The sequence below is a fragment of the Streptomyces sp. NPDC107500 genome, assembly GCF_055582785.1.
In genome coordinates, this window is record NZ_JBVJPF010000008.1 from 393361 (window position 1) to 449989 (window position 56629).

General features: G+C 72.9%; 53 protein-coding genes and 1 riboswitch (2 of these 54 running past the window's edge). Of the genes, 26 read left to right on the top strand and 27 right to left on the bottom strand.

The features are described from left to right. A protein-coding gene (locus tag ACZ67M_RS31010; protein ID WP_361357323.1) for a TetR/AcrR family transcriptional regulator crosses the window boundary here: on the top strand, window positions 1-29 show its final stretch. 556 nt of this gene lie to the left of the window's left edge; the window shows 29 of its 585 coding nt (coding positions 557-585); its start codon lies off the left edge, out of view; it ends in the stop codon at window positions 27-29. Between the two features lie 9 nt (window positions 30-38). On the opposite strand, the gene ACZ67M_RS31015 is transcribed toward ACZ67M_RS31010, so the two are convergent. After that, window positions 39-791: an SDR family NAD(P)-dependent oxidoreductase gene (locus ACZ67M_RS31015; protein WP_469853721.1), complete on the bottom strand. Its 753-nt coding sequence runs from the start codon at window positions 789-791 to the stop codon at window positions 39-41. A gap of 95 nt (window positions 792-886) precedes the next feature. On the opposite strand from ACZ67M_RS31015, the gene ACZ67M_RS31020 reads away from it, so the two are divergent. Beyond that, complete coding sequence (locus ACZ67M_RS31020; protein WP_469853722.1) at window positions 887-1525, top strand: TetR/AcrR family transcriptional regulator; 639 nt, start codon at window positions 887-889, stop codon at window positions 1523-1525. On the opposite strand, the gene ACZ67M_RS31025 is transcribed toward ACZ67M_RS31020, so the two are convergent. Further along, window positions 1512-2057, bottom strand: a complete 546-nt coding sequence (locus ACZ67M_RS31025; RefSeq protein ID WP_392239039.1) for an ATP-binding protein — start codon at window positions 2055-2057, stop codon at window positions 1512-1514. The two genes, ACZ67M_RS31020 and ACZ67M_RS31025, sit on opposite strands and share 14 nt — an antisense overlap. A 44-nt stretch (window positions 2058-2101) precedes the next feature. Continuing rightward, entirely contained in the window at window positions 2102-2491 is a 390-nt protein-coding gene (locus ACZ67M_RS31030; protein WP_469853723.1) for a hypothetical protein, read from the bottom strand. 118 nt (window positions 2492-2609) lie between these two features. On the opposite strand from ACZ67M_RS31030, the gene ACZ67M_RS31035 reads away from it, so the two are divergent. Together ACZ67M_RS31035 and ACZ67M_RS31040 are read left to right on the top strand one after the other, a co-directional pair. Then, window positions 2610-3449 carry a helix-turn-helix domain-containing protein gene (locus ACZ67M_RS31035; protein WP_469853724.1) on the top strand — a complete coding sequence of 280 codons (840 nt, stop codon included), beginning with the start codon at window positions 2610-2612 and terminating at the stop codon, window positions 3447-3449. Then, window positions 3433-3639: a DUF397 domain-containing protein gene (locus ACZ67M_RS31040; RefSeq protein ID WP_469853725.1), complete on the top strand. Its 207-nt coding sequence runs from the start codon at window positions 3433-3435 to the stop codon at window positions 3637-3639. The genes ACZ67M_RS31035 and ACZ67M_RS31040 overlap by 17 nt, the downstream gene beginning before the upstream one ends. Before the next feature lie 10 nt (window positions 3640-3649). On the opposite strand, the gene ACZ67M_RS31045 is transcribed toward ACZ67M_RS31040, so the two are convergent. The 7 genes from ACZ67M_RS31045 to thrC form a co-directional block, all read right to left on the bottom strand. Next, a complete protein-coding gene (locus ACZ67M_RS31045; RefSeq protein ID WP_469853726.1) occupies window positions 3650-4402 on the bottom strand; it encodes a translation initiation factor IF-2 in 753 nt (250 codons plus the stop codon). Next, window positions 4399-5934, bottom strand: coding sequence for a carboxylesterase/lipase family protein (locus ACZ67M_RS31050; protein ID WP_392102461.1), 1536 nt, complete (start codon window positions 5932-5934; stop codon window positions 4399-4401). Before ACZ67M_RS31050 ends, ACZ67M_RS31045 begins: the two co-directional genes overlap by 4 nt. A 33-nt stretch (window positions 5935-5967) precedes the next feature. Beyond that, on the bottom strand, window positions 5968-7098 hold the full coding sequence (locus ACZ67M_RS31055) for an NADH:flavin oxidoreductase (protein WP_361357304.1): 1131 nt from the start codon (window positions 7096-7098) through the stop codon (window positions 5968-5970). A gap of 218 nt (window positions 7099-7316) precedes the next feature. Continuing rightward, window positions 7317-8942 carry a chaperonin GroEL gene (gene groL, locus ACZ67M_RS31060; RefSeq protein WP_064728531.1) on the bottom strand — a complete coding sequence of 542 codons (1626 nt, stop codon included), beginning with the start codon at window positions 8940-8942 and terminating at the stop codon, window positions 7317-7319. A gap of 330 nt (window positions 8943-9272) precedes the next feature. Continuing rightward, window positions 9273-9476, bottom strand: coding sequence for a cold-shock protein (locus ACZ67M_RS31065; RefSeq protein WP_004929928.1), 204 nt, complete (start codon window positions 9474-9476; stop codon window positions 9273-9275). Between the two features lie 438 nt (window positions 9477-9914). Continuing rightward, a complete protein-coding gene (locus tag ACZ67M_RS31070; protein WP_122619603.1) occupies window positions 9915-10190 on the bottom strand; it encodes a MoaD/ThiS family protein in 276 nt (91 codons plus the stop codon). Window positions 10191-10276: 86 nt separating this feature from the next. Further along, window positions 10277-11569, bottom strand: a complete 1293-nt coding sequence (gene thrC, locus ACZ67M_RS31075; RefSeq protein WP_163016218.1) for a threonine synthase — start codon at window positions 11567-11569, stop codon at window positions 10277-10279. Between the two features lie 17 nt (window positions 11570-11586). Next, window positions 11587-11734, bottom strand: a riboswitch (SAM riboswitch). A 154-nt stretch (window positions 11735-11888) separates the two neighbouring features. Between thrC and ACZ67M_RS31080 the strand changes: the two genes are divergently transcribed. Both ACZ67M_RS31080 and ACZ67M_RS31085 read left to right on the top strand, forming a co-directional pair. After that, window positions 11889-12833, top strand: a complete 945-nt coding sequence (locus ACZ67M_RS31080) for a glucosyl-3-phosphoglycerate synthase (RefSeq protein ID WP_392015864.1) — start codon at window positions 11889-11891, stop codon at window positions 12831-12833. Between the two features lie 62 nt (window positions 12834-12895). Next, entirely contained in the window at window positions 12896-14284 is a 1389-nt protein-coding gene (locus ACZ67M_RS31085; RefSeq protein WP_467322428.1) for an alpha,alpha-trehalose-phosphate synthase (UDP-forming), read from the top strand. Window positions 14285-14400: 116 nt separating this feature from the next. Here the strand turns inward: ACZ67M_RS31085 and otsB are convergent, their stop codons facing one another. The 3 genes from otsB to ACZ67M_RS31100 are packed head-to-tail and all read right to left on the bottom strand — an operon-like array spanning window position 14401 to window position 16891. After that, on the bottom strand, window positions 14401-15285 hold the full coding sequence (otsB, locus tag ACZ67M_RS31090; RefSeq protein WP_469853727.1) for a trehalose-phosphatase: 885 nt from the start codon (window positions 15283-15285) through the stop codon (window positions 14401-14403). Between the two features lie 46 nt (window positions 15286-15331). After that, window positions 15332-15565: a DUF3263 domain-containing protein gene (locus tag ACZ67M_RS31095; RefSeq protein ID WP_360891753.1), complete on the bottom strand. Its 234-nt coding sequence runs from the start codon at window positions 15563-15565 to the stop codon at window positions 15332-15334. Between the two features lie 60 nt (window positions 15566-15625). After that, window positions 15626-16891 carry an extracellular solute-binding protein gene (locus ACZ67M_RS31100; protein ID WP_469853728.1) on the bottom strand — a complete coding sequence of 422 codons (1266 nt, stop codon included), beginning with the start codon at window positions 16889-16891 and terminating at the stop codon, window positions 15626-15628. 137 nt (window positions 16892-17028) lie between these two features. Between ACZ67M_RS31100 and ACZ67M_RS31105 the strand changes: the two genes are divergently transcribed. The 3 genes from ACZ67M_RS31105 (at window position 17029) to ACZ67M_RS31115 (ending at window position 20143) form a co-directional block, all read left to right on the top strand. Next, a complete protein-coding gene (locus ACZ67M_RS31105) occupies window positions 17029-17961 on the top strand; it encodes an ROK family protein (RefSeq protein WP_392016096.1) in 933 nt (310 codons plus the stop codon). Next, entirely contained in the window at window positions 17961-19106 is a 1146-nt protein-coding gene (nagA, locus tag ACZ67M_RS31110) for an N-acetylglucosamine-6-phosphate deacetylase (protein ID WP_361357293.1), read from the top strand. The genes ACZ67M_RS31105 and nagA overlap by 1 nt, the downstream gene beginning before the upstream one ends. Window positions 19107-19210: 104 nt before the next feature. After that, the gene (locus tag ACZ67M_RS31115; protein WP_392015871.1) at window positions 19211-20143 is read left to right on the top strand and encodes a 1-phosphofructokinase family hexose kinase; all 933 of its coding nucleotides are present in this window, start codon (window positions 19211-19213) and stop codon (window positions 20141-20143) included. A gap of 10 nt (window positions 20144-20153) precedes the next feature. Here ACZ67M_RS31115 and ACZ67M_RS31120 read toward each other — a convergent pair whose 3' ends face one another. Together ACZ67M_RS31120 and cdgB are read right to left on the bottom strand one after the other, a co-directional pair. Then, a complete protein-coding gene (locus ACZ67M_RS31120) occupies window positions 20154-21122 on the bottom strand; it encodes a carbohydrate-binding protein (protein ID WP_361357287.1) in 969 nt (322 codons plus the stop codon). A 117-nt stretch (window positions 21123-21239) separates the two neighbouring features. Beyond that, window positions 21240-22904: a diguanylate cyclase CdgB gene (gene cdgB / locus ACZ67M_RS31125; protein WP_307013300.1), complete on the bottom strand. Its 1665-nt coding sequence runs from the start codon at window positions 22902-22904 to the stop codon at window positions 21240-21242. Between the two features lie 312 nt (window positions 22905-23216). On the opposite strand from cdgB, the gene ACZ67M_RS31130 reads away from it, so the two are divergent. Beyond that, window positions 23217-23816: a flavin reductase family protein gene (locus tag ACZ67M_RS31130; RefSeq protein ID WP_373462974.1), complete on the top strand. Its 600-nt coding sequence runs from the start codon at window positions 23217-23219 to the stop codon at window positions 23814-23816. Window positions 23817-23864: 48 nt separating this feature from the next. Continuing rightward, window positions 23865-24335, top strand: a complete 471-nt coding sequence (locus ACZ67M_RS31135; protein WP_392015874.1) for a GNAT family N-acetyltransferase — start codon at window positions 23865-23867, stop codon at window positions 24333-24335. Window positions 24336-24427: 92 nt separating this feature from the next. On the opposite strand, the gene arfB is transcribed toward ACZ67M_RS31135, so the two are convergent. Then, window positions 24428-24865, bottom strand: coding sequence for an alternative ribosome rescue aminoacyl-tRNA hydrolase ArfB (arfB, locus tag ACZ67M_RS31140; RefSeq protein WP_361357281.1), 438 nt, complete (start codon window positions 24863-24865; stop codon window positions 24428-24430). Between the two features lie 157 nt (window positions 24866-25022). Here arfB and ACZ67M_RS31145 point away from each other — a divergent pair, with 157 nt between their 5' ends. Then, window positions 25023-25598: a TerD family protein gene (locus tag ACZ67M_RS31145; RefSeq protein WP_122619590.1), complete on the top strand. Its 576-nt coding sequence runs from the start codon at window positions 25023-25025 to the stop codon at window positions 25596-25598. Between the two features lie 93 nt (window positions 25599-25691). Here the strand turns inward: ACZ67M_RS31145 and ACZ67M_RS31150 are convergent, their stop codons facing one another. Further along, on the bottom strand, window positions 25692-26360 hold the full coding sequence (locus ACZ67M_RS31150) for a response regulator transcription factor (protein WP_361357278.1): 669 nt from the start codon (window positions 26358-26360) through the stop codon (window positions 25692-25694). Then, the gene (locus ACZ67M_RS31155) at window positions 26357-27583 is read right to left on the bottom strand and encodes a sensor histidine kinase (RefSeq protein ID WP_392015878.1); all 1227 of its coding nucleotides are present in this window, start codon (window positions 27581-27583) and stop codon (window positions 26357-26359) included. The genes ACZ67M_RS31150 and ACZ67M_RS31155 overlap by 4 nt, the downstream gene beginning before the upstream one ends. 301 nt (window positions 27584-27884) lie before the next feature. On the opposite strand from ACZ67M_RS31155, the gene ACZ67M_RS31160 reads away from it, so the two are divergent. Together ACZ67M_RS31160 and ACZ67M_RS31165 are read left to right on the top strand one after the other, a co-directional pair. Beyond that, window positions 27885-28451 carry a GlcG/HbpS family heme-binding protein gene (locus tag ACZ67M_RS31160; RefSeq protein ID WP_361357272.1) on the top strand — a complete coding sequence of 189 codons (567 nt, stop codon included), beginning with the start codon at window positions 27885-27887 and terminating at the stop codon, window positions 28449-28451. A 92-nt stretch (window positions 28452-28543) separates the two neighbouring features. Continuing rightward, window positions 28544-29947, top strand: a complete 1404-nt coding sequence (locus tag ACZ67M_RS31165) for a M1 family metallopeptidase (protein ID WP_469853729.1) — start codon at window positions 28544-28546, stop codon at window positions 29945-29947. A 21-nt stretch (window positions 29948-29968) separates the two neighbouring features. Here the strand turns inward: ACZ67M_RS31165 and ACZ67M_RS31170 are convergent, their stop codons facing one another. Beyond that, complete coding sequence (locus ACZ67M_RS31170; protein ID WP_469853730.1) at window positions 29969-30931, bottom strand: GNAT family N-acetyltransferase; 963 nt, start codon at window positions 30929-30931, stop codon at window positions 29969-29971. 40 nt (window positions 30932-30971) lie between these two features. Between ACZ67M_RS31170 and ACZ67M_RS31175 the strand changes: the two genes are divergently transcribed. Continuing rightward, window positions 30972-31472, top strand: a complete 501-nt coding sequence (locus ACZ67M_RS31175; protein WP_450734831.1) for a hypothetical protein — start codon at window positions 30972-30974, stop codon at window positions 31470-31472. A gap of 122 nt (window positions 31473-31594) precedes the next feature. Here the strand turns inward: ACZ67M_RS31175 and ACZ67M_RS31180 are convergent, their stop codons facing one another. After that, window positions 31595-32284 carry a pentapeptide repeat-containing protein gene (locus tag ACZ67M_RS31180; protein WP_469853731.1) on the bottom strand — a complete coding sequence of 230 codons (690 nt, stop codon included), beginning with the start codon at window positions 32282-32284 and terminating at the stop codon, window positions 31595-31597. 153 nt (window positions 32285-32437) lie between these two features. Here ACZ67M_RS31180 and ACZ67M_RS31185 point away from each other — a divergent pair, with 153 nt between their 5' ends. From ACZ67M_RS31185 to ACZ67M_RS31200, 4 genes are all read left to right on the top strand, one after another. Next, window positions 32438-33604, top strand: coding sequence for an FAD-dependent oxidoreductase (locus ACZ67M_RS31185; protein ID WP_392015887.1), 1167 nt, complete (start codon window positions 32438-32440; stop codon window positions 33602-33604). A 69-nt stretch (window positions 33605-33673) separates the two neighbouring features. After that, on the top strand, window positions 33674-34654 hold the full coding sequence (locus tag ACZ67M_RS31190) for a zinc-binding dehydrogenase (RefSeq protein WP_467322416.1): 981 nt from the start codon (window positions 33674-33676) through the stop codon (window positions 34652-34654). A gap of 63 nt (window positions 34655-34717) precedes the next feature. Then, the gene (locus ACZ67M_RS31195) at window positions 34718-36220 is read left to right on the top strand and encodes an MFS transporter (protein ID WP_392015892.1); all 1503 of its coding nucleotides are present in this window, start codon (window positions 34718-34720) and stop codon (window positions 36218-36220) included. A gap of 77 nt (window positions 36221-36297) precedes the next feature. After that, window positions 36298-37179 carry an aminoglycoside phosphotransferase family protein gene (locus ACZ67M_RS31200; RefSeq protein WP_469853732.1) on the top strand — a complete coding sequence of 294 codons (882 nt, stop codon included), beginning with the start codon at window positions 36298-36300 and terminating at the stop codon, window positions 37177-37179. Between the two features lie 18 nt (window positions 37180-37197). Here ACZ67M_RS31200 and ACZ67M_RS31205 read toward each other — a convergent pair whose 3' ends face one another. After that, window positions 37198-40539, bottom strand: coding sequence for a helix-turn-helix transcriptional regulator (locus ACZ67M_RS31205; RefSeq protein ID WP_469853733.1), 3342 nt, complete (start codon window positions 40537-40539; stop codon window positions 37198-37200). 354 nt (window positions 40540-40893) lie between these two features. Here ACZ67M_RS31205 and ACZ67M_RS31210 point away from each other — a divergent pair, with 354 nt between their 5' ends. From ACZ67M_RS31210 to ACZ67M_RS31220, 3 genes are all read left to right on the top strand, one after another. Further along, window positions 40894-41580: a helix-turn-helix transcriptional regulator gene (locus tag ACZ67M_RS31210; RefSeq protein ID WP_352156174.1), complete on the top strand. Its 687-nt coding sequence runs from the start codon at window positions 40894-40896 to the stop codon at window positions 41578-41580. Window positions 41581-41749: 169 nt separating this feature from the next. Further along, on the top strand, window positions 41750-42445 hold the full coding sequence (locus ACZ67M_RS31215; RefSeq protein ID WP_385801689.1) for a Pvc16 family protein: 696 nt from the start codon (window positions 41750-41752) through the stop codon (window positions 42443-42445). Continuing rightward, the gene (locus ACZ67M_RS31220; RefSeq protein ID WP_469853734.1) at window positions 42442-44487 is read left to right on the top strand and encodes an ATP-binding protein; all 2046 of its coding nucleotides are present in this window, start codon (window positions 42442-42444) and stop codon (window positions 44485-44487) included. Before ACZ67M_RS31215 ends, ACZ67M_RS31220 begins: the two co-directional genes overlap by 4 nt. An 18-nt stretch (window positions 44488-44505) precedes the next feature. Here ACZ67M_RS31220 and ACZ67M_RS31225 read toward each other — a convergent pair whose 3' ends face one another. The 5 genes from ACZ67M_RS31225 to ACZ67M_RS31245 form a co-directional block, all read right to left on the bottom strand. After that, window positions 44506-45963, bottom strand: coding sequence for an RICIN domain-containing protein (locus tag ACZ67M_RS31225; RefSeq protein ID WP_469853735.1), 1458 nt, complete (start codon window positions 45961-45963; stop codon window positions 44506-44508). A gap of 100 nt (window positions 45964-46063) precedes the next feature. After that, window positions 46064-47491: a ricin-type beta-trefoil lectin domain protein gene (locus ACZ67M_RS31230; RefSeq protein ID WP_392102432.1), complete on the bottom strand. Its 1428-nt coding sequence runs from the start codon at window positions 47489-47491 to the stop codon at window positions 46064-46066. A gap of 74 nt (window positions 47492-47565) precedes the next feature. Then, entirely contained in the window at window positions 47566-48987 is a 1422-nt protein-coding gene (locus ACZ67M_RS31235; protein ID WP_469853736.1) for a hydrolase, read from the bottom strand. 90 nt (window positions 48988-49077) lie between these two features. Next, on the bottom strand, window positions 49078-49722 hold the full coding sequence (locus ACZ67M_RS31240) for an eCIS core domain-containing protein (protein WP_392015908.1): 645 nt from the start codon (window positions 49720-49722) through the stop codon (window positions 49078-49080). A gap of 112 nt (window positions 49723-49834) precedes the next feature. Then, entirely contained in the window at window positions 49835-51874 is a 2040-nt protein-coding gene (locus ACZ67M_RS31245) for a hypothetical protein (protein ID WP_469853737.1), read from the bottom strand. Between the two features lie 320 nt (window positions 51875-52194). Between ACZ67M_RS31245 and ACZ67M_RS31250 the strand changes: the two genes are divergently transcribed. The 4 genes from ACZ67M_RS31250 (at window position 52195) to ACZ67M_RS31265 (ending at window position 54977) form a co-directional block, all read left to right on the top strand. Further along, window positions 52195-53799, top strand: a complete 1605-nt coding sequence (locus tag ACZ67M_RS31250; protein ID WP_385804084.1) for a phage tail sheath subtilisin-like domain-containing protein — start codon at window positions 52195-52197, stop codon at window positions 53797-53799. Between the two features lie 73 nt (window positions 53800-53872). Continuing rightward, entirely contained in the window at window positions 53873-54319 is a 447-nt protein-coding gene (locus ACZ67M_RS31255; RefSeq protein WP_125495634.1) for a phage tail protein, read from the top strand. Further along, window positions 54319-54822: a hypothetical protein gene (locus ACZ67M_RS31260; RefSeq protein ID WP_469853738.1), complete on the top strand. Its 504-nt coding sequence runs from the start codon at window positions 54319-54321 to the stop codon at window positions 54820-54822. Before ACZ67M_RS31255 ends, ACZ67M_RS31260 begins: the two co-directional genes overlap by 1 nt. Continuing rightward, window positions 54819-54977: a DUF6760 family protein gene (locus ACZ67M_RS31265; protein WP_185832758.1), complete on the top strand. Its 159-nt coding sequence runs from the start codon at window positions 54819-54821 to the stop codon at window positions 54975-54977. Before ACZ67M_RS31260 ends, ACZ67M_RS31265 begins: the two co-directional genes overlap by 4 nt. 493 nt (window positions 54978-55470) lie before the next feature. Here the strand turns inward: ACZ67M_RS31265 and ACZ67M_RS31270 are convergent, their stop codons facing one another. Continuing rightward, window positions 55471-56629: the 3' portion of a DNA polymerase III subunit gamma/tau domain-containing protein gene (locus tag ACZ67M_RS31270; protein WP_469853739.1), read on the bottom strand. The gene runs 1097 nt beyond the window's last position; only the last 1159 of its 2256 coding nucleotides appear in the window; the start codon falls outside the window, past its right edge — the gene reads right to left on this strand; it ends in the stop codon at window positions 55471-55473.

A 56629-nucleotide genomic window follows, 5' to 3' on the forward strand; every position in this document is an offset into this window, starting at 1 on the left:
AGCGGATCGTGGTGCCGGACCGGGACTGACCCGGCGGCTCAGAGCTGGTTCTCGCCGCCGTCCACGTGCCAGTTGACGCCGAGTACGAAGCTGCTGCGCGCGGACGCGAGGAAGGCCACCACCTCGGCGACCTCCTCGGGTCGCCCCACCCGGCCGAGGGGGACCCCCGCGGCGAACCGCGCCTTGGTCGCCTCCGGGTCCGGGGTGCCGGCGGCCACGGCGTCGGCCGCGGGGGTGGCGATGGTGCCCGGGGAGACGGCGTTGACCCGCACGCCCCGCCCCTTCAGCTCGTTCGCCCAGGTCCGGACGTACGACCGGACCGCCGCCTTGGTCGCCGCGTACGTGCCGAAGGCCTCGACCCCGTCGTCGGCGCGCACCGAGGTGTTGACGACGACGGACGCACCGTCGTTGAGCAGCGGCAGCGCCTTCTGCACGGTGAAGACGGTGCCGCGCACGTTGACCCCGAAGATCTGGTCGTAGTGCTCCTCGGTGGTCTCCTCCAGCGTCGCGAAGGCGCCGGACCCCGCGTTCGCGAAGAGCACGTCGAGCCCCCGGCCGCGGGCGCGCACCGCGTCGTAGAGCCGGTCCAGGTCGGCCTGGTCGGCGATGTCCCCCACCACCGCGGTCGCCCGGTCCGCGCCGATCGTCTCCACGGCGGCGTCCAGCTCGGTCTTGCGCCGCCCGGTGATGAACACGTGCGCCCCGTCCGCCGCCAGCCGCACGGCGGTGGCCAGACCGATCCCGCTGCTGCCGCCGGTGATCACCGCGGTCTTGCCGTCGAACTGCCCCATGGGAATGACCTCCATCAATTTAAGTACCGATCGGTACCGAACAGCGACCGTAGCACTTAAGAACCGATCGGTACAGAAGAGGTATGCTCGATGCCATGGATGCCACGGATGCCACGGAGAGGGGCCGGAAGAAGGCGCCGGTCGGCCGACCGCGGGGCTTCGACGCCGACGAGGCGCTGGAGCGCGCGATGCGGGTCTTCTGGGAGCACGGCTACGAGGGCGCCAGCCTCACCGACCTCACCGACGCCATGGGCATCACGCGCACCAGCATGTACGCGGCCTTCGGCAACAAGGAGGACCTGTTCCGCAGGTCCCTGGAGCGCTACGAGGAGGGCCCCGCCTCCTACCTGGCACGCGCCCTGGACGAGCCGACCGCCCGCGAGGTCGCCACCGCCTTCCTGAACGGCTCGGTGCGCACCACCACCAGCCCGGGCCGTCCCAGCGGCTGCCTCGGCGTCCAGGGTTCCCTCGCCGCGGGCGAGTCCGCCCGGGCCGCCCGCGACCTGCTCGCCGACTGGCGCAACGGGGGCGTCGACCGGCTGCGGGACCGGTTCCGGCAGGCCGTGGACGAGGGCGACCTGCCCTCCGGCACCGACCCCGCCCTGCTCGCCCGCTACCTCATGACCGTCGCCAACGGCATCGCCGTCCAGGCGGCCGGCGGCGCCACCCGGGACGACCTGCGGCAGGTGGCGGACATCGCCCTGCGGGGCTGGCCCCCACTCACGGAGAGCTGACGGCCGCCCAACCGGTGGCGGCCACCACCTCCCGGGCGATGTCGACGACGAGTCGCCCGTCCGTCGCCACGCGCACGGTGTCTTCGGGAGCCCGCTGGTCCAGGAGCCGTGCCTTGCGGATACTTCCTTCCAGCTCGTGCTCCAGTTCCGAGCCGCGTTCGCGGCCCACCAGCCGTTCGCGGGCGGTGGCATCGGAGGCGGTGAGCAGGACACGTGTGACGCGTACTCCACTCCCCAGGGCACGTTCGAACATGCCCGCCGCCTCCGGCAGCACGCTCAGGGTGTTCGTGTAGAGGAGGCGCCGGTATCCGCGCTGGGCGAAGTTGGCCCACACGGCGGTCAGGTTGGTCTCGGTGATCTCCGCGCGGTGCGGGTCTCCCTCCGGGGCGGGATGCACCTGGCCCATGAAGTCGCCGTCGATGATCGCGTGAGCGACGGCCGCGGAGCGCAGCAGCGCCGAGACCTCCCACCCCACCGTCGTCTTGCCGACACCGGCTCGTCCACCAATGAGCAACGCCTCTGCGTGATCCACCCGCGAAGCCTGCCAGCGGCCGGCCACTTCGGGCGAGGCAATATCTAGCCCCGCGCGCTCTCGTGGTTCGTGCGTCGCAGCCGGGCCCGCATCACCTCGTCCGTCGCCGCCGCCGTCACCGACCCGTGCGGGCAGTCCCACTCCCGGCCGCCGCCGACCGGACGCAGTTGCACGCTGCCGCCGACGTGCCCCATCACCTCCCCCACCCGGCCGTCCCGCGCGTCCACGGCGTGCGTGCCGACCGGCGGGCGCTCGCCCCGCACCACCGACGCCAGCCGCTCGGCCACCCGGACGTTGCAGCGTCCCAGCTCGACCAGGGCGAACGGCTCGTCGCTCGCGCCGGTCACCGGATCGACGCACAGGGACGGCAGGACGATGCCCTTACCCACGAGGGCCTGCCGCAGGGACTCGACGACTTCCTCGGTCGAACGCACCCTTCTCCACCTCCACGCTGAGTTCGTGATTCGCGACACAGCGTGTCCGCTACGCCCCTAACCTGGCCAGAGAGGGCGACCCAACAACCCCTGCTGTAGGACCGGGAGTTCCACTGCCATGCCTGGACCGAAAGACCTCGACCCCTCGACGTCCCCCCGCGCCCTGCTGGGTGCGGAGTTGCGCCACGCGCGGGAGAAGGCCGGGCTGAGCCAGGAGGAGCTGGGCGGGCGGCTGTTCGTCAGCGGGTCGTTCATCGGCCAGTTGGAGTCCGGCACGAGGAGGATGCAGCGCGAGTACGCGGGGCTGCTGGACGACGCGCTGGGGACGGAGGACTTCTTCCGGCGCAACTGTGCGGCTTCGGCGAAGTCCAAGTACCCCGAGCACTTTGCCGAGGCGGCGGAGGCGGAGGCGGCCGCCACGGAGATCAGGGAGTACGCCCCCTTGCTCGTCCCGGGCCTACTGCAGACACCCGCGTACACGCGAGCCGTCTGCCGCGCGTACCAGCCCACCGCGCCGGACGAGGTGATCGAGTCGCTGGTATCGGCCCGAATGGAGCGGACCCGTCTGCTGGACGATCCAACAGAGCCCGTGTTGTGGGTGGTGCTGGACGAAGCCGCCTTGCGTCGAGTGACGGGGGGACGCGAGGTGATGGCCGGAGTGCTGGATCACATCGTCGGCTTGGTCCGCCGGAACCGGATCATCGTGCAGGTGCTTCCCTTCCAGGCCGGAGCACACGCCGCACTTGAGGGCGCCATCAAGCTGATGCGCTTCGAGGACGCGCCACCCCTGGCGTACTTCGAGGGCGTCGGCACGGGGCGACTGGAGGACGACCCCGCAATCGTGCACCACCAGCGGCACACCTACGACCTCCTGTCGGCCTGCGCCCTGTCCCCTCAGAACTCCCTGGCCCTTGTCGAGGTGATGGCGCAGGATTACGCCCATGAGGAGCATCCCTGAGGCGACTTGGCGCAAGTCGAGCTACAGCGGCGGAAGCGGCGGCAACTGCCTCGAGATCGCCGTCGGCAACCCCAGCGCCACCCCCGTCCGCGACTCCAAGAGCCCCGACGGACCAACCCTCCGCTTCCAAGCCGCCGCCTGGTCCGCCTTCGTAGGCGCCCTCAAGGCGTCCCCGGTCACCGCCGATTGACCGCGTAGCGTCAGTGCGGCGGCGGAGCCGGGTGCAGGGCGTTCGACACCGTGCAGCCGGCCTCTCCCCGCATCCGCTGGATCCTGGGCGGCACCCACACCTCCGTGGCGCCGGGGTCCACCCGGGCGAGGACGCAGTCCTGCGGGCCGAAACCGTCGCCCGGCACCAGCAGGAGTACGCCGACCCGTCCGTCCTCCGCCTTCACCTCGCTGCGGATCGCCGGGTCCATGTCCAGCGCGGCGATCACACGGCGTACCTCCGCCTCGTCCGCGCGGCCGCCCTCCGGGACCCGGGGGAGCTTCGCGCGCAGTTCCGCGGCGGGCAGCTCGGGCGCCTCCGGCGCCGGGCCGAGGACCAGGGGGAGGCTGTCCGGGCAGTCCACGTCACGGGGCTTCTCGCGCCACTGGGACCGGGGTGACACGCGGACCGCGAAGCACCGCCGTACGGTGACCTCCTCGATGTCGAAGGTCGAGTTGAACGCCGTGCCGGACGTGCGGACGACCAGTTCGAGGCCGTCCCCGTCCTGGGACGAGGTGCCGTCGACCCGCATCACCTCCACCCCCTCCATACCGGCGGCCTCGCGCCCCGCCTCGTCGGCCGTGCGCGGACGCTGGCCGTAGAGCCGTTCGCCCACCGTCCTGGCCACCTCGCGGGCCTCGTCCGTCGCCTTCTCCTCGGAGGGCTCGGCCACCCCGCAGCCCGCGACGAGCAGCGCCAGGGGCGCGAGCAGCAGCAGCGGACGCAGTGCCCGTCCCGCTCTCACGCGCCCCGCCCCACGAGGGGCAGGGGCGTGAACTCGTGGCCCTCCCAAAGGCGCCGGGAGGTCTCCCCCGGGTAGGGCGCGACGACCGGCTCGGCGTCGAGGACCTGGACCAGGCGCCGCTCCGTGTCGTACGCGGGCCAGCCGGGGTCGCCCGTGCGGGCGAACGCCGTCCAGGAGGAGCGGAAGCGGTCCGACAGGGCCAGCGCCTGGGGCGACGGCTCCGCGCCGTCGAAGAAGAGGAGCCCGATGTCGGCGCCGAAGGTGCCGAAGAGCAGCGGAACGTCCAGGGCGTGGCAGGCGCCGAGGGCGCCGTCGGCTGCCGGGGCGGGCCAGGTCAGCTGGTAGACGTGGGCGCGGCCCCCTCCCGCGAGGTGCGCCTCGGCCAGGTGGAGCGAGGGCATGCCGAACAGCCAGTCCGTCTGGACGCGTTCGTAGAGTTCGTTCGCGGAGGCGCCCGGGAACGCCGCGCGGTAGGCCGCCTCGCCGCCCGGGGCGTACAGGCGCAGGGCGGCGCGCGCCCGTTCCTCGCCGATCACGCCGAGCTTGCCCGCCATCATGGAGAACAGGCGGTTCTCGTCGCGGTTGTGACCGACGACCAGGTCGACGTCGCGGGCGGCGCCGGCGGCCAGCGCCCGCCAGGGCATGACCGGCAGGACCTCCCCGTCGACGACCGGGGCGTACGGGGTGACGGTGGGCGCGGCCTGCCCCCAGCGGTCGACGCGGCCGGGCATCTTCGGGGCGAGGGCCTGGCCCGCCTTGACGAGCTGCTCGGGAGCGAGGGCGCCGAGGTCGGCGACGGTGGGGCGCAGACCGGCCTCGGCGGCGAGGGCGGTGCCGAGGTCCCGGGCGAGTTCCGGCGAGAAGAAGGTGCCCGGCACGCTCTGCGCGACGGCCCGCCCGAAGAGTCCGGCGGCGCTCGGCATGGCGAGCAGCGCGGCCACGGAACCGGCGCCCGCGGACTCCCCGAAGACGGTGACCCGGCCCGGATCGCCGCCGAACGCGGCGATGTTGTCCCGTACCCACTCCAGCGCGGCCACCTGGTCGAGCAGCCCCCGGTTGGCGGGGGCGCCCTCGATGTGGGCGAAACCCTCCATGCCGAGGCGGTAGTTGAGGGTGACGACGACGAGGTCGCCGTCGGCGGCGATGCGGCGGGCGTCGTAGCCGGGGCTGCCGGAGTGGCCGAGTTTGTAGGCGCCGCCGTGGATCCAGACCATCACCGGGCGGCGGGCGGCCGGATCGGGTTCCGGTGTCCAGACGTTGACCGTCAGCCAGTCGTCGCCCTGGGGGAGCGCACCGGCCGGGCCCGCGATGCCGAGGTCCTGCGGGGGCGGCGGGCCGAAGGCGTACGCGTCGCGTATGCCGTCCCAGGCACGGGCGGGGCGCGGGGCGGCGAACCGGCCCTCGCCCACCGGGGGTTCGGCGAAGGGAATGCCGCGGAAGACCGTCAGCCCGTCCTCCGCGCGCCCGCGCACCGCACCAACGGCCGTGCGCACCACGGGTTCCACTGACTCCACGGGTCCAGGGATCGTCATCCCACGGACCCTACGCCGTGGTGCGCGCCGCGCTCAGCTGAGGGTCTTCAGCGAGGCCGCGTCGTAGGGCGCGAGGCTGTCGAAGCGTCCGGCGAGGACCTTCTCGGCCCACAGCGGGTCCTGGAGCAGCGCGCGACCGACGGCGACGAGGTCGAACTCGTCGCGCTCCAGGCGGTCGAGGAGGTTGTCGAGGCTGCCGACGGGGGCGCCCTCGCCCAGGAACGCCTTGGTGAAGTCGCCGTCGAGGCCGACCGAGCCGACGGTGATGGTGGTCCTGCCGGTCAGCTTCTTGGTCCAGCCCGCCAGGTTGAGGTCGGAGCCGTCGAACTCGGGCAGCCAGTAGCGGCGGGTGGAGGCGTGGAAGGCGTCGACGCCGGCCGAGGCGAGCGGGGCGAGGATCGCCTCCAGCTCCTCGGGGGTCTCGGCGAGGCGGGCGTCGTAGGCCTCCTGCTTCCACTGCGAGTAGCGGAAGATCACGGGGAACTCCGGGGAGACCTTCTCCCGTACGGCGGCCACGATCTCGGCGGCGAACCGGGTGCGGGCCACGGGGTCGCCGCCGTAGGCGTCGGTGCGGCGGTTGGTGCCGGACCACAGGAACTGGTCGACGAGGTAGCCGTGGGCGCCGTGGATCTCCACGCCGTCGAAGCCGATGCGCTCGGCGTCCGCGGCGGCCTGGGCGAAGGCGCCGATGACGTCGTCCAGGTCGCGCCGGGTCATGGCCGTGCCCGTGACCTCGTCCTCACCGATGCGCAGCCCGGACGGGCCGACGGCGGGGGCGTCCGCGAAGGGCGGCTGGCCGGCCTTGCGCACCATGCCGATGTGCCACAGCTGGGGCACGATCGTGCCGCCCGCCGCGTGCACCGCCTCGGCGGCCTTCGCCCACCCGGCGAGCTGCTCCTCGCCGTGGAACCGGGGCACCCGGCTGCTCTGCCCGGCGGAGTCGTGACCGACGTACGTCCCCTCGGTGACGATCAGGCCGACCCCGGCGGCGGCCCGGCGGGAGTAGTACGACACCACGTCCTCACCGGGGACGCCGCCCGGGGAGAACATCCGGGTCATCGGTGCCATCGCGATGCGGTTCGGCACGGTGAGTCCGTTGATGGTGGCCGGGCGGGCGAGGAGCTGGGCGGCGCGGGAGGCGGCCTCGACGGGGGTGACGGTCACGTGGGGGCTCCTTGGTGGGGGGGTACCAGGTGGTATGTGCGTGTGCATAGACACTCTCCACCGTGAACCCCGCATCCACCAGCCCTCATTCCGCCCACCGCGCCCGCCGGGGCGTGATCCGGCCCACAGCCCGGGGACAACGCCGAGGGCGGCACCCCCCGTTCGGGGAGTGCCGCCCTCGGTTCGTGCGGGACGCTCGATCAACCGGAACCGGTCGATCAGAAGTCCATGTCACCGCCCGGCATGCCGCCCGGAGCACCGGCCGCGGCGGCCTTCTCCGGCTTGTCGGCGATGACGGCCTCGGTGGTGAGGAACAGCGCGGCGATGGAGGCGGCGTTCTGCAGCGCGGAACGGGTCACCTTCGCCGGGTCGATGATGCCCTCGGCGATCATGTCGACGTACTCGCCGGAGGCGGCGTTCAGGCCGTGACCGACCTGGAGGTTGCGCACCTTCTCGACGACGACGCCGCCCTCGAGACCACCGTTGACGGCGATCTGCTTCAGCGGGGCCTCCAGGGCGAGCTTCACGGCGTTGGCGCCGGTCGCCTCGTCACCCGTCAGCTCCAGCTTCTCGAAGACCTGGGAGGCCTGGAGCAGGGCCACGCCACCACCGGCGACGATGCCCTCCTCGACGGCCGCCTTCGCGTTGCGAACGGCGTCCTCGATGCGGTGCTTGCGCTCCTTGAGCTCGACCTCGGTGGCGGCACCGGCCTTGATGACGGCCACGCCGCCGGCCAGCTTCGCCAGGCGCTCCTGGAGCTTCTCGCGGTCGTAGTCCGAGTCGCTGTTCTCGATCTCGGCGCGGATCTGGTTGACGCGACCGTTGACCTGGTCGGTCGAGCCGGCGCCGTCGACGATGGTGGTCTCGTCCTTGGTGATGACGACCTTGCGGGCGCGGCCCAGGAGGTCCAGGGACGCGTTCTCCAGCTTGAGGCCGACCTCCTCGGAGATGACCTCGCCGCCCGTGAGGATGGCGATGTCGCCGAGCATGGCCTTGCGGCGGTCGCCGAAGCCCGGGGCCTTGACGGCGACGGACTTGAAGGTGCCGCGGATCTTGTTGACCACCAGGGTCGACAGGGCCTCGCCCTCGACGTCCTCGGCGATGATCAGCAGCGGCTTGCCCGACTGCATGACCTTCTCCAGGAGCGGCAGCAGGTCCTTGACGTTGCCGATCTTGGAGTTGGCGATCAGGATGTACGGGTCGTCGAGCGACGCCTCCATACGCTCCATGTCGGTGGCGAAGTACGCCGAGATGTAGCCCTTGTCGAAGCGCATACCCTCGGTGAGCTCCAGCTCCAGACCGAAGGTCTGGGACTCCTCGACGGTGATGACGCCTTCCTTGCCGACCTTGTCCATGGCCTCGGCGATCAGCTCGCCGATCTGGGTGTCGGCGGCGGAGATGGAGGCCGTGGAGGCGATCTGCTCCTTGGTCTCGACGTCCTTCGCCTGCTCGAGCAGGGCGGCGGAGACGGCCTCGACGGCCTTCTCGATGCCGCGCTTCAGGGCCATCGGGTTGGCGCCGGCCGCGACGTTGCGCAGGCCTTCCTTGACCAGGGCCTGGGCGAGAACGGTCGCGGTGGTCGTACCGTCACCGGCGACGTCGTCCGTCTTCTTGGCGACTTCCTTGACCAGCTCGGCGCCGATCTTCTCGTACGGGTCCTCGAGCTCGATCTCCTTGGCGATGGAGACACCATCGTTGGTGATCGTGGGGGCGCCCCACTTCTTCTCGAGGACGACGTTGCGGCCCTTGGGGCCGAGCGTCACCTTGACGGCGTCCGCGAGCTGGTTCATGCCGCGCTCGAGGCCGCGCCGTGCCTCCTCGTCGAACGCGATGATCTTGGCCATGTGAAGTGGTCCCTCCAGGACTGGGGGTGATTCCTTCGGACCGCGCCCGCGCCCGCGACGGACGGCTCGCCTGCCTCGTGGTTCCTTCCCCACCCGGCCTGCGGGCCTCACCGACCCGGTCCTTCGTTGTCACTCTCACCTTCAGAGTGCTAACGCCAATGATTAGCACTCGACCCCATCGAGTGCAAGCGCCTCCGGGGATCCGGGCCACCCTCTCCGCCACCCGCGAACACCGGGCCCGCCACGGTCCGGGCAGGCCGAAGGGCCCGCACCTCCGGGGAGGTGCGGGCCCTTCGGAGAAGAACCGTTTACTTGCGGTGGCCGAACGTCTCAGGCGCTGAGGCGAACCATGTCGGCCTGCGGGCCCTTCTGACCCTGCGAGATCTCGAACTCGACCCGCTGGCCTTCTTCGAGGGTGCGGTAGCCGTCCATCTGAATCGCGCTGTAGTGGACGAAAACATCCGCACCACCGTCGACCGCGATGAAGCCGTACCCCTTCTCCGCGTTGAACCACTTGACGGTGCCCTGAGCCATGCCTAACTCCCCTATTACTGGCCCTTGCACAGATCCGCACTTCGCGGACCCGGGTCAGACCTCACCCCCCACGACTGGGGGCGTGCGCCGGAACGCGTCGACCGCGGCTGAATGTATCTGTCCAACTGCCGTCTGCAACAGGTCAATCGGACGAGAAATCTGGACGTACCCGGTCCGGAATATGACGAGCTTTCCCCTGAATGTGGGTCAAGTCGGGGCACACAAAAGTCACAAAAGCCGCGAAACACACCCACACTTTGGCTACTTCTTGTCGGGCGGGCGGCAGGAATTCAAGGTTCCCGATGCCTTGATCGGGAGCGCGTTCCCCAACTCTACCGCGCTCAATCCAATGGAATTGCCCCCTCCGCTTCTCTCACGGAGGGGGCAATTCGATGAACTCTGCGTCACCGCGATTACCTGCGGTAACGAAAAGGCGGATCAGCCGCCGGCGACCGCCGGGATGATGGAGACGCCCGCGCCGTCCGGGGTCGCGGTCTCCAGGCCCTGCTCGAAGCGCACGTCGTCGTCGTTGACGTAGACGTTGACGAAGCGGCGCAGCTTGCCCTGGTCGTCCAGGACGCGGGCGGCGATGCCGGTGTGGTTCTTCTCCAGGTCGGAGATGACCTCGCCGAGATTCGCGCCCTCGGCACTGACCTCGGCCTGGCCACCGGTGTAGGTGCGCAGGATGGTGGGGATGCGGACGTTGACGCTCACTTGAACCTCCGGTCAGGTGACTTGGCTAGGGGCGCGGGGAACTGCGCGACCAGCCCCCACGGCCCGCAGACGACATACAAGCTGTCCTACGCGAGTCCGGCCTCGCGGAACGAATCCAGGTTGGGACGAATGGTCGCGGTCAGCCCGGTGCCCGCCACCGCGTCCAGCGTCTTCAGACCATCGCCGGTGTTGAGCACGACGGTGGTCAGCGACGGGTCCAGCGCGCCGCTCTCGACCAGCTTCTTCGTCACCCCCACCGTCACACCACCGGCGGTCTCCGCGAAGATGCCCTCGGTCCGGGCGAGCAGCTTGATCGCGTCCACGACCTGCTCGTCGGTGACGTCCTCCACCGCACCGCCCGTGCGGCGCGCGATGTCGAGGACGTAGGGGCCGTCGGCGGGGTTGCCGATGGCCAGCGACTTGGCGATGGTGTCCGGCTTCTGCGGGCGCACCACGTCGTGGCCGGCCTTGTACGCCGTGGAGACCGGGGAGCAGCCCTCGGCCTGGGCGCCGAAGATCTTGTACGGCTTGTCCTCGACCAGACCCAGCTTGATCAGCTCCTGGAGCCCCTTGTCGATCTTCGTGAGCTGGGAACCGGACGCGATCGGGACGACGATCTGGTCGGGCAGCCGCCAGCCGAGCTGCTCGCAGATCTCGTACGCGAGGGTCTTGGATCCCTCGGCGTAGTACGGCCGCAGGTTGACGTTGACGAAGCCCCAGCCTTCGCCGGCCGGGTCGCCGATCAGCTCGGAGCAGAAGCGGTTCACGTCGTCGTAGTTGCCCTGGATGCCGACCAGCTCACCGCCGTAGACGGCGGCCATGACGACCTTGCCCTGCTCCAGGTCGTGCGGGATGAACACGCAGGAGCGGAAGCCGGCCCGGGCGGCGGCGGCGCCGACGGCGCCGGCCAGGTTGCCGGTGGAGGAGCAGGAGAGGGTGGTGAAGCCGAAGGCGCGGGCGGCCTCCAGGGCCTGGGCGACGACGCGGTCCTTGAAGGAGTGCGTCGGGTTGCCGGAGTCGTCCTTGACGTAGAGGCCGCCGGTGACGCCCAGCTCGCGGGCCAGGTTGTCGGCCTTGACCAGCTTGGTCCAGCCCGGGTTGATGTTCGGCTTGTCGGCCACGTCGGCGGGGACGGGCAGCAGGGGGGCGTAGCGCCAGATGTTCGCGGGGCCCGCTTCGATCCGCTTGCGCAGCTCCTCGGTGTCGTAGGCCGAGAAGTCGTAGGCGATCTCCAGCGGGCCGAAACACTCCTGGCAGGCGAAGAGCGGGCCGAGCGGGACGCGGTGGCCGCACTCGCGGCAGCTCAGCGCTGCGGCGGGGCCGAGGTCGACGGTGCCGTCGGTGGAGTTCGTGGGGGTTTCGGCAGTCTGCACAGCCATGGAGGCGAGGCCCTTTCTCCTCATCTTTCTCACGACGCATCTCGCCGTGAGACGGATTTGGCACCTTCCCTAGCCGGGAGCCTCGCCACGTCCGTGTGACAAGAACCGACTGGAGGGTTGCCGGGGCTTCATCGGGCCGTTTCCCTCTGCCCCTCTGGATGAGCGGTATGAAGTTGTTGTCCTTCGCGGTACGCGCGGTGACCCCGGCATGCGGGGGTCCTGCGCGTTGTTCAAGACTGTAACCGAAGGCCAGGACGGTTGAGATAGTCGTCCGTACCGCGAGATGGATCACAACTGATCACGAAGGAGTCCTGGGACCGTGCTGGAAGAAGTCGAGCGCTGGCTGAGCGCGCGTTCCTGGTCCGCCGGGGACCGGCCGATCCGGCAGCTGCTGGCCGCCAAACAGGCCACCGGGCAGACGGTCAGCGTGGTGCTCCCGGCCCTCGACGAGGAGGCGACGGTCGGCGAGATCGTCACGGTGATCCGCCGCGACCTGATGGACCGGGCTCCGCTGGTCGACGAGATCGTGGTCGTGGACTCCGGGTCGAGCGACCGTACGTCGGAGGTGGCCGCGGCGGCGGGCGCGCGCGTCGTGCACCGCGACGCGATCCTGCCGCGGGTCCCGCCGGTGCCGGGCAAGGGCGAGGTGCTGTGGCGTTCGCTGCTGGTCACCGGCGGCGACATCGTCTGCTTCGTCGACGCCGACCTGCGCGAGTTCTCCGCCGACTTCGTCTCCGGGATCGTCGGCCCGCTGCTCACGGAACCGGACGTGCAGCTCGTCAAGGCGATGTACGACCGCCCCCTCGGCACCACTCCCGGCCAGGGCGGCCGGGTCACCGAGCTGGTGGCCCGCCCCCTGCTCAACCTGCACTGGCCGCTGCTGGCCGGCTTCGTGCAGCCGCTCGGCGGCGAGTACGCGGCCCGCCGCTCCCTGCTGGAACGGCTCCCCTTCCCCGTCGGCTACGGCGTCGAGCTGGGCATGCTGGTCGACGCCCTGCACCTGGTCGGCCTGGACGCCCTCGCCCAGGTCGACGTCGGCGTCCGGCGCCACCACCACCAGGACGGCCAGGCCCTGGGCCGCATGTCCGCCGCGATCTACCGCACCGCCCAGCTCCGCCTGGCCCGCGGCCACCTGGTCCGCCCGACCCTCACCCAGTTCGAACGCGGCCCCTCGGGCTTCGAGCCCCGCACCCACGCCGTGGACACGGAGGAACGGCCACCGATGAGGGAGATCGCGGAGTACACGGCGCGGCGGGTGGCGTGATCGGCACCGCTGTGGTGTGCGACCACGTTTGAGCATTTCGGGGCCGGGCTAGGTTGAGGCGTATGGCTTCAAGCTTCGGTGCTGCTCAGGTGCTGGTCGCCTCCAATCGGGGGCCGGTCTCGTACGAGGTGCGTGAGGACGGGTCGCTGCACGCGAAACGCGGGGGCGGCGGCCTGGTCTCCGGGCTGTCGTCGATCGGCCCGGACGCGGGGGCGCTGTGGGTGTGCTCGGCGCTCGGCGACGGCGACCGCGAGGCGGTGCGGCGCGGGGTCGGCGAGGACGGCGTGCGGATGCTGGACGTGCCGGCGGACGTGCACGCGGACGCGTACAACGGGATCGCCAACTCGGTGCTGTGGTTCGTGCACCACATGCTCTACCAGACGCCCGTGGAGCCGGTCTTCGACGCGGAGTTCCGGCGGCAGTGGGCCTCCTACGAGGCGTACAACCGGGCCTTCGCCGAGGCGCTGGCCGAGGAGGCCGCCGAGGGCGCGGTCGCGATCGTGCAGGACTACCACCTGACGCTGGTGCCGGGGATGCTCCGCGAGCTGCGGCCGGACCTCAGGATCGGCCACTTCTCGCACACGCCGTGGGCGCCGGTCGACTACTTCCGGCTGCTGCCGGACGACATCGCCGAGCAGGTGCTGCGCGGCATGCTCGGCGCCGACCGGCTCGGGTTCCTCACCCGGCGCTGGGCCGACGCGTTCACCGCGTGCTGCGACGCCCTGGTGGGCGGGCTCGGCTCCACGGAGACCGGCGTGCACGGGCTCGGGGCGGACGCGGACTTCCTGCGGAAGCGGTCGCACGAGGCGGACGTGGACGAGCGGATGGCGGCCCTGCGGGAGGAGATCGGCGAGGGCCGACGCACGATCGTGCGGGTGGACCGGACCGAGCTGTCCAAGAACATCGTGCGCGGGCTGCTGGCGTACCGGGAGCTGCTGGCGACGCGGCCTCAGTGGCGGGAGCGGGTGGTGCACGTCGCGTTCGCCTACCCCTCGCGGCAGGACCTCGCCGTGTACCGCGACTACACGGCCGAGGTGCAGCGGGTCGCGGACGCGGTCAACGCGGAGTTCGGCACGGCCGGCTGGACGCCGGTCGTGCTGCACGTGAAGGACGACTTCGCGCGGTCGCTGGCGGCGTACCGGCTGGCCGACGTGGCCCTCGTCAACCCCGTGCGGGACGGGATGAACCTGGTCGCGAAGGAGGTGCCGGTCGTCTCCGACGAGGGGTGCGTGCTGGTGCTGTCGCGGGAGGCTGGGGCGTACGAGGAGCTGGGCGAGGACGCGGTGGTGGTGAACCCGTACGACGTGTCCGGGACGGCGGAGGCCCTGCACACCGCGCTGTCCGTCCCCGCGGCGGAGCGTGCCGAGCGCTCGAAGCGGCTGGCCGCGGCGGGTACGGCGCTGCCTCCGGCGCGGTGGTTTCTTGAGCAGTTGAGGGCGTTGCGGGGCTGAGAGGGCGAGTGCGCTGCCCGGCGTAGCGGGGTGCCGCCTGCGCCCGCCCGTGCCGCCCCAGCGGCACGACTGCCCGCAGGCGGCGGCGGGGGCGCCCCAGGCGGCGGCGGGGGCCGCTAGGCGAGGCGCGCGGCCAGGGCGCGCAGGAGTCGCACCACGCCCGTCGGGCCGTCGTCGACCACCACGTCGGCCCGCTTTCTGAGGTCCGGGACCTCGTCGCTGCCGCTGCACACCAGGAGGCCCGGGGTGCCCTCGGTGCGGAGTACGTCGACCGCCGCGAAGGCGGGGAGGTCGCCGAGGTCGTCGCCGGCGTAGAGGACGGACCCGGCGTCCGTGTCGCGGACGTAGGCCCGTAGCGCGGCGCCCTTGTCCATGCCGGGCGGGCGCAGTTCGAGGACCATGCGGCCCGGTTCGACGATGAGGCCGTGCCGGGAGGCCAGGTCGGTGAGGGGGACGCGCAGGACGTCGAAGGCGGCCTGCGGGTCGGGGGCACGGCGGGTGTGGACGGCGACCGCGTGGCCCTTCTCCTCGGTCCAGGTGCCCTCCCCCGCCCCGGACCGCTCCAGCAGGGCCGGCAGCTCCGCGCGGACGGCGGCGACGCCGGGATGCGGTTCGGGCGTGGTGAGGGTGCCGGTGGCGGCGTCCCAGCGTTCGGCGCCGTAGTGGCCGAGGACGACGAGGTGGTCGAGGCCCGGGACGTCCGCGAAGCCGCCGTGCCGGACGGCGACCTCGGCCGGGCGGCCGGTGATCACCGCGACGGCGGCGACCTTCGGGGCGAGGGCCGCGAGCGCCGGTACGGCGTCCGGGTGGGCCCGCGCCCGGTCGGGGTCGGCGACGATCGGGGCCAGCGTGCCGTCGAAGTCCAGCGCGATCACCGCACGGCCGGGGTCGGTGAGGAGCGCGTCGAGCCCCGCGCGTCCGGCCGCCGTCGAAGGGGTCGGCAGGTGGTCCGGCGAGTCGGCACGGGAGTCGGCACGGGTGGAGTCCTGGTGGCTGCCCATACCGCGAACCTATCCCGCCGGCGCGGACGGCAACCTCGTCACCGCCTCACCGCTCCGCGCGGCGGGACTCCCGTATCCGGCGGAGGCGGTTGACCGTGACCGGGTCGGTGGCCAGGGCGCGGGGGTCGTCGAGGAGGGCGTTGAGGAGCTGGTAGTAGCGGACGGGGGCCAGGCCCAGCTCCTCGCGGATCGCGCGTTCCTTGGCGCCGGGGCCGGGGAAGCCGCGGCGCTCCAGTGCGAGGATGCCGCGCTCCCGCTCGGCCAGCTCTCCCAGGTCCATGTACGGCACCGTAGCGCCCGCCACCGACAGCGCTGCCCGCGAGGGCTTGTCGCGAGAGTCCTACTCCGCGCTGCCCACCCGCATCGCGGTCCCCTGTATCTGGGCGAGCACCTCCTGAGGGCTGCCGCCGGGGGCGACCGCCTGGCCGATCCGCTTCTTGACGTCGGCGCTGACCGAGGCCCAGGAGGTCTTGCCGACCGGGTACAGCTCGGAGAGCAGCAGTTCGTCCAGGAACGGCTTGAGGTTCTTGTCCTCGGCCGCGGTGCTCATGGCCTGGGAGGCGGAGGTGGTCACCGGCAGCAGGTCGTACTCGCGGGAGAAGTCGAGGACGTTCTCGTCGCTGTAGACGAAGTCGAGGAAGTCGCCGATCTCCTCCTGGTGGCCGTTCTTCTTGAAGGCCGTCATCCAGTCGGACACCCCGAGGGTGTTCTGGCTCTCCCCGTCGGCGCCGGGGGTCGTCACCATGCCGTACTTCACGCCCTTGTCGGAGGCCATCTTCATGAGCGAGGGGTGGCCGTTGAGCATGCCGACGTCCCCGCCCGCGAAGGCGGCGAAGGCGGCGGCGCGGTTGAGCTTGCCGGGGGCGACCGGGCCGGTGAGACCCTTGGCGACCAGTTCGTCGCGCAGCCAGGTGAACGTGGTGACGTTCTGCGGCGAGTCGACGGAGTACGTGCCGAGGTCGTCGGTGTAGCCGCCCCCGCCGCTGAGCATCCACTGCATGGTCTCCGCCTGCGCCTCCTCGGCGCCCAGCGGCAGGGCGTACGGGTACTTCACGCCCTTCGCGTCGAGCGCCTCGGCGGCGTCGGCGAGGTCGTCCCAGGACTTGGGCGGGGTGACGCCGGCCTCGGCGAAGAGGGTCTTGTTGTAGAAGAGCACGCGGGTGGAGGCCGCGAAGGGCAGCCCGTACTGGACCCCGTTGACCTGGCCGGCGCCCGCGAGCTGGGAGACGAAGCCGGCCTGGACCGGGATCGAGAGCACGTCGTCGGCCGAGTAGAGCAGGTCCTTGTCCGCGTAGTCGGAGTACGCGCCGATCTGGGCCATGTCGGGCGCCTCACCGGCGTCGACCATCTCCTGGACCTTCCGGTCGACGTCGTTCCAGGAGTAGACGTCCACCTCCACGTGCACGTCGGGGTTCTTGGCCTCGTAGGACTTGACCAGCTCGTCCCAGTAGTTCTGGGAGCTGTTGTCCTTGCTGTCGCCGTAGTCGGCGGCGACCAGCCTCAGGGTCACCTCGCCGGAGTCGCCGGTGAGGCCGCAGCCGCCGAGGACCGCCGTCATGCCCAGTGCGGACACCACCGCGATCGTTCCTGTCCTACGCCGCTGCACCTGAATCCCCAACCCTGTGCCTGTTCGTTTAACGGATTAAGGTCTACACCACGGCAGTGGACTAGACCTCTCCCGGGTCAACGGGCCACACTGTCCCCGTGAGACATGTCATCGCCCTCGATGTGGGCGGCACCGGGATGAAGGCCGCCCTCGTCGGGTCCGGGGGCGAGCTGCTGCACCGGGCCCGCCGGGCCACCGGCCGCGAGCGCGGGCCCGAGGCGGTGGTCGCGGGCATCCTCGACTTCGCCGCCGAACTGCGCGCCCACGGCGCCGACCGGTTCGGCGAGCCCGCCCGCGCGGCCGGCGTGGCCGTGCCCGGCATCATCGACGAGGAGCACGGCACCGCCGTGTACGCGGCCAACCTCGGCTGGCGCGACGTACCCCTGCGGGCCCTGCTCGGCGACCGGCTCGGCGCCGTCCCCGTCGCCCTCGGCCACGACGTGCGCGCCGGCGGGCTCGCCGAGGGGCGGATCGGGGCCGGACAGGGCGCCGACCGGTTCCTGTTCGTGCCGCTGGGCACCGGCATCGCGGGCGCCATCGGCATCGACGGCCGGGTGGAGTCGGGCGCCCACGGCTTCGCGGGCGAGATCGGCCACGTCGTCGTGCGGCCCGGCGGCATCCCGTGTCCGTGCGGGCAGCGCGGCTGTCTGGAGCGGTTCGCTTCCGCGTCGGCGGTCAGCCAGGCGTGGGCCGAGGCCTGCGGCGACCCGGCCGCGGACGCCGCCGACTGCGCCAAGGCGGTCGAGTCGGGCGACGCCCGCGCGCTCGCGGTCTGGCAGGACGCCGTGGACGCGCTGGCCGACGGACTGGTCACCGCGCTCACTCTGCTGGACCCGCGCGTCCTGATCATCGGTGGCGGCCTCGCCGAGGCGGGGGAAACCTTGTTCACACCGCTGAGGGACGCCGTGCGGCGGCGCGTCACCTTCCAGAAGCTGCCGGAGATCGTCCCCGCGGCGCTGGGGGACACCGCCGGCTGCCTGGGTGCCGGGCTGCTCGCCTGGGACCTGCTCGACACCGAACCGACCGGCACCACCCCCACGACCGCGACTCCCCCGGAGGTAACCACCTGATGGCCCCAAGCAAGGTTCTCGCCGGTGCCCGGGTGGTACTGCCCACCGGGACCGTGGACGACGGCCGCGTGATCGTCGACGGCACCCGGATCGCGGACACGGCGCCCCCCGGCGCGGAGGTCCTCGACCTGTCGGGCCACTGGGTGGTGCCCGGCTTCGTCGACATCCACAACCACGGCGGCGGCGGCGCCTCCTTCACCGGCGGCACGCCCGAGGACATCCTCAAGGGTGTCGAGACCCACCGCCGCCACGGCACCACCACGGTGGTCGCCTCCGCCGTCACCGGCGACCTGGACTTCCTCGCCCGGCGCGCCGGGGTGCTCGCCGAGCTGGCCCAGCAGGGCGACATCGCCGGCATCCACTTCGAGGGGCCCTTCATCTCCCCCTGCCGCAAGGGCGCGCACGACGAGCAACTGCTGCGCGACCCCGACCCGGCCGAGGTCCGCAAGCTGATCGACGCGGCGCACGGGCACGCGAAGATGGTCACGCTGGCCACCGAACTGCCGGGCGGCCTGGACTCCGTACGGCTGCTCGCCGAGCACGGCGTGATCGCGGCGGTCGGGCACACCGACGCGACGTACGAGCAGACGGTCCAGGCCATCGACGCGGGCGCCACGGTCGCCACCCACCTCTTCAACGCGATGCCGCCGCTCGGCCACCGTTCCCCCGGCCCGATCGCCGCCCTCCTGGAGGACGAGCGGATCACCGTCGAGCTGATCAACGACGGCACGCATCTGCACCCGGCCTCGCTCCAGCTGGCCTTCCACCACGCGGGCGCGGCCCGGGTCGCCTTCATCACGGACGCGATGGACGCGGCCGGCTTCGGCGACGGCCGCTATCTGCTCGGCCCGATGGAGGTCGAGGTCGCGGACGGGGTGGCCCGGCTGGTGGAGGGCGGCTCGATCGCGGGCTCCACGCTGACCCTGGACCGCGCCTTCAAGCGGGCGGTGACGGTCGACGGGCTGCCCGTCGGGGACGTCGTCGCGGCGATCTCCGCCAACCCGGCGCGGCTGCTCGGCCTCGGCGACCGGATCGGCTCCCTGGAGCCCGGCAAGGACGCCGACCTGGTGGTGCTGGACGACGCCTTCGACGTGCGGGGCGTGATGCGGCACGGCGCCTGGGTGGTCGAGCCCCAACTGGGCTGATCGGGCGGGGGACTGGGCCGACCGCCGTCCTTTTGGCATGATCGTGTCTTCGGAAAACATCTCCGGGACAGACGGCCGGAGGCGATCGGGGGAGGTCGGTACCGGTGATACTCACCGTCACGCTCAACACCGCTCTCGACATCACCTACCGGGTCCGGTCCCTGCGGCCGCACGCGTCCCACCGGGTCACCGACGTGACGGAGCGGGCCGGCGGCAAGGGGCTGAACGTGGCCCGGGTGCTGGCGGCCCTCGGGCACGAGGCGACGGTCACCGGTTTCGCGGGCGGCACCACCGGCGGCGTCGTACGCGACGGGCTGTCCGGCGTGCCCGGGGTGACCGACGCGCTGGTGCCGGTGGCGGGGGCCACACGGCGCACCATCGCCGTCGTCGACGAACGCACCGGCGACACCACCCAGCTCAACGAGCCGGGCCCGGCCGTCGCACCCGCCGAGTGGAACGCCTTCCAGGACACGTACGAGGAGCTGCTCGCCGATGCCTCCGCGGTGGCGCTGTGCGGCAGCCTCCCGCCGGGCGTCCCGGTGGGCGCCTACGCCGGTCTGGTGCGGTCCGCGCGCGCGGCGGGCGTGCCGGTGCTGCTCGACACCAGCGGGGAACCGTTGCGGCGGGGCGTCGCCGCCCGGCCGGACCTGATCAAGCCGAACGCCGACGAACTGGCCGAGCTGACCGGCTCGCACGAGCCGCTGCGGGCCACCCAGGCGGCCCGGCGCCGCGGCGCCCGCTCGGTGATCGCCTCGCTGGGCGCGGAGGGGCTGCTCGCGGTGACCCCGGAGGGGCGCTGGCGGGCCGCGCCGCCGGCCCACGTGCACGGCAACCCGACGGGCGCGGGCGACTCGGCGGTCGCGGGCCTGCTCTCCGGCCTGGTCGAGCACCTGCCCTGGCCGGACCGGCTGGCCCGCGCGGTCGCCCTGTCGGCGGCGACGGTCCTGTCACCGGTGGCCGGCGAGTTCGACCGGGCGGCGTACGAGGAGATGGTTGGGCGGGGGGTCGCGGTGACGGCGGAGGCGGGGGCGGCGTGAGCCGCCTGCCCTAGTCCTTGACCTGCCCCTTCTTCAGGGAGAACTGGTCCAGCAGGACGTTGCACTTGTCGCCCTCGGCGCAGGAGAGCGTGATCGTGTTGGTGCCCTTGTTCAGGGTGGGCCAGGCGTAGGTCTTGGTCCAGCCCTTGTCGAACTCGCCGTCCTTGGCGCCGGTGAAGTTGCCCAGGTTGAGCTTGCTGCCGAACTCCTTGCCGTTGACCGTGAGGGTCATCGACTGGTCCTCGCCGGCCGCGCTGTACCCGGTGAAGAGGGTGTAGAGGCCGTCCTCCGGGATGCCGCTGACGGTCCAGGTGACCGAGGCACCGGGCTGGTTGAGGTTGGCGACGTAGACGCCGCCCTCGTTCTGCGCGCCCTCGACGTCCGACGCGAGGGAGGCGGAGCCGCCCAGCCGCATCGCCTTGGCGTCGATGGAGGGCAGCTCGACCTCCTCCTCCGCCCCGTCGCTCGCGGACGCGCTCGGTTCGGTGGTCTGGGACTGGCCGGCGGTGGGGTCGCCGCCCGCCGCTTCGCCGCCCTTGTCGTCGTCCGAGCCGCTGCTCGTCATGGCGACGGCGATGCCGATCACCACGGCGGCGACCACGGCGACCGCGCCGATCAGCAGGCCCTTGGTGTTGGGGCCGCGGCGTCCGCCCCCGCCGTGCCCGGACTGCTGGGCGCCGGTGTGAGAACCGCCACCCCCGCCGGGGAACGTCTCCGGCGCGGCGTAGTGCGCGTTCGGCTGGCCGTAGACGCCCTGCTGCGGCGGGGCGGCCTGGCCGAAGGCGGCGGTCTGGGTGCCCTGGTGCTGCTGTGGCGCCCCGTACTGCCGTGTACCGACGGGACGCACCCGGTTGACGGAGTTCGGGTAGCCGTAGCCACCGGACGGCGGCTGGGCCCCGTTGGCCTGCCCGTCGGCGTAGAGATAGCCGAAGGGGTCGTCGTCCTCGGGCGTGCTCGCGCCGTTGTTGCCGGGCGTCATCCCTTGGTCTCCTAACCAGATGCGGTGCGTTGCGGTACGGGTGTGAGATGGCGAGCCTACCCGCTCGGGCTGACCCAAACGGGTGACTCAGACCGCATCAGCGCGCTGACCTGGTGATCATCCGGCTCGGCGGTGCTGTTTGGGACGAGATCGTTTCTCGACGTACATCCGTTCGTCAGCTGACTTCAACACCTCGTCCGCCGTCATGCCGCAGTGTGCCCATCCGATGCCGAAACTCGCGCCCACGCGGACGGCCCGGCCCTCGGCCCGGATCGGCTGGATGATCTCGTTGCGCAGGCGAACGGCGAGGTCCTGGGCGTCGGCGCGGCCGAGACCGTTGGCGAGGATCACGAACTCGTCGCCGCCGAGCCGGGCCACCGTGTCGCCGTCGCGGACGCCGCCGCCGAGCCGGCGGGCGACCTCGATGAGCACGGCGTCGCCCGCGTTGTGCCCGAACCGGTCGTTGATCGACTTGAAGCCGTCCAGGTCGCAGAAGAGGACCGCGAGGCCCTTGGTGCCGTCGTCCCGGCCGTCCTCGGGGGCGACCGCGTGCACATGGTGGTCGTAGGCCCCGTACGGCTCGGCGGGCGCGCTGAAGTCGAAGGTGTGGCCGCCGGAGTCGAAGACGGCGGGATGCCCGTAGGCGGCGTCCATCGCGTCGGCGATCGCCGCGTGCGAGGACTGCGGGCGCTGGCAGAGCCGGGCGGCCAGGCGGGAGCGCAGTTCGGCGGAGTTGGGCAGCCCGGTGAGGGAGTCGTGCGAGGCGCGGTGGGCGAGCTGGAGCTCGCGGCGCTTGCGTTCCTCGATGTCCTCGACGTGGGTGAGCAGGAAGCGGGGCCCGTCGGCGGCGTCGGCGACGACGCTGTTGCGCAGCGAGACCCAGACGTAGGTGCCGTCGCGGCGGCCCAGGCGCAGCTCGGCCCGGCCGCCCTCGGCGGAGGTGCGGAGCAGGGTGCCGATGTCCTCGGGGTGGACGAGGTCGGAGAAGGCGTAGCGGCGCATCGCGGAGGCGGGGCGGCCGAGGAGGCGGCAGAGCGCGTCGTTGGTGCGCAGGATCCGGCCGTGCTGGTCGCCGCCCATCTCGGCGATGGCCATGCCGGAGGGGGCGTACTCGAACGCCTGGCGGAAGCTCTCCTCGCTGGCCCTGAGCGCCTGCTGGTCGCGCTCCAGGCGGACCAGGGCGCGCTGCATGTTGGAGCGGAGCCGGGCGTTGCTGATCGCGATGGCGGCCTGGAAGGCGTACATCTGGAGGGCCTCGCGGCCCCAGGCGCCGGGCCGCCGGCCGTTGCGCGGGCGGTCCACGGACAGCACGCCGATCAGCTCGCCGCTGCTGCCGCCGCCCTGCGGGCCCGGCGCGTACATCGGGGCGAAGAGGCGGTCCGAGGGGTGCCACTCGTCCTCGAAGCGGGGCGCGGGTCCGTCGGTGTACCACTGCGGGACGTCGTCGTCGTCGAGGATCCAGCCCTCGGTGTGGGGTATGAAGATCAGGTCGCCCCACTGCTCGCCCATGTTCAGCCGCCGGTCCCAGGAGTCGCGGGAGCCCGAGCGGCCGGTGATGAGGGCCTCGGCGGCCGGGTTGCCGGCGAAGGCGGCGACGACGAGATCGCCGTCGGGACGGACCAGGTTGACGCAGGCCAGCTCGTACCCCAGGGCCTGGACGACGCCGTCGGCGACGGCCTGCAGGGTGTCGGCCAGGCTGCGGGCCTTGTTCATGTCGGCCATGGCCTGGTGCAGTTGCCGCAGGGACGCAAGGCGGACATAGGGCTCCGACTCGGTCTCCATGCTCGCCCTCCCCCCGAGACCTCGCAGCGAATCAAGGGATCTCTCCGGCGCCCTTACTGATGGTGCCCTTGCAGGTTCACCGCCACTGAATCACAGCGCGCTCCCCACTCGGTACACAGGGTCAACAATTACCGCCCCTTGTGACTCAAGTCACAGCAAAAGATGAACAATTGAGTGGGGTTTCTGCGTTTTTCCTGTGCGTTTACTGAATGCAAATTTGTAGGTATGCGCACGTCTCCGTCCGTGGTCCTAGGACCCGGTTCGGACCGGGGCCCGATGTCCGGCCGGAACTCCGGAGATTAGCGTGATGGTGTGCCGAATACTCCCTCCCTCACGTCCCACGCGTCCCCCGCGCTCCCGTTGCCGTCGCCCGCCGCCGGGCATGCTGAGGGGGTGAGCAACGAGGAATTCCGTGCGGCCATGTCCCGGCTGGCCTCGGGCGTGGTCCTGGTGACCGCCCAGGAGCCGCCGCTCGACGCCGACGACCCGCTGGCGCCGGGCGGCGAGGACGTCGGGATGACGGCCACGGCCTTCATGTCGGTCTCCCTGGACCCGCCGCTGGTCCTGGTCAGCCTGCGGACGGGCTCCCGCATGGACGACCTGCTCGACGAGCAGCCCCTGTGGGCGGTCTCCGTGCTCTCCGAGAGCCAGCGGCACATCGCCGGCCGCTTCGCGATGAAGGGCCGGATCAGCGACCGCCTCCTCTTCGCCGACATCCCCTACGTGCGGGGCGGGGCGACCGGGGCGCCGCTGGCCGGGGGCGCCCTGGCCACCCTGGAGTGCCGCACCGAGCAGCGGGTGCCGGCCGGGGACCACGTGCTGGTCATCGGCCGGGTGCTGACCGCCGCCCTGCCGAGCGCGGACGGGGGACCGCTGACGTACTTCCGGGGCCGGTACCGGCAGTTGGGCTGAGCCGCAATTCACTCGCCGGTCCTCGCGCCGCCTGCCTAGGCTGCGCGCATGACGACGAACGCCGGTCTCCGCCTGGAGACGATCACTTCCGCGAACTTCGAGGCCGCCACCGGCATCCGGGTGCGCCCGGAGCAGGAGTTCGCCGTGGAGCCGGTGGTGAAGTCCCTCGCGGAGGCCTACGTTCACCATGGCGTCGCCTGGCCCCGGCTGATCGTGGACGGCGACCGTCCGGTCGGCTTCCTGATGGGCTTCTTCGACATCGACTGGTACGAGGACGGCAGCGTCCTGCGCTCGGGCCTGTGGCGGCTGAACATCGCGGCCGGTGAACAGGGCCGCGGCTACGGCCGCTTCGCCGTGGAGTCGGTGGTGGAGGAGATCCGCCGCCGCGGCGGCAAGGAGTGCTGGGTGACGTGGCATCCGGGCCCGAACGGCCCCGAGGGCTTCTACCTCGGCCTGGGCTTCCGCACCGACGGGGAGACGAGCGAGGGCGAGACGGTGGGCGTACTGAAGCTGGACTGAACACCTCGGAACGCGCCCCGAAAGGGGCGCGGGGAACTGCGCGACCCGCCACGACGAACCCGCGGGCAGGCACAACGGGGGCCCCGCGTCGCTCAGTCCCAGTCCCGCGCGGAGCGCCCCCGTTTGGTCTGGGAGCGTTGCTTCTTCTCCCGCAGGCGGCGTTCGTTGATGCCGCGCGGGATGCGGGTGGGCCTGCGGGGCCGGGGCGGGGGCGCGGTGGCCTCGGCGAGCAGCGCCGCCAGGCGCACCGCGGCGGTCTCGCGGTTGCGCCACTGGGAGCGGTGCTCGGAGGCGCGGACGCTGACGACGCCGTCGGCCAGGCGCCCGGCCAGCCGTTCCAGCGCCCGCCGCTTCCACACCTCGGGCAGGGCCTCGGTACTCGCCAGGTCGAAACGCAGCTCGACCGCCGTGTCGGTGGTGTTGACGTGCTGGCCGCCCGGCCCCGAGGAACGCGAGAAGCGCCAGACCAGCTCGGCCTCGGGAAGGGAGACGGAACCGCGGATGACATGGGGACCGGACATGCCGTCCATGTTCCCGCCCCGAACGGGTCACGTCACCCCAATATCCTCGGTCCGGCACTCGGTAAAGAAAGTAAAGAGAGCTGGAACCTTACGTACCCCCCTCGACGTTCATGGGGGTAGCTGTAGCTTTCTTGCCGTACGTAAACGAGGGAAGGGACTCCCAACAATGGCTGTAAGCCTGTCCAAGGGTGGCAACGTCTCGCTCACCAAGGAGGCTCCGGGCCTGACCGAGGTCACCGTGGGCCTCGGCTGGGACGTCCGCACGACCACCGGCACCGACTTCGACCTCGACGCGTCCGCGATCGCGGTCAATTCGCAGGGCAAGGTCTACTCCGACGGTCACTTCGTCTTCTTCAACAACAAGCAGACGCCGGACAACACCATCGTCCACACCGGTGACAACCGCACCGGCGAGGGCGCCGGCGACGACGAGGCGATCAACGTCAACCTGGCGGGTCTGCCGGCCGACATCGAGAAGATCGTCTTCCCGGTCTCGATCTACGACGCGGAGAACCGCTCGCAGAACTTCGGCCAGGTGCGCAACGCCTACATCCGCATCCTCAACCAGGCCGGCGGCGCCGAGATCGCCCGCTACGACCTGTCCGAGGACGCCGCCACCGAGACCGCCATGGTCTTCGGCGAGCTGTACCGCAACGGCGCCGAGTGGAAGTTCCGCGCCGTCGGCCAGGGCTACGCCTCGGGCCTGGTCGGCATCGCCCAGGACTTCGGCGTGAACGTCTGACGTTCGCCCGCCGAGCAGTTCCGTACGAAGGCCCCCCGGACGTCCGGCCGGGGGGCCTTCGGCGTGCCCGGCCCGCCTGCTCCGGCGGCTGCGTCACGGCAGCAGGCGCTGCTCCTTGGCCACAGCGACCGCGCCCGCGCGGGTGTCGACGCCGAGTTTGTCGTAGATCCGGCGCAGATGGGTCTTGACCGTGGCCTCGCTGATGAAGAGGGCACGGGCGATCTCCCGGTTGCCGAGACCGGTGGCGAGCTGCGCCAGGATGTCGCGCTCGCGGTCGGTGAGGGAGGGCCTCGGGCGCCGCATGTTGGCCATGACCCGGCTGGCCACCGGCCCCGACAGCGCCGTACGGCCCTGGGCGGCGGCGTGGATCGCGGCGAAGAGTTCCTCGGGGCGCTCCGCCTTCAGCAGGTAGCCGGTGGCGCCGGCCTCGATGGCGCGGGTGATGTCGGCGTCGGTGTCGTACGTGGTCAGGACGAGTACGTGCGGTGTGCGGGCGCCGGAGCCGGTCGCCGGGGCGGCGGTGAGGCGGCGGGTGGTCTCCACGCCGTCGATGCCCTCGCCGAGCTGGAGGTCCATCAGCACCACGTCCGGCGCCAGCCGCCCGGCGAGCGCGAGCGCCTCCTCGCCGGTACCGGCCTCGCCGACCACCTCGATGCCGGGGGCGCTGTCGAGCAGGGCGAGCAGCCCGGCCCGTACGACGACGTGGTCGTCGCAGACCAGGATGCGCACGGGGCCGGGAGCGCCGGCTGCCGGGTCGGTCATCGGGGTGCCTCCTGGGCGTCGGCCGGGTCGGTGCGGGGCGGGTCCAGGGGGACGGCGGCGGACAGGGCGGTGCCCTCGCCGGGGACGGACTCGACGGTCAGGGTCCCGCCGAGCTGGCGCAGCCGGGCGCGCATCGCGGGCAGTCCGTGGCCCCGCACTCCGGCGGGGGCGCCGGGCGGGGCGGCCGGGTCGAAGCCGTGGCCGTCGTCGGTGACGTCCAGCACGACCTGGTCGTCGAGGAGGGTGAGGCTGAGCGCGGCGGTGGACGCGCCCGCGTGCTCCCGGACATTGGCCAGGGCGCCCTGCGCGATGCGCAGCAGGGCCGACTGGACGCGGTCCGGCAGCGGCGGGACGCGGGCGCCGTCGTCGACGTGGACGCGCACGGTGAGGTCGTCGCCGGACTCCCGCGCGGCCAGTGCGCGCAGCGCCGCCTCCAGGCCGCCGCCCCGGGCGAGGTCGGCCGGGGCGAGGTCGTGGACGAAGCGGCGGGCCTCGGCGAGGTTGTGCTCGGCGACGGAGGCGGCGCCCCGGACGTGGGCGCGGGCCTTGTCCGGGTCGGACCCCCAGACCCGCTCGGCCGCCTGGAGCAGCATCCGCTGGCTGGACAGGCCCTGCGCGAGGCTGTCGTGGATCTCCATGGACAGCCGCTGGCGTTCGGCCAGGGTGCCCTCGCGGCGCTCGGAGGCGGCGAGTTCGCGGCGGGTGCGGATCAGGTCGTCGATCAGGGCGCGCTGCCGGGCGGTCTGCCGCTCGGTGTGCAGGAACACGGCGGTGGCGATGGCGGCGACGGCGGGCGGGGCCAGCAGCAGGTTCGGGTCGAAGCGCCCGGCGAGCCGCAACTGCGCGGCGACCACGAACACCGTCAGGACGCCGACCAGCACGAGCGCCGCCCGGGGCGGCAGGGTGCGCAGCCCGGTGTAGAGGAGGGGCACCGCGCACCAGGAGAAGCTGGGCGCGAGGACGACCAGCACCATCCACACCACGACCACCAGGCCCAGCCAGGCCGCGCGCCGCCCCGTGGGCCGCTCTCCGGGCCCGCTCAGGACCGGCCCGAGCAGGTGCAGCAGGGCCAGCGCGAGGGAGAGGGCGAGGATCCACGGGGTGCGGGGCTCGCCGGGGTGGCGCAGCAGGAAGCGGGCGAGGGCGCCGCCGAGCAGCAGGAAGAACGCCGCGTGCATGACGGCGCCGAGCCACCGGGTGTCGGGGTCGTACGGCTTCGGCATCCGCCCGCCTCCTTCCGCCTCCTGGCCGCCTCGGCTTGCGGTCCTTGTCCGGTCCGTGTCCGGGTTGGTGTCCCCCAACGTGCCGCAGGAGGGCGCTGAGCTGCCCGAACACACCCATGGTGCCCTGTGCGGAGGGTGTCCGGGTCAACCGATCGGACGACCCCGGCCTCGCCCGTTCCGTCGTCCGGGAGCAGCCGGAACGGCGACCGGGCACCGGGGCCGCGGGACGGAGGGTGGAGAGCGGGACGCGGCACAGCGCCCGATCCCCTCCGACCACGTCCGATCCCGAGGAGCAGACGCCATGAAGAAGACCCTCTCCCGACGCGCCCGCATCGCCACCGGAGGCGCCGTGCTCGCCGCCGTCGCCGCCGGCACCTTCGGCACGGTGGCCGCGAACGCCTCCGCCCCGGAGAGCGGCCGGGACTCCGCCGCGGCCGCCGCCCCCGCCTCGGCCGGGCAGCGCTCCACCACGACCTCCACGCACCTGACGATCGACGCCGCCACCGAGGCCGCGCAGGCCGCGCTGAAGGCGGCGAAGAAGGAGGGCCAGCGGATCACGGTGGCGGTCGTCGACCGCAACGGCAACACGATCCTCACCATGCGCGGTGACGGCGCCGGCCCGCAGTCCTACGAGTCGGCCGAGAAGAAGGCGTTCACCTCGGTCTCCTGGAACGCCCCGACCAGCGAGCTGGAGGGCCGCCTGGAGAGCGCCCCGAACCTGAAGGACATCCCGGGCACCCTGTTCCTGGGCGGCGGCGTCCCGGTCACCGCCGGCAAGGCGCCGATCGCCGGGATCGGTGTCGCGGGCGCTCCGTCCGGCACCCTGGACGAGAAGTTCGCGCGGGCGGGCGCCGAGGCCCTGAACTAGGCCCGGGACCCAGGGGCAGCGGGGCTGCCCGCAGGGTCCCGGCACCCGGTCCCAACGGGCGTTTCACGTGAAACGCCGCATAGGATCACGACGTGCGCATCTCCCGTCCCCTCATAGCCGCCGCCACCGTCACCGTCCTCGCGGCGTGCAGCGGTGGCGGCGCCGTGGACGGCGGTCCCGGTGGTTCGGGCGTGCGCGATCCGTACTTCCCGAAGGCGGGCAACGGCGGCTACGACGTCGGCCACTACGACCTGAAGCTGGCCTACGAGCCCGACGACGAGCACCTCGCGGGCACCGCGACGATCACCGCGCGTGCCACCCGGGACCTGTCGGCCTTCGACCTCGACCTCAAGGGCCTGGACGTCGAGGCGGTCACGGTCGAGGGCCGGGAGGCCCGCTTCAACCGGGCCGGGCAGGAGCTGACCGTCCGCCCGGCGGACGAGCTGCGCGAAGGGGAGACGTTCCGGGTGAGCGTCCGCTACTCCGGCGAACCTCAGACGGTGACCGACCCGGACGACTCCGAGGAGGGCTGGCTGCCCACCGCCGACGGCGCGGTGGCGCTCGGCCAGCCGGTCGGCTCGATGGCGTGGTTCCCCGGCAGCCACCACCCCTCGGACAAGGCGACGTACGACCTCGCCGTGACCGTGCCGGAGGGCTTCGGCGTGGTCTCCAACGGGGAGCTGCGGGACGAGCGGACCCGTGGCGGCCGTACGACGTTCACGTGGCACACGGCCGAGCCGATGTCGAGCCACGTGGCCACGGTCGCCGTCGGCGAGTGGGAGACCGACCGCTCCACCACCGACGCCGGTCTGCCGGTGTACACGGCCGTCGACCCGCAGCAGTCCGACGCGAGCCGCAAGGTGCTGGCGCGGATTCCCGAGGTCGTGGAGTGGGGCGAGGAGAACTTCGGCCCGTACCCCTTCTCCTCCACCGGCGCGATCGTCGACCGCGTCGAGGACGCCGGATACGCGCTGGAGACCCAGAACCGGCCCTACTTCCCCGGCGCCCCCAGCCCGGTCCTACTCGTCCACGAACTCGCCCACCAGTGGTACGGGAACTCGGTCAGCCCGAAGACCTGGCGGGACATGTGGCTCAGCGAGGGTTTCGCCACCTACGCCGAGTGGCTGTGGGAGGAGGACGAGGGCGGCGACACCGCCCAGCAGACCTTCGACGCGCTCTACGACGGGACGTACTACGACGAGGAGGACGCGGGCGACTCGATCTGGGCGTTCCCGCCCGCCGACCCGCCCGACGCCGAGCACATCTCCGCGAGCCCCGTCTACCAGCGCGGCGCGATGGTCCTGCACAAGATCCGCCAGAAGGTCGGCGACGAAGCCTTCCTGGCCCTGCTGCGGGGCTGGGCCGGCGCGCACCGCCACGGCAACGCGGACACCGAGGACTTCACGGCCTACGTGGAGAAGTCGGCGCCGGACGAGGACTTCACGGAGGTCTGGGACGACTGGCTCCACGGGGACGGCCGGCCGGACCGCCCGTGAGGCACCGCCGTCCCCGCGGGCTCACCCCTCGAAGGTGTCGAGCAGCAGCGCGAGGTCCGGGGGCCAGAGCGGTTCCGGGGCCTCGGCCAGTTCGGCCCGGCTCCACCAGCGCCATTCGAGGATGCCGTCGGCGGCGTGTGCGGCGGCGAGGTGGGGGCCGGTGGGTTCGCGGCGCGGGGCGCGGGTGACGTAGATGTGCTCGTGCTGGCGGACGGGGCCGACGCTCAGGTGGGTGAAGTCGTGTTCCCAGGTGCAGAGCAGCGGGCCGGGCTCAATGTCGTGCCAGCCGGTCTCCTCACGCACCTCGCGCAGGGCGCCCTCGCGGGGGCTCTCGTCCGCGTCCAGTCCGCCGCCGGGCATCGCCCAGTGCACGCCGACCTCGATGTTGTCGTAGCGCAGGAGGAACACCGCGCCCCCGGGGTCGAGCACGGCGACCCGGGCGGCGCGGCGCGGGGTGCGCGGCACGCCGCTGTCGAACTCCTTGCGCAGCACCGTGCAGGGACGGCCGCGCTCCAGGTCGGGGCGGTGGTCGACGGCCGTGTAGCCGAGGGCGGTCCAGAAGGCGAGGGCCCCGGGGTCGGCGTCGAGCACGGCGAGCCGTACGGCGGTGCGGCCGGTGGCCCGGAGCCGTTCCTCGACGAGCGACGCGAGCCGCCTGCCGTGGCCCCGGCGCCGCAGCTCGGCGTCCACCATCAGCAGCCCGATCCAGGGGTCCGGGTCGGCCGGGTCGGGATGCCGGGCGAGTGTGATCGCGACGCCGGTCAGCCGGCCCGCTTCCCTGGCGAGCAGCACCTCGGCGCCCGGTCGCGCCAGCTCGTCGGCCAGCGCCGCCGCCACCTGCTCCGGACGGATGTCGTCCGGGTCCGGGAAGTCGCCGCTGAGCGCGTGGAAGTCGCGGTGGGCGGCGTAGAGGGCGGTCAGCTCGGTGAGGAGGGGCCCGGGGATGTCGTGGTCGGGGCCGGTCCGCAAGGGGGTGATGATCACGTGGGCAACCTATCCGGTCGGGCGTGACACCATCACCTGCGTGCTCGACATCGGTTACGCCCTCTCCACCCGCTTCCCCGACCCGCCGCAGACGGACTACCGGCGCGCGGACGTCCGCGCGCTGCGGCACGACCTGTTCTGCGGGGACGTCTATCTCGCCGACACCAAGGCCGACCGGGAGCTGTCCACAGCCTGGGGATGGGTGCCGGTGCTCGACTTCGCCTGGGCGCTCTGCGACATCGTGGAGCGCGTGGACCGGGACCCGGCGGGCTCCCGGGCGGCCCGGCCGCAGCGGGCGGAGCTGGACTTCACCGAGTCCACGGACCGTCTGCTCTTCGAGCGCCGCTTCGGCTGGGTCGACATCGAGGCGGACTGGATGCCGGCGGACGAGCCCCCGCTGTCCTTCTCCCACGCGGAACTGCGCCGGGAGTCCCGGGACTTCCTGCACGACCTGCTCGCCGATCTGACCGACATGCACGAGGACCTGGCGGACAACCCGGCGATCTGGACCCTCCAGGCCCGCTTCCCCCGCCTGCCCTGACGCCCCACCCCGGCGCGCCCATCCCGACGCCCCACTCCGGCGCGCCCGTCCCGACGCCCCGCTTGGCGCGCCCATCCTGACGCGCCACCCCAGCGCGCCCATCCTGACGCCCCGGCCCGGCGCTACCCGTCCGCCAGCACCCGCACCCCCAGCTCCGCCGCCAGTACCGGTGCCAGGTCGAGGAGTTGGGCCGGGCTGATCACGGCGCCCGACAGGCGGTCCACGCCCCGGGCCAGCTCCAGCGGGGCGGCGCCGCGCAGGTCGACGTCGACGAGGGTGGCCGCGCTGAGGTCCGCCTCCTTCAGGGCGCAGTCCACGAACTCGACGCGCTCCAGGCGGGCGCCGCCGAAGTCCGGTTCGACCAGGACGCAGCTCTCGAAGACGACGTCCTTGAGCCGGGACCGGCGCAGGTTCAGGTAGTCGATCTTGCCGCCGCGGATCAGGACCCGCTCCAGCACGGCGCCGTGCAGCTGGGTGCCGCCGAGGCGGGCGTCCCGCAGCTCGACGTCGCGCAGGGTGGCCTCCGCCAGGTTCGTGCCCACGCCGCGGACGCCGGTGAGGACCGAGTCGAGCAGCCGGGCCCGGGGCAGCGACGCCTCGTCCAGCGCGCACCCGGTCAGCGCGCAGTCCATGAAGCGGGCGCCCGCGCCGTCCTGGCCGGTCAGATCCGTCTCCTCGAAGTCCAGCGCGTCGTAGTCCCCGTCCGGCTCCAGCCCCCCGTCCCCGAACGGCGCCAGCGGCGGCAGCCGCAGCTCCGGGCGCCGCGCCGCCCGCACCGTCGTACCCCGCCCGCCCGCCGCTCTCCTCGCCATGACCCCATGCTGCACCCCGCCACTGACAACCGGCGCCGGCCTGCGCGAACGCATCCCTCTCCGGCGCGATGTCACATTCGGCACCCCCTCGCGCGTCGTAGGGGCAGACAGGTCACGCACCAGGCGACCCCGACCCGAGGGAGACCCCGAGCCATGCATCGCATCACCGTCGTCGGCGGCGGCCTCGCCGGACTGACCGCGGCCATCACCGCCGCCGAGGCGGGCGCCAAGGTCACCGTCCACGAGGCCCACCACACGCTCGGCGGCCGCGCCCGGACCGCCGAGGGCCCCTACCGGACCAACGAAGGCCCGCACGCCCTCTACAACGGCGGCCCGCACTGGTCGTGGCTGCGGCAGCGCGACCTGATCGGTCCGCTCGCGCCCCTCCCGCCGCTGGAGGCGGCCCGGCTGCGGCTGCGGCACAAGGGCGCGCTGCGCCGCACCCCGCCCTTCGCCATGCTCAAGCTGCTGCGCCGGGGCCTGGGTCCGGCGCCCGTCGACACCGACTTCCTGACCTGGGCGACCGGTGTCGCGGGCGAGGAGGGGGCGCGGGCCGCCGCCCACTACTGCGCCGTCGCGCTGTTCCACCACGACCCCGGGTCGCTGTCGGCGGCCTTCGTGCAGGAGCGGCTGCGCCGGGCCGCCAAGCTGCCGCCCGAGGCGCACTACCCGCGCGGCGGCTGGGCCGGGGTCGTCGACCGGATGGCCGCCCTGGCCTGGAACCTCGGCGTCCGGGTCGAGACGCTCTCCCGGGTCGACGCCCTCCCCACCGACGCCCCGGTCGTCGTCGCCACCTCGCTGGACGCGGCCCGCCGGCTGCTGGGCGACCCCGCGCTGACCTGGCCGAGCGGGCGCACCGTCCTCGTCGACCTGGCCCTGCGGACCCGGCGCGGTGACGCGTTCGCGGTCTCCGACCTGGACGCGCCGGGCTGGATCGAGCGGTTCACCGCGCAGGACCGCACCCTGGCCCCGGCGGGCGAGCAGCTGATCCAGGGGCAGATCCCCGTCGCACCGCGGGAGTCGAAGGCCGACGGGACCGCCCGCGCCGAGGAGCTGCTGGATCTCGGGATGCCCGGCTGGCGCGAGCGGGTGACCTGGCGGCGCGAGGCGGTCGCGAACGGCCGTACCGGCGCCGTCGACCCGCCCGGCACCACGTGGCGGGACCGGCCCGCCGTCGACCGGGGCGACGGGGTGTATCTCGCCGGGGACCAGGTGGCCGCGCCGGGCCTGCTCTCCGAGGTCTCCTTCAACAGCGCGCTCACCGCGGTCTCCCTCGCCCTCGGCCGGGGCCGCAGGGAACTTGACCTCAAGCATGCTTGAGGTCGTTGAGTGGAGTCCGTACCGGCCGGCACAGGCCCGTACGGACCACTCTTCCGTTGGGGGACCCACATGCACGCCATCCGTCTGCACGCCTTCGGTCCGGCGGAGAACCTCGTCCTGGAGGAGGTCGAGGATCCGCGGCCCGGCCCGGGCCAGGTCCGGATCGCCGTCCGCGCGGCGGGCGTCCACCTCCTGGACACCGCCCTGCGGGAGGGCGCCCAGGGGCCGCTGCCCGCACCGGCCGACCTGCCCACCGTCCCCGGCCGCGAGGTCGCGGGCGTCGTCGAGTCCGTCGGGGAGGGCGTCCCGGCGGACCGGCTCGGCAGGCGCGTCGTCGTCCACCTCGGCTTCGCTCCCGGGGGCTACGCCGAACTCGCCGTCGCCGACCTGGCGCGCCTGCACGAGATCCCGGAGAACCTGGACTTCGCCGAGGCCGTCGCCATGATCGGCACGGGCCGTACGGCGATGGGGATCGTCCAGTTCGCCGACCTCGGCCCCGGCACCGTGGCCGTGATCCCGGCCGCCGCCGGGGGCCTCGGCACCCTGCTGACGCAGTACGCGAAGAACGCCGGCGCCACCGTGATCGGACTCGCCGGAGGCCCCGAGAAGACCGCCCGGGTCGCCGCGAACGGCGCCGACCTCGCCGTCGACTACAAGGACCCGAGGTGGCCGGAGAAGGTCCGCGCCCACCTCGGCGGGCGCCCGGCGACGGTCGTCCTCGACGGCGTCGGCGGCGACGTGGCCCGCGAGGCCGTCGCGCTGCTCGGGCCGGGCGGCCGGCACGTGGTCTTCGGGTGGTCGGCGGCGGGTCCGCTCGACGGCTCGCCGTACCTGGTCGACGGCGTCTCCGAGCAGGTACTCGGCCCGGTGATGCTGGAGCGGGCCGGCGGCGCCGATCCCCTGCGCACCCTCGAACTGCGCGCGCTCGGCGAGGCCGCCGCGGGCCGCCTCGTCCCGGCGGTGCACCGCTTCCCGCTCGCCGCTGCCGCCGCCGCGCACCGAGCGCTGGAGAACCGCGGCACGACCGGCAAGGTGGTCCTGGTGCCGTGACCGACCGTCACGACCGGACACGGAAAGCATGCGACATGCCCCGATCCGTGGTCTTCTGGCCAGATGAGTGGCACCTGGTCAGGTGAGCCGGCCGCGCCCACGGATGCCGACCCCCGCCGCTGGTGGGGGCTGGTGGTGATCGCCCTGGCCCAGCTGATGGTCGTACTGGACGCGACCATCGTGAACATCGCGCTGCCGTCCGCGCAGCGCGACCTGGGCATGTCCGACGGCAACCGCCAGTGGGTGATCACCGCCTACACCCTCGCCTTCGGCGGTCTGCTGCTGCTCGGCGGCCGGGTCGCCGACCTGGTGGGACGGAAACGGACCTTCGTCATCGGGCTGATCGGCTTCGCCGCCGCCTCGGCGCTCGGCGGTGCCGCGTCCACCCCGGCGATGCTCTTCGGCGCCCGCGCCCTCCAGGGCGTGTTCGCCGCCCTGCTCGCGCCGTCCGCGCTCTCCCTGCTGAGCACCACGTTCAGCGACCCGCGGGAACGGGCGAAGGCGTTCGGCATCTACGGCACGCTGGCCGCGAGCGGCGCCGCCGCGGGGTTCATCGTCGGCGGCGTGCTCACGGAGTACCTGAACTGGCGCTGGTGCCTGTACGTCAACATCCCCTTCGCCGTCGCCGCCGTCATCGGCGCCTACACCCTGCTGCGCGACCGTCCCGGCCACGGCGACGCCCGCCTCGACGTCCCCGGCGTGCTGCTCGGCTGCGGCGGCCTGGTCGCCCTCGTCTACGGCTTCGGCGAGGCGCAGCCCCGGGGCTGGAGCGACCCGCTGGTGCTGGCCCTGTTCGCCGGGTCCGTCGTCCTGCTGGCCGCCTTCGTGTGGTGGCAGACCCGCGCTCCGATGCCGCTGCTGCCCCTGCACATCATCCGCGACCGCAACCGGGCCGGCTGCATGGTGACGATGATGCTGGCCGTCATCGGCATGTTCGGGATGTTCCTCTTCATGACCTACTACCTCCAGGTCGTCCTCGCCTACTCCCCCCTGACGACCGGTCTGGCCTTCCTGCCGATGACCGCGTCCATCCTCACGGGCTCCACCCAGATCTCCGCCCGGCTGCTGCCGCGCGTGGGCCCGCGCATGCTGATGGTGCCGGGCATGCTCCTCGCCTGCGGCGGCATGGTGATCCTGACGCAGATGACCGTGGACTCCGCCTACGCCTCCGAGATCCTGCCCGCGCTGATCCTGATGGGGCTCGGCATGGGCCTGACCTTCATGCCGGTCTTCTCCACCGCCACCGCCGGGGTCGCCCCGAGGGACTCCGGCGTGACCTCGGCGACCGTCAACACCTCGCAGCAGATCGGCGGCTCGATCGGCACCGCGCTGCTCAACACCATCGCGACCGGCACCAGCGCGTCCTACATCGCCTCCCACCTCACCGACCCGACGCGGCGGGCACAGGTCGTCCGGGAGGGCATCGTCCACGGCTACACGGTCGCCATCTGGGTGGCCGCCGGCATCATGCTGCTGGCCGCACTGGTCGCGGGCCTGATGGTGACGGCCAAGGCCCCGAGACACGACGCCCCGGCCGACGACCCGGTGCCGGAGCCGGTGGCCTGAGCGGAAGTCCCCCTCCCCCGCCAGGGCCCCCGATATCCACGTGACCGCGACACCGCGTCCAGGTAGCGTCGTCGCCCGTGATCGACGTTCCGGACGGACTCGCGGCCGCGCAGGCGAAGTACAACGGAGAGGCGGGGCGCGCCTTCATCGACGGACTGCCGGAGCTGGCCGCCTCCTTCCTGCGGCGGTGGGAGCTGCGGCTGGACGGGCCCTCCATGCACGGCTGGGCGGCGCTGGTGCTGCCGGTCGTGGGCCGCGACGGCGTCCCGGCCGTGCTGAAGCTCCAGATCCTCGACGAGGAGAGCGAGGGCGAGCCCGTCGCGCTGCGGGTGTGGGACGGGGACGGGGCGGTCCGCCTGCTCGACCACGACCCGGCCACCGGCACGATGCTCCTGGAGCGGCTGGACGCGGACCGCATGCTCAGCCATGTCGAGGACTCCCGCGCGGCCGTCCTCGTCATCGCCCGGCTCCTCGCCCACCTCACCTCGACCCCCGCGCCGCCCGGCATGCGCCGCCTCGGGGACATCGCGCGGGCCATGCTGGAGCGGACGCCCGGGGCCCTGGGCGCCATCCCGGACCCGGCGGACCGGAGGCTGGTCGCCGACTGCGCCGCCGCCCTGCGCGAGGTCGCCGACGAGCCCGGCGACCGGCTGCTCCACTGGGACCTGCACTTCGAGAACGTACTCGCCTCCGCACGCGCCCCCTGGCTGGCCATCGACCCCAAGCCGCTGGCCGGTGACCCCGGGTTCGACCTGCTGCCCGCCCTGGACAACCGCTACGACCCGGCGGAGACCCGGTGGCGCTTCGACGCGATGACCGACGTCCTCGGCCTCGACCGGCAGCGGGCCCGCGCCTGGTCCCTCGCCCGCGTCCTCCAGAACTTCCTGTGGAACGTCGAGGACGGCGACCCGCTGGAGGCCGAACAGCTGGAGATCGGGCGGTTGCTGCGGGACCTGTGAGCCGTCGGGGCCGGTCCGTCAGCCCTGCGCCCGGGGCCGGTCGCGTCCGCGCTCCCGGTCCAGCGCGGCGGGCAGCTCGGTCCTGCGCCGTATCCGCAGCTTGCGGTAGGTGCTGGTCAGATGGGTCTCGACGGTGCGCCGGGCCAGGTGCAGCAGCTCGGCGATCTCGGTGTTCGTGCGGCCGTCGGCGGCCAGTTCGGCGATCCGGCGCTCACTGCCGGTCAGCGACCCGGCGCCGGTGTGGGACGCGACGGAGCCCCGGGCGCCGCCCTCGCGCAGGGACTGCCCGGCCAGGGTGAGCCAGCGCAGGGCGCCCTTGCGCTCGGCGAGTTCGGCCGCCTCGCGCAGCCGGGCGCGGGCGCGTCCGCGTTCACCGGCCGCGATCAGCTGGCGGCCCTGGGCGAGCAGGGCCGGTATCAGCTCCATGTCGGTGTCGGCGGGCGCGTCCCGCAGGGTCCGTACGGCCTCCTCGGCCAGCTCCAGACCGCGGCGCCCGCCGGTCGCGGTGCCCAGCACGCTCAGCGCGCGGCCCACGGTGCGCGGGGTGTTCCACACCCGGGCGAGCCGCAGTTCCTCCGTCGCCAGGGCCAGCGCCTCCGGGCCGCCGCCCAGGGCCAGCCGGCACTCCGCGACCGCCGTCCGCCACGGGGTGACGACCGGGCTGACCACCTCGCGGGCCGACTGGCGCCGCCCGCACTCCAGGAAGTCGTGCAGCGCGCCCGCCGGGTCGCCGGTGGCGGCGCGCAGCACGCCCCGCGCGTACAGGTAGCGGTTCAACTCCCAGTTCTCGGGCACCTCGCGCAGGTCGAAGCGGTCGGCGTAGCGCAGCGCCTCGTCGATGCGGCCGGTGTGGACGAGGGCCATCAGGGCGTGCGCGTCCCGGTTGGTGGGGCCGTTGGCGCGTCCCGGGTCGGTGGCGAGCAGCCGGGCCAGGTCGCCGCGGGCGGCGTCGATGTCGGCGCGGGTGTTGAGGATCGCGTGCTGCATCGGGTGCAGCAGGGCGGGGTGCTGTCCGGCCAGGCCGCGCTCCACCAGCCGGTCCGCCTCGTCGAGTTCGTCGGCCCACTGGGCGACCGCGGCGGCGGTGCCCAGCAGGAAGGGCTCGGCGAGCGGGTCGGTGGGCTGCGCCAGCAGGTCCCGTACCCGGACCATGGCCTCCTCGGCGGAGATCAGCGCGGCCGTCGCCGCGTACCGCACCAGCAGGGCCTGTCCGGCGGTGCCCAACAGCTCCGGGGAGTGCCGGCCGGTCTCGGACAGCCAGCGGTACACCTCCTGCCGGGTCCCCAGGTCCTCGTCGGACAGCATCGCGGTGGCGGTCTGCACGGTGCGGGCCAGGCCGGGGTGGCCGGAGAGGCGGCCCTCCGTGCGGCGCAGCACCTCCATGGCGGTACGGATCTCGCCGCGGCCGGCCAGGGCGGTGCCGAGGGCGACCGCCGTGCGCACCCGGTTGCGGGGCTCGGCCGGCAGGTGCTGGGCCTCGGCGAGGCGGGCGATGGCGGCGGGGGTGTCGGCGGACGCGTACTCCAGGGAGCCCAGTTCGGTCAGCAGCCGCTGGCGCAGGTCGTCGGTCAGCCGCTCGTCCAGGGCCCGGCGCAGGTAGGCGACGGCGTCGTCCGGGCGGCCGTCGTGCACCGCGACCGTCACGGCGTCCCGCAGCACCCGCAGCGCCCAGGGCTCGCCGACCGCCGGGGTGCGCAGCAGGTGCCGGGCGACCGCCTCGACCCGGTCGCCCCGGCGCAGCATGGCCTCCGCCGCCGCCCGGTGCACGGCCTCCCGGCGGGGCCGGGGCCAGCCGGTGAGCACGGCGTCGCGCAGCAGCGGGTGGGCGAAGCGGGGGCGGCCGCCCGCGTCGTTGCGCAGCAGACCGAGCCGCGTCATGGCGGCGAGCCAGCCGGCGACCCGCGCGGGGTCGGCCCCGGCGGCCTCGGCGAGCACGTCGACGGGGTCCCCGGCGCCGGCCGCGCCCGCGGGCCCCTCCGGGGAAGTGGGCCTGCGCCAGCGGCCGGGCATGCGGTGCCGGAGGTGAGCGGACGGGTCGTCAGGGCCGTAGCAGGAGGCGGGCGTGTCCCCCGGGAACGCCTCGTACTCCTCGTGGAGCGCGTACGACGGGCCGCCCTCGCTCCCCGGCACGTCGCGGCCGGAACGCGCGTACGGCCCGTGCGCCTGGTGCTCGACGCCGGCGCCGCCCTGCGCGGGCACCGTCGTCTCCCCGTACGGCCCCCGCCCGGCACGGTTTACGCCGCCGGATCCGGGGCCGAAGCCGCCGGACCAGGGGTCGGTGTGCGGACCGGGGGCGGTGGTGAGGGGGGCCGGATCCGTGATGAGGGGGTCGAGGGCCTGCGACGGGCCCGGGTCAGCGCAGGCCGCTCGCCGGGTCTCGGTCCGGGCGTACCGCACGGGCTGCGGGTACGGGCCGCCGTCCCCGTACTCGGCGGGCCGGTCGTGCTCCGGCTCCGCGTGCCCCGTGGGGGTCGGTGGGGCCGGCTGGTCGAGGGCATGCCGAAGCCCGGCCCGGCGCTGCGGCCGGCCCTGGGGCCAGGCCTGTTCCAGGGCCGCGAGGCTGCGGGCGACGTCGGCCGTCGCGGGGCCCGCGCTCTTCAGCCACCAGGAGACGGCCGCCGGGTAGGACCCGGGGTACAGCTCCGCGGACGTCTCGGGCACCCGCGGCAGGCCCTCGGGGTGCCGGGTGCCGCCCAGGTCGTCCAGCAGGGCGTGCAGCAGCAACGGGCTGCCCGCACCGGCCCGTACGCAGTCCGCCGTCCACCGTGCCGAGGCGCCGGGGAAGGCGGCGCGGACCAGCCCGGCCGCCGCCGCGTCACTGAGCGGGGCGAGGGTGTGGGTGCGCACGAGGGAGGGCGACAGCGCCTGGGTGAGTCCGGCGGGCCGCGGTTCGATGTCGTACTGGCTGCGCTCGGTGGCGACCAGCAGAAGCGGTAATCGGTCGACGTGCCGGCCCGCCTCCGCCAGCCAGCGCCTCGAGGGCTCGTCGGCGAGGTGGACGTCGTCCACGGCGACCAGCAGCGGGCCCTCCGCCGCGTAGGAGCGCAGCAGCCGCCACAGCCGGGCCGCGCTGCCCCGGTCGTCGTCCCCGGGCGCCACGTCGGTGAACTCGGGGACCGGGCCGAGGAGATGGAGGACGGCGGAGAAGGGCACCGCGGTGTCCTCGGGCGAGCACCGCACGCGCAGCACGCGCAGGCCGCGGTCGGCGGCGTGCCGGGCGGCGGTCTCCAGGACGGCGGTGCGGCCGGTGCCGCTCGCACCACGCAGCAGGACGAGGCGGCCGGTGCCGGCCCGCGCGCGTTCGATCTCGGCCGCGAGCAGCGCGTGGGCGTCGTCCCGTTCGCGCAGCGGTCCGGTCATCGGTGCCTCCTGTGGTGGATGGTGCTCCCCCGGTGTGTGAGACGTCTGAACGGGCTGATGGGTGGCATGAACTCGCCGATGTCGCCGCGCCGCGTCCCCGGACCCGGCGGTGGCTGTGTCGGGGCTCACGGTGGTCCGCGGCGACCCCCACGGGCCCACGCATCCTTGCCCGCACCCTTGTGACCTGCTGAAACGTCCCGGTGTTGGTGGTTCGTGGTGCTGGTCGCGCTGGTCTCGTGGTGTGCCTCGTGGTGCTCCACGATTGCGAAGTCCCACTTGTCACAGAAGTGTGGAACACGCTCATCCGCTACCGGCCTGCGCCGCGTAACGGGCTCGTGAACAGGGGGGAAACGGTTGCTCAACTCACCCCGGACCACCATCACCACGACCACCCGCGGCTCCGGCGGAGCCGTCGGCGTCACCGACCGGCGTGTGCCGGTGGCGGTGACCGCTCCGGATCCGATCAGCCGCGAGGGCGCGATCAGCCAGCTGCGGCGGCATCCGGAGATCGACCTGCGCGAGGACTCGGGGCCGGGCACGGTGGCCCTGCTGATCGAGGACACGCTGGACGAGGCGGCGCTCACCCGGCTGCGCCGGATCGTGCGCAGCGAGGGCGCGCGTGCCGTGCTCGTGGTCGGCGCGATCCGCGAGAGCGAACTGCTCGACGTCGTCGAGTGCGGCGTCGGCGCCATCGTCTGGCGGCACGAGGCCACCGCGCACCGGCTGGTGCAGGCGGTGCTGGCCGCGGCGCGCGGCGACGGAGACCTGCCCGCGGACCTGCTCGGCCGGCTCATCAGCCAGGTGGGCACGCTGCACCGGGGCGCGGCGGGCCGCCCCGGCGCCCCCTCACTGGGCCTCGCACCCCGTGAGGTGGACGTCCTGCGTCTGGTCGCCGAGGGTCTCGACACCGGAGAGATCGCGGGCAAGTTGTCCTACTCCGAACGGACCGTCAAGAACGTCATGCACGGACTCACCACGCGACTGCACCTGCGCAACCGCGCGCACGCCGTGGCCTATGCCCTCAGGGAAGGCTACATCTGACCGAACGGGCAATCGAGAGCGGACCCTCGGGGCCGCGGGGGCAGAACGCCCTGCCCCGCCGTCGTCCCCGGCGCGCCTGCGGACGGGACGGCGGCGGGGACACGATCGGTGAGGGACGGCTGCGGCAGGGCCGGGCGGACTCGAGTACGGGCAGGGCGGGAGTGCTGGCGTGATCCACGAGGTGGACGAGGTCCTCAAGGGCCTCATCAAAAGTGGGGCGTTGGCCGGCTCGGGCATCGACGTGGCCTTCGAGGCGCCCACCCGCGACTGGGCGGCCCGGCGCAACGGCCCCGTGGTCAACGCGTATCTGTACGACATCCGGGAGGACACGGCCCGGCGCCAGAGCGGGAAGATGCCCGTCCACGACGACCGGAACATCGTGGTGCGGCGCCGCCGCCCGCCGCGCTGGTTCAAGCTGTCGTACCTGGTGACGGCCTGGACGAAGACCCCGCAGGACGAACACCGGCTGCTGTCCGCCGTACTGGCGACCCTGCTGCCGCGCGAACTCCTGGCGCCCGCCGAACTCCCCCCGTCCCTGGCCGCGCTCGACCTGTCGGTGCCGATGACGGTGGCCGGCGTGCAGACCGAGTCCCGCTCGCTCGCCGAGATCTGGTCCGCCCTGGGCGGCGAACTGAAGCCGTCCCTCGACCTGGTGGTGACCGTGCCGTTCCCGGCGTTCCCCGAGTACGACGCCGGGCCCCCGGTCACCGAGGGCGCGACGGTCCTGGTCGGCGGCATCGACGGCGACCCGCCGATGTCCACCGGGCGCTCCCACCGGCCGCACCAGGTGGCCGCGGCCCGCGCCGCCCGCAAGGAGGCGCTGGAGCGCAAGGACCCGACGGACACCCGTACGGGCAGGCGATGAACGTTCCGCACACCGACGCCCCGGAGACCGCCCGTACCGGCTCCGCGACCGACCCGTACGACCACCCCGCCGAGGTGCTGACGGTCCGTCTGTCCGCGCTCCGGGAACGGGTGACCGCGCTGGTCGAGCACCGCGCCGCCACCGACCCGACGGCCGACGACCCGCTGCGCGGCCTCTACCTGTCGGACGAGGCCGTCCACCACCTGCTGCGCACCTGGCCGACCGGCGGGGACCCGGGGACCGGCGAGCCGGTCGCCGTGGGCGGTCCGACGGGGCCCGGGGACCGGCTGGCGTGGCTGGCGGGGCGCACCGGGCTGACCGAACTGGACAGCTCGGTCCTGCTCGTCGCCCTGGCACCCGACGTCGACCGCACCTTCGAGCCGCTCTACGGCTACCTCAACAACGACGTGAGCCGCCGCCGCGCCACCGTGAGCCTCGCCCTCGAACTGTGCGGGGTGCCCGCGCACCTGCCCGCGGCCCGGGCCCGGTTCCACGCCTCTGCACCGCTGTGCGCCCTGGGCCTGCTGGAGGTGGAGGAGCCCGAGCGGCCCTTCCTCACCCGTTCGCTGCGGGTGCCCGACCGCCTGATCGGCCACCTGCTGGGCGACGACACCCCCGACGCCGCGCTGCTCGGTCTTGAGCTGCCGATGCCGCGGCCGCTGCCCTCGACGGCCGCCGGCAGCGACGACTTCGTGGGGCGCCTCGCCGCCCGGCTGCACGACGGCCCGCTCACCGCCTACCTGCGCGAACCGCGCGAGGGCGACGGCCTGGCCGCCCTGGCCTCGGTGCTGGAGGCCGCGAAGACCGACGCGCTGCGCTACTCCTCGCCCGAGGACCACGTCCCCGAGCTGCTGCGCGAGGCCCGCCTCAGCGGCCGGGCGCTCGTGGTGTCGGGCCTGCCCGAGAAGCCGGGGCCGCTGGTGCGGGAGCTGACCGCGGCGACGGACGTCACCGTGCTGATGACCGACCCCCGCCCCTACGACCCGCAGTGGTCCCCGGCCGACCCGCTGGTCCTGGACGCCCCGGGCCGCCGGGCCGGGGGCGCGGCCGCCTGGCGGGCGGCGCTGGGCGCCGACGCCGACGGCTTCGACCTGGCCACCGCGGTCGCCCCGTACCGGCTCGGCGGCGACCGCATCCAGCGGGCCGCGCTCACCGCCCTCTCCCTCGCCGCCTTCGACGGCACCGCGCTCACCGCCGAGCACGTCCGCCTCGCCGCCCGCCGGCAGTCCGCCTCCGGCCTGGAGAGCCATGCCCGGCGGATCCGGCCCGACGTGGACTGGACCGACCTGGTCCTGCCCGAAAAGCCCCTCACCCAGCTGCGCGAACTCGCCCTGCGCGCCCGCCACCGCGACCAGGTCCTCGGGGAATGGCGGCTCAGCGCGGGCGGCGGACGCGGCCGGGGCGTGCTCGGCCTGTTCGCCGGCGAGTCCGGCACCGGCAAGACCCTGTCGGCGGAGGTGGTCGCGTCCGACCTGGGCCTCGACCTCTACGTGGTCCAGCTGTCGTCGGTCGTGGACAAGTACGTCGGCGAGACCGAGAAGAACCTCGAACGGATCTTCACGGAGGCCGACCGCACCGACGCCGTACTGCTCTTCGACGAGGCCGACGCCGTCTTCGGCAAGCGCTCCGAGGTCAAGGACGCGCACGACAAGTACGCCAACATGGAGAGCGCCTACCTGCTCCAGCGGCTGGAGTCCTTCGACGGCATCGCCCTGCTCACCACCAACCTGCGCGCCAACATCGACGAGGCGTTCACCCGGCGGCTGGACCTGGTGGTCGACTTCCCGTTCCCGGACGTCGACCAGCGCCTCGCGCTGTGGCGGCACGGCCTGTCGCACGTCCCGTCCGTCGACGGCATCGACCCGGCGGACCTCGCCCGGGACTTCGAGCTGGCGGGCGGTTCGATCCGCAGTGCGGTGGTCACCGCCGCCTATCTCGCCGCCGGACGCGCGGGAACGGTGACGGCGGACGACCTCCTGGAGGGCGCCCGCCGTGAGTACCGCAAGGCCGGTCGGCTGGTACCGGGGGAAGGCGACTGGTGATCCCGCCTTCCCGGTCCGTCACTTCGCCGTCAGCTTGATGATCTTCCACTCCTGGTCGTCGCTGTTGCTGCAGTGGTAGAGCGTCAGCTTCTCCCACGCCTGACCGGTGCTGTAGCCGCTCACGTCCAGGCACTTGTTGTTGCTGGCGAAGTTGCGGATCCAGTAGTCCCCGCTCTCCTGCTTGTCGGCCCACCAGAGCTGGTTGTCGGCCGTCGTGCCGTCGCAGGTGAACTCGGTGATGTCCGTGGTGACGGGCGCGGCGCCGTAGCCCGCCAGGTCCATGCAGAGCCGGTCCTTGACGTTCACGATCTGGAAGAGCGGCGCGCCGTTGGGTCCGCCCTTCGGGTACTTCACTTCGAGGTCCCAGATCTGGTTGTCGCCGACCTCGTTGCAGTCCGACTGCTGGACCCGGCCGTTCAGCTCGCCCTTCTCGCGGCCCGGCAGCTCGGCGCACATCTTGGTGGTGGCGTTGCGCAGCATGACGTTCTTGGCGGGCACCAGCGGCTTCACCGCCGGCTTCTTGGGCTTCTCGGGCGCCTTGGACTCGCCGCCGCCCTTGTCGCCGTCGCCCTTGCCTCGGCCGTCGTCCTTCGGCTCCTGGGTGACCGACTGCTGCGGCTGCGGCTGCTCGGCGGCCACGGGTGATTCGGCCTGGCTGGGCAGGGTCTCGGGGGACGCGCTGGGGCTGGGGGCGAGGGCGGCGCCGGCCTGCTCCGTCTGCTCGGTCGCACTCGTACGCACCTGCGGCTTGTACGCGATCCAGATCATCACGAACGCGAGCGCGAGGGCGAGGAAGATGCCGAAGAAGGTGGCCAGCCAGCGCGGCAGAAAGCCACGCTGCACGTACGTGCCCTCGACATCTGTCGGATCCGTCCCGGACCGCTTGACGGACAGCGTGTAGGGACGCTCCTCCTTGGAGCCGAACCAGATGATCTCCCGCGGCTTCAGCGTCGTCTCCACGAACGCCGCACGCCCCGGCTCGATCTGCACATTCCCCGGACGGATCTCGTACGACAGATGATCCCCGTTGTCGCTCCCCGCGACCGACGCCGTCACCTTCGTATTGCCCAGGTTGTCCACCGCCAGCCGCGGCCGGCCCCGGAACCGCCCCTTCACCGTCGGCGGCACCAACTCCGCACGCACCTCGGTGAACGCCGTGATCGTCAGATTCCCCTCAGGAACCGTCACCGCGTCCGGATGCTCCGTCGGCGTAATCCGCACCGCGTAGGGATTCGGCCCCGCCACCGCGTCGGGGGTACGGGGCGGAGCGAACGTCAGCTCCACCGTCCCCGTCGTCCCCGGGTACAGACGCAGCGTCTGCGGCTCCACCGTCGTCCAGGGGGACACGTCCCCGACCGGCTCGAACCGGTACTCGTCCACCACGTCACCGGTATTGCGCACCCTCAGGCGCACACGCGTACTGCTGCCGGGGTCCACAGTCGCGGACGCGGGCTCCAGGGAAGTCCACAGGCTCACGTGGCGAGGCTAGAGACGATCTCACGGGGCGTCAGCGGACCTCGGGGCAGTAGTGCGTGCCCCGAGGTACCTGATGAGGCGGCTTCCCGGCCCTTCGCCGTCAGTCCTTGTTGGGGTGGACGATCTTCCACTCCTGGTCGTCGGTGTTGGTGCAGTCGGCGATGTTCAGCGGGGTCTCGGTGCCGCCACGCTGGCCCTTCACGTTCAGGCACTTGCCGTTGCTGGCGAAGTTGCGGATCCAGTAGTCGCCGCTCTTCTGCTTCTGGATGTACCAGAGCTGGTTGTCCGCCATCGTGCCGTCGCAGTGGAACTCACCGATGCCGGTTCCGACGGGACGGCCGTCGTACTCGCCCAGGTCCATGCAGAACTTGTCGGTGACGTTGCGGATCTGGAAGAGCGGGGCCCCTCCGGGGCCGCCCTTCTCGTACTTCACTTCGAGGTTCCAGTACTGGTTGTCGCCCTCTTCGTGGCAGTTGGCCTGCTGGACGATCCCGTTGATCTGGCCCTTCTCCCGCCCGGGGATGTCGGCGCACATCTTGGTGGTGGCGTTCCACAGCATCACGTTCATGGCGGGCACGACGGGCTTCGGCTTCGGGGGCTTGGGCTCGCCGCCTCCTCCGCCACCGCCACCGCCACCGGCGCCGCCGTCGTTCTCGTCCTTCTCGGAGGTCTGCGGCTCGGGTTCGATCGCGGGTGATTCGGCCTGGCTGGGCAGGGTCTCGGGGGACGCGCTGGGGCTGGGGGCGAGGGCGGCGCCGGCCTGCTCCGTCTGCTCGGTCGCACTCGTACGCACCTGCGGCTTGTACGCGATCCAGATCATCACGAACGCGAGCGCCAGCGCCAGGAAGATGCCGAAGAACGTGGCCAGCCAGCGCGGCAGAAACCCACGCTGCACATACGTGCCCTCAACGTCCGTCGGATCCGTCCCGGACCGCTTCACCGACAGCGTGTAGGGACGCTCCTCCTTGGAACCGAACCAGATGATCTCCCGCGGCTTCAGCGTCGTCTCCACGAACGCCGCACGCCCCGGCTCGATCTGCACATTCCCCGGACGGATCTCGTACGACAGATGATCCCCGTTGTCGCTCCCCGCGACCGACGCCGTCACCTTCGTATTGCCCAGGTTGTCCACCGCCAGCCGCGGCCGGCCCCGGAACCGCCCCTTCACCGTCGGCGGCACCAACTCCGCACGCACCTCGGTGAACGCCGTGATCGTCAGATTCCCCTCAGGAACCGTCACCGCATCCGGATGCTCCGTCGGCGTAATCCGCACCGCATAAGGATTCGGCCCCGCCACCGCATCCGACGTCCGCGGCGGAGCGAACGTCAGCTCCACCGTCCCCGTCGTCCCCGGATACAGACGCAACGTCTGGGGCTCCACCGTCGTCCACGGCGACACGTCCCCGACCGGCTCAAACCGATACTCATCCACCACGTCACCGGTATTGCGAACCCGCAGCCGCACACGCGTACTGCTGCCGGGATCGACGGTGGCGGACGCGGGCTCGAGGGAAGTCCATAGGCTCACGCCGCGACGCTAGTGGCGTTCCGATGCGACGTCAGGAGTCGCAAGGGCAAACCGTCTTGCCCTTGCCGACGACGTCACACGGTGATCCGGACCGCCTCCAGCTGGTGCCGCTGGTCCATCGGGCTGCCGAAGTACCGCCAGTTCCCGTCCTCCGTGCAGCCCTGCTTCTGCCAGCCCACGTCCGTGACGTGGGTGTTCGGGCAGACGATGCCCTCCGTCGTCTTGAGGGTGAACCCCTCCAGCGAGGACACGGCCTCCTTGGTGCTCCCGAGGTACATGTCGACGCCGTCGCCGGCGCTCGCCCACTTGTCCCCGGTCAGCCAGCCCTCGACGACGTGGGCCCCGTTGCCGGAGACACCCTTCGTGCCGGACACGGCGATGTTGAGCGCCTTGATCGGCAGGCTCTTGCCGACGGTGCCGGCCTCGGCGCCGTCGCACACCGGTTGCTGCCAGCCCTTGTCCGCCACGTAGGCGCGGTAGCAGATGTGCCGGCCCTCGCTGCGTTCGGCCAGCTCCTTCACCGCCGTGGCGGCGGTACGCACCGGCGGCTTGGCCTTCTTCGTCGGCTTCGGGGACGAGTCGCCGCCCCCACCGCCGCCACCGCCGCCGTCGTCCTTCGAGTCGGGCTGGGCGGACTGCGCCGCGGGCGACTCGGCCGGGGCCGGGGGAGCCGCGCTGGGCAGGGTCTCGGGGGTGGCGCTGGGGCTGGGGGCGAGGGCGGCGCCGGCCTGCTCCGTCTGCTCGGTCGCACTCGTACGCACCTGAGGCTTGTACGCGATCCAGATCATCACGAACGCGAGCGCGAGGGCGAGGAAGATGCCGAAGAACGTGGCCAGCCAGCGCGGCAGAAACCCACGCTGCACATACGTGCCCTCGACATCCGTCGGATCCGTCCCCGACCGCTTCACCGACAGCGTGTAAGGACGCTCCTCCTTCGAACCGAACCAGATGATCTCCCGCGGCTTCAGCGTCGTCTCCACGAACGCCGCACGCCCCGGCTCGATCTGCACATTCCCCGGACGGATCTCGTACGACAGATGATCCCCGTTGTCGCTCCCCGCGACCGACGCCGTCACCTTCGTATTGCCCAGGTTGTCCACCGCCAGCCGCGGCCGGCCCCGGAACCGCCCCTTCACCGTCGGCGGCACCAACTCCGCACGCACCTCGGTGAACGCCGTGATCGTCAGATTCCCCTCAGGAACCGTCACCGCGTCCGGATGCTCCGTCGGCGTAATCCGCACCGCATAAGGATTCGGCCCCGCCACCGCATCCGACGTCCGCGGCGGAGCGAACGTCAGCTCCACCGTCCCCGTCGTCCCCGGATACAGACGCAACGTCTGCGGCTCCACCGTCGTCCACGGCGACACGTCCCCGACCGGCTCAAACCGATACTCGTCCACCACGTCACCGGTATTGCGCACCCTCAGGCGCACACGCGTACTGCTGCCGGGGTCCACAGTCGCGGACGCGGGCTCCAGCGAAGTCCACAGGCTCACGGCGTAAACGTACGAATTGGACGGCGGGCTGTCAGGGGCTTTCAGGGCAGGGCACGTTGCCCCGACGGGCCGACCGGCGAGGGACGGGAACTAGTCCCTTTCCTCGGCGGACCGCTGGGCGACGACGGACGGGGCGACGTCGACGCCGGACTCGAAGGCCGCGCTGTCGGCCACCGCCGCGACCTCGGAGCCCTGCCCGGGATCCGTGTGGGAGGGGCCGGCGCCGTTGTTGACTCCCGTTTCCTTGATGCCCTTGCTGTTCTTGTCGAGGTGGCTGGCCTCGTGGGCGAGGATCCCCTCGTTGCCGATGGCGGACGGGCCGAGGTACACGTCCATGCCGATCGTCATGGCCTCGGCCCCCATGGCCGCCGTCGCACGCTGAGCGATCGGGTCGCTGTGAACGCGACCCTCGGCGATCTTCGGGTTCTGGTAGAACGACGTCGCCTTGGCGAGGAACGACCCGGGGAGCGACGAGGAGGGCGTCTCCTTGGCGGCGGCCAGGAGCTGGCTCTGCCCCTCCGGGCTCCTGTCGTCGATCCCGTCGTGCCCGCAGCCGGCGCCGTGCTGATGCTGCTCCTCGTCGAAGCGGCGCTGGACGACACTGCTCACCGCCGCGTTCCCGGCCTGGTTCTGGAGGGTCAGCATCCGCTCGGCCGTGGTGCCGAGCGGGGAGGCGCGGCGGACCGGACTCTTCTCACCGGCCCGCTGGTCGGCCTGGTTCTCGTGTGCGCGCACAGCGCTCCCTCGGCAGATGGTGGCTCGGCACAGGACGGGACTCTCGCAGGTCTACCCGGACCGGCCGCCCGGCGCAACGGCCGTGAGGGCAGGCTTGAGGGCAGGCGGCCGATCAGGCCGAGGAGAGCTGATTCGTGATCTCCTTCTCCCAGGCCCCCTGCTGCGCCGGGTCGTTGAGCGAGGCCGTCCACTCCTCCTCCGACTGGTGGTGCTGGTCCGGGCCCGCCTTGAGGACCACGAGCAGCGCGCGCGCCGACCGGCGAATCTCCTCCGGAACGTCCCTGCCCACGCGGACCTCCGGCCCGGCCGCGAGCGCGTAGAGCTTCTGCGCCATGTGGTGGCGCTCGCCCTGCTTGACGGACTTCGTCACCTTGAAGAACTCCGCGACGGCGTCGCGCCGTCGGACACCTGCCGTCCCGGCACCCTCCGTCCGCTCCGCCTCGTTCTCGTCCTGCGCCAGCGTCGGCCGGGCCCACCGGTCGGGATGCCGGGCCTCGACATAGCGGTTGGAGCCCGCCCTGGCCCCCTTGTAGAGGGCGTTGCCGAGCAGGAAGGCCGCGGCCACACCGGCCACGGCGGGTGCCGCCGGACCGCTGACCGCCCCGGCGGCGGCCGCGATCGCCAGGCCGCCGGCCGCGGTCCGCACCGAGTTGCCGCCCAGGTTGGTGACGCGCTTGGCCAGTTTGGTGTGCTGCTTGTGGCGGGCGTACTGGCGCAGCCCGACGATCTCGGCCTGCAACTGGCCGTTGAGGCGGGCGACCTGGGCCGTGAAGTCGGCGATCTCCGTTTCGGTCCCCGGCGTCCGCTCGGCCGTCGCCTCGCCCAGCCGCGCCTGCGCCCTGCCCAACTGGTCGAGGACGTCCTGGAGCATGTCCGCCGCCCTGGGCGCCGCGTCCGGGGCTTCCAGGTCGAGGGCCTTGAGCCGGCTCTTCTTCTGGTACGTCTTCCAGACCGCGGGGATCTCCCGGAGCACCGCGATCATGGAGAAGGCCACGGTGGCACCGCCGGTCACCTCTCCGAGGGCGGTCACCCCGTTCAGGTTGCCGGAGTTCTTCACCGCGGCGTTGGCCATGCTGCTCAGGTCACCGACGACCATGCTGCCGCTCGACGCCACGCCGAGCGGCTTCCCCTTCATGTCCTTCCTGGACTTGTGGGAGGCCGGACCGGTGTCGTTCCGGCTCTTGCGCGCGGTGTTCAGGGTGCGCAGGTCGTTGATGACGCCCAGGGCGTCGGTGACGAAGTTGATGCCGCTGCCGACCTGTCCCATGACCGCGGTGGTCTGCATCTCGCCGGTGTCCGACGTGGCCTTCGCCTGCGTCCTCACACCGGCTTCGGTCGGCGCGTTGACGCGGGTGGCCATCGTGTCCGGTGTGTCGAGGACCTTCTTGGACTTGTCGGCCTTGGCCTCGGTGCCTAGGAGCTGGTTGATCTTCTCGCTGACCCGGCCGAGCTTCGCCCCGGTGGCGGCCAGGCGCTGCCGCAGCCCGCGTCGGCGCTGCTCCACTTCCTCCTGGCTCCGCTGCTCCTCGGCCGCCTCCCGCTCCTCCTCCACCGCGGCCCGTTCCTCTTCGGCGACGACCTGCGCCTCTTCGGCCGCCGGCGCCTCCTCGGCCACGACCTGCTCGGCGGGGGCCACCACCTGCTCCGTCTCGGCCACCACCGGCTCCGGCGGGGCCGGTTCCACCTCCGTCACCGCCCCCTGCCGACGGCGTGCGGCCTCCTCCGCCTGCCCGTGCACCGCCGCGACCGCGTTCATCCTCGCCGCCGTCCGCCGCCGCCGCTCGGCCGCCGCCTCGGGCCTCCGGCGACCCGCCGCGGCCGCCTCCGCGCCCACCTGCCGGTGCGCCTCCGTCACTTCCTCCCGCCGGCGGCCCTCAGCCGCCGCCTGCGCCGCCACCGCCCCCACCCGGCGCCGCCGCTCGGCCGCCACCTCCGGCCGCCGGCGACCCGCCGCGGCCGCCTCCGCGCTCACCGCTCCCACCCGGCGACGCTGCTCCTCCTGTTCGGCCAGCTCCCGTGAGGCGGCGGCACCCCGCAGGTCGGCCGGAGCGGAGTTCGACCGGGGGCGGCCGGTCAGCAGGTCCGCGCTGCCCGAGCGCTGGACCACCTCGGCCACGGCCCTGTTGCCCGCTTGGGCCTGCAAAGAGGCCATGGAAGGCTGCGTCTGCCGAGGGAGGCTCCGGGCCGGCGTTGCCTTGTCCGTGCGAGGGGTCTGCGTTTCGTGCAAGCGGTCCGGCACGGACAACTCCTCCTCGTGAACCTGGGGTGACATCCTGGCCAACTGACACTCAACACAAGATGTTGAAGCAAAAATGGCCGCATTCCACAGAGAAGGGCGACGACTCTGCCCCAAGGGGCACGAGAGGGGGCAGCGGGCATGCCCCTGGACCGGCCCCCGAGGACGTTTCGACGGCGGCAACGCGCGCGTGAAGCTGGGGGGCGTCCTGTCTCGTACCCCGAGGAGAGCAGAGCATGCCGTCCTACCTGTCGCCCGGCGTCTACGTCGAGGAGGTGGCCAGCGGCTCGCGCCCGATCGAGGGGGTGGGCACCTCGGTGGCGGCCTTCGTCGGTCTCGCCCCGTCCGGCCCGCTGAACGAGCCCACGCTGGTGACCAACTGGACGCAGTACGTCGCGGCGTTCGGTGACTTCACCGGCGGGTACTACCTCGCGCACTCCGTCTACGGGTTCTTCAACAACGGCGGTTCCGCCGCCTACGTGGTCCGCGTCGGCGGTTCGGCCGAGGACGCGGCCGGCGACGCCACGGACGGTTCCGCCGCGCCCGCCGCCGTCACCGGCAGCGCCGCCAAGGCCGCACTGCCCGCCGCCGAGCCCAAGCAGCTCGGCACGTTCGCCGTGACGGCCACCGGCGAGGGCCAGACCGGCCCGCTGACCGTCGAGGTCGCCGACCCCGAGGGCGAGGGCCCCGCCGAGCGCTTCAAGCTGATCGTCAAGGACGGCGAGAAGGCCGTCGAGACCTTCGACGTGAGCGCCAAGAAGGGCAACCGCTCCTACGTCGTCACCCAGGTCAAGGAGCGCTCCAAGCTCATCACCGTGACCGAGGCCGCGCCGTCCGCGCAGCTGGCCCGTCCGGAGAACCAGACCCTGACGCTGCCCGCGCCGCCGTCCGCCGCCCCCGCCGTCCCGGTCGAGCAGGCCGAGAGCGCGCACCCCGGCCCGGCCCAGTACCTCGGCGACTCCTCGGACCGCACCGGCTTCGGTGGCCTGGAGGCGATCGACGAGATCTCCATGGTCGCGGTGCCCGACCTGATGGCCGCCTACCAGCGCGGCGCGATCGACCTGGAGTCCGTCAAGGCCGTCCAGCTCGGTCTCATAGCCCACTGCGAGCTGATGGGCGACCGCGTCGCCATCATCGACCCGCCGCCCGGCCAGAACGCCCGTCAGATCCGCGTCTGGCGCCAGGAGACGGCCGGCTACGACTCCAAGTACGCCGCCCTGTACTACCCCTGGATCAAGTCCTTCGACCCGGCGACCGGCCAGTCCCGCCTGGTCCCGCCGAGCGGCCACGTCGCCGGCATCTGGGCCCGCAACGACTCCGAGCGCGGCGTGCACAAGGCGCCCGCCAACGAGGTCGTGCGCGGCGCCGTCGACCTGGAGCTGCAGATCACCCGCGGCGAGCAGGACCTGCTCAACCCGATCGGCGTCAACTGCATCCGCTCCTTCCCCGGCCGCGGCATCCGCGTCTGGGGTGCGCGCACCCTCTCCTCCGACCCGGCGTGGCGCTACCTGAACATCCGCCGGTACTTCAACTACCTGGAGGAGTCGATCCTGATCGGCACCCAGTGGGTGGTGTTCGAGCCGAACGACCACAACCTCTGGGCCCGCATCCGCCGCAACGTGTCCGCGTTCCTGGTCAACGAGTGGCGCAGCGGTGCCCTCTTCGGCCAGAGCCCGGCAGAGGCCTACTACGTCAAGTGCGACGAGGAGACCAACCCGCCGGAGTCGGTCGACCTCGGCCGGGTCATCTGCGAGATCGGCATCGCGCCGGTCAAGCCCGCCGAGTTCGTGATCTTCCGGCTGGCCCAGTTCTCGAGCGGCAGCGGTGAGCTGGAGGAGTAGGACCCGCGTCCTGAGCCCCTCCGCACCGCCCGCCTCTTCCTTTCACTCAGACACCTAGAAGGACAGCGAACCAATGGCACTCATGCCGGGTGACTCCCTCACAGCGAACAACTTCGGCCTCCAGATCGACGGAGTGATGGTCGAGTACCTCGCCGAGGTCAGCGGCCTCTCGCAGGAACAGGACGTCATCAAGTACCCGCAGAACAACAGCGCCACCGGCAAGGCGGAGACGGCCGTTCTGCCGGGCAACAAGAAGGACGGGCAGTGCACCGTCGTGCGCGGTATGACCCAGTCCTCGTCGTTCAACCAGTGGATCAACGACTCCATGAACGGCCGGATGAGCACGGCGCGCAAGAACGCCTCCATCATCCTCATGGACTACGAGGACAACCCGGTGAAGCGGTACAACCTCCGCAACGCCTGGTGCAGCAAGATCGACGCGAGCACGGTGAAGGCGGGCGACACCTCCGCGCTGACCGAGACGGTCACCATCGTGTTCGAAGAACTGGTCGTCGAATAATGCGGCGTGCGGCCGGCGGGGCGCCTGCGGCCCCCGAGGCCCCTCAGACCGCGGCGGTGGGAGCGGACTTCCCCCGTTCGGCTCCCGCCGCCGCACCCGCGGAGCCACCGGCCGCGACGGCGCCTCGGCAGCAGTTGCGCACCGAGTTCCCCTTCGAGCTGCCGCGCGGGTACGTCGACGAGTCGGGCACGGTCCACCGGGACGGTGTGATGCGCCTGTCGACGGCCCGGGACGAGCTGATCCCGCTGCGCGACGTGCGCGTGCAGGAGAACCCGGCGTACCTGTCGGTGGTGCTGCTCGGCCGGGTCATCACCCGGCTGGGCACGCTGTCGATGGTGCACGACGGGATCGTGGAGAACATGTTCGCCTCCGATCTGGCGTTCCTCCAGGACTTCTACCGCCAGATCAACGCGGAGGGGCACACCCGCGCGGCCGTCGAGTGCCCGCACTGCTCGGAGCCCTTCGAGGTGGAACTCGGCGGGAGCCGCCTGGGGGAATCGTGACGTACGCGACCGACCGGCTGCATGAGGAGATCGCGTACGTCGCCTACCACTTCCACTGGGGCCTGGAGGCGATCCTGGACCTGGAGCACCAGGACCGCCGCCGGTACACGGACCAGATCGCGTCCCTCGTGACGCGTGGCATGGCGGAGGGCTGATCGTGGGATTCCTGGACCGGCTGCGGGGCCGTCGGGACGGCGTCGGCGGGGGCGGGACCACGCCCCCGCCCGAACCCCCGGGTACCGACCCGGGTACGGACCCGGGCGGGAGCAGCACGGGCGGGAGTGTCACGCCCGCGCCCGCTCCCGCACCCGTGGCCGTCGCCGCCTGGACGGGCCTGCCGCCGATCCAGCGGGCGACGGGTACGGCCCGTACGGGAGTGGCGGACGCCGGGTTCGGCGGCCGCCTTCCGACGTGGCAGAACCCGTCGTTCACGGGGGCGCCGTCCCCCGCGGTCCTCGACCCCGCGTCGGGCGACGGCATGCTGTCCGGCGCGGTCGGCACGCCGTCCCGCCCGGCGGCCGGTCTCGAACCCCCCTCGCGGTCACGGCCGTCGGCCTCGCCGTCCGCCGCACCGCCGGTGCAGCGCATGCCGGTCGCCCCGCTGCGGGCGATACCGGCGGACACCCCGGCACCGACGGCTTCCACGGCTCAGGCGCCGGGGACGCGGTCGGCCGGTCCCGCCGTGCCGGGTGCGCGCGCGGGGGCGTCCCCCGGTCCGTCGGCGCGTCCGGGCGCGAGGGGCGGTGCTCCCGCCGCGCCGAGTGCGCGCGGCGGTGGACCGGCCCCGTCGTCGCCCGCGCCCGCCGCCCCGGCCACGCCGGTCCAGCGGTCGCGCTCGACCGGGTCCGCGTCGTCCACGTCGTCCGCGGCACCCGTGAACCCCTCGCCGCATGCGGCCCGTGGTGTCCGTGTGACACCGGTGCCGCCCGCGCCGCCGCGCCCGCGGCAACCGCTGACCAAGGCCCCGTCCGGGTCGCCGGCCGTGCAGCGCCGCGCCCTGCCCTCGGCCCGCCGGACCGCCGACGCCCCGCCGAAGTCCTCCGGAACGGCACCCTCGTCCGGTGCCGGCGACCGAGCGGAACCCGGCTCGGCACCGGCCGGCTCCGCCGCCCCGGCCCCCGATCCCGGCGATTCCGGCGGCGACGCCGCGGCCACGCCGCCCGTGGCGCCCCCGGCATCCCCGGTGCAACGCGCCGTGCGCCCGCAGCAGCAGGGCCCGGCCGCGACCGACACCCCGGCCAACCCGTCCGTCCAGCGGTCGGTTCCCCGTCCGCCCGCCTCTTCCGGCGACTCCGCGGCCTCCAACGCCCCGGTGCGCGGCTCGTCCTCGCCGTCCGGCGACGGCGTGGCCTCCGGTACGCCGGACCGCCCGCCCGCTCCTCCGGCGCGGCGTGCGACGCGGGCCTCGGGCAGTCCGACCAACCCCGCGCCTACCGGCGGTGCCCCCTCCGGCACGCCGGTCCAGCGGGCCGCGTCACCTCGGCCGAACCGGGCGGCCCCGGCGCCGGGCAAGGGCGCGTCGGCCGGTACGCCGACCGCACCGGCCGCCACACCGCCGACGCCTCCGGCCACTCCGACCTCTTCGGCCACTTCGCCCTCTCCGGCCGCTCCGACCTCTTCGGCCACTTCGCCCCAGGGCGCCTCCTCGCGGTCCGGCGGCGGCACGGTGTCCGGTGCGCCGGTGCAGCGGGCCGTGCCCCAGTCCGGCCCGGCACCGGCCGGCCGTCCCGACCCCGCCCGTGCGGCCGGGGCCGCCGACCCCGGTGAGCGCCGGTCCGCCGCCGCACCGGAGCCCACGACGACCGGT

Coding starts and splice junctions, on each gene's coding strand:
- ACZ67M_RS31085 (WP_467322428.1), top strand. CDS start 12,896: ATGGCTTCAAGCTTCGGTGCTGCTCAGGTGCTGGTCGCCTCCAATCGG.
- ACZ67M_RS31220 (WP_469853734.1), top strand. CDS start 42,442: ATGAACGTTCCGCACACCGACGCCCCGGAGACCGCCCGTACCGGCTCC.
- nagA (WP_361357293.1), top strand. CDS start 17,961: ATGGCCCCAAGCAAGGTTCTCGCCGGTGCCCGGGTGGTACTGCCCACC.
- ACZ67M_RS31145 (WP_122619590.1), top strand. CDS start 25,023: ATGGCTGTAAGCCTGTCCAAGGGTGGCAACGTCTCGCTCACCAAGGAG.
- ACZ67M_RS31015 (WP_469853721.1), bottom strand. CDS start 791: ATGGGGCAGTTCGACGGCAAGACCGCGGTGATCACCGGCGGCAGCAGC.
- ACZ67M_RS31155 (WP_392015878.1), bottom strand. CDS start 27,583: ATGCCGAAGCCGTACGACCCCGACACCCGGTGGCTCGGCGCCGTCATG.
- ACZ67M_RS31065 (WP_004929928.1), bottom strand. CDS start 9,476: ATGGCTCAGGGCACCGTCAAGTGGTTCAACGCGGAGAAGGGGTACGGC.
- ACZ67M_RS31020 (WP_469853722.1), top strand. CDS start 887: ATGGATGCCACGGATGCCACGGAGAGGGGCCGGAAGAAGGCGCCGGTC.
- ACZ67M_RS31190 (WP_467322416.1), top strand. CDS start 33,674: ATGCACGCCATCCGTCTGCACGCCTTCGGTCCGGCGGAGAACCTCGTC.
- cdgB (WP_307013300.1), bottom strand. CDS start 22,904: ATGGAGACCGAGTCGGAGCCCTATGTCCGCCTTGCGTCCCTGCGGCAA.
- ACZ67M_RS31150 (WP_361357278.1), bottom strand. CDS start 26,360: ATGACCGACCCGGCAGCCGGCGCTCCCGGCCCCGTGCGCATCCTGGTC.
- ACZ67M_RS31180 (WP_469853731.1), bottom strand. CDS start 32,284: ATGGCGAGGAGAGCGGCGGGCGGGCGGGGTACGACGGTGCGGGCGGCG.
- ACZ67M_RS31095 (WP_360891753.1), bottom strand. CDS start 15,565: ATGGACCTGGGAGAGCTGGCCGAGCGGGAGCGCGGCATCCTCGCACTG.
- ACZ67M_RS31185 (WP_392015887.1), top strand. CDS start 32,438: ATGCATCGCATCACCGTCGTCGGCGGCGGCCTCGCCGGACTGACCGCG.
- ACZ67M_RS31050 (WP_392102461.1), bottom strand. CDS start 5,934: ATGACGATCCCTGGACCCGTGGAGTCAGTGGAACCCGTGGTGCGCACG.
- ACZ67M_RS31195 (WP_392015892.1), top strand. CDS start 34,718: ATGAGTGGCACCTGGTCAGGTGAGCCGGCCGCGCCCACGGATGCCGAC.
- ACZ67M_RS31120 (WP_361357287.1), bottom strand. CDS start 21,122: ATGACGCCCGGCAACAACGGCGCGAGCACGCCCGAGGACGACGACCCC.
- ACZ67M_RS31135 (WP_392015874.1), top strand. CDS start 23,865: ATGACGACGAACGCCGGTCTCCGCCTGGAGACGATCACTTCCGCGAAC.
- ACZ67M_RS31105 (WP_392016096.1), top strand. CDS start 17,029: ATGAAGGCCGCCCTCGTCGGGTCCGGGGGCGAGCTGCTGCACCGGGCC.
- groL (WP_064728531.1), bottom strand. CDS start 8,942: ATGGCCAAGATCATCGCGTTCGACGAGGAGGCACGGCGCGGCCTCGAG.
- ACZ67M_RS31245 (WP_469853737.1), bottom strand. CDS start 51,874: ATGGCCTCTTTGCAGGCCCAAGCGGGCAACAGGGCCGTGGCCGAGGTG.
- ACZ67M_RS31160 (WP_361357272.1), top strand. CDS start 27,885: ATGAAGAAGACCCTCTCCCGACGCGCCCGCATCGCCACCGGAGGCGCC.
- ACZ67M_RS31250 (WP_385804084.1), top strand. CDS start 52,195: ATGCCGTCCTACCTGTCGCCCGGCGTCTACGTCGAGGAGGTGGCCAGC.
- ACZ67M_RS31035 (WP_469853724.1), top strand. CDS start 2,610: ATGCCTGGACCGAAAGACCTCGACCCCTCGACGTCCCCCCGCGCCCTG.
- ACZ67M_RS31255 (WP_125495634.1), top strand. CDS start 53,873: ATGGCACTCATGCCGGGTGACTCCCTCACAGCGAACAACTTCGGCCTC.
- thrC (WP_163016218.1), bottom strand. CDS start 11,569: ATGGCTGTGCAGACTGCCGAAACCCCCACGAACTCCACCGACGGCACC.
- arfB (WP_361357281.1), bottom strand. CDS start 24,865: ATGGACGGCATGTCCGGTCCCCATGTCATCCGCGGTTCCGTCTCCCTT.
- ACZ67M_RS31040 (WP_469853725.1), top strand. CDS start 3,433: ATGAGGAGCATCCCTGAGGCGACTTGGCGCAAGTCGAGCTACAGCGGC.
- ACZ67M_RS31205 (WP_469853733.1), bottom strand. CDS start 40,539: ATGACCGGACCGCTGCGCGAACGGGACGACGCCCACGCGCTGCTCGCG.
- ACZ67M_RS31260 (WP_469853738.1), top strand. CDS start 54,319: ATGCGGCGTGCGGCCGGCGGGGCGCCTGCGGCCCCCGAGGCCCCTCAG.
- otsB (WP_469853727.1), bottom strand. CDS start 15,285: ATGGGCAGCCACCAGGACTCCACCCGTGCCGACTCCCGTGCCGACTCG.